The sequence below is a fragment of the Pseudomonas sp. Irchel s3f7 genome (genome assembly GCF_900187615.1).
Lineage (GTDB): Bacteria > Pseudomonadota > Gammaproteobacteria > Pseudomonadales > Pseudomonadaceae > Aquipseudomonas.
This window is the reverse complement of sequence record NZ_FYDO01000037.1, coordinates 1-55939: the sequence shown is the minus strand read 5'-3', so window position 1 is coordinate 55939 and position 55939 is coordinate 1. Positions and strand designations below refer to the sequence as shown.

Below are 55939 nucleotides of genomic sequence, written 5' to 3'. Positions count from 1 at the left end.
GTTACCCATCAGCTTGACGACCAGTGGACCCTCTACGCCGGCAGCACCTGGACTCGCTGGAGCCGCCTGAAAGAAATCAGCGTCGAGAACAGTGGCGTACCAGCTGGCTTGCAACCTGCGTTCGGTACCATCACCGAAGAGCAGAACTGGCACGACACCTGGGCTCATGCCATCGGTGCTTCCTACCAGATTGACAAGCAATGGGTCCTGCGTACCGGTTTCTCCGTTGACCAGTCACCGACCAACAACGAAAACCGCTCCCCACGCATCCCGACTGGCGACCGCAAGATTTTCAGCCTGGGCGCTGGCTGGAGCCCGACCGACGACCTGACCATCGACGTGGCGTACTCGTACCTGGTTGAAGAAGACGTCAAGGTCAACAACGACAACGACCGCCAAACCTACAACGCCAAGTATGAAAACTCGGCCAACGGTTTCGGTGTCGGTGCGACCTACCGCTTCTGATAATTCCCGGCGAGCCTGAACGGCTCGCCGCCGGATTCAAAAAAAGCCCCGCTCTCTTGCACAGAGGCGGGGCTTTTTAGCGGGCGCTTATCAGGGTTTCGACGCCAGGGCTTTCTCCACCGCAGCGATGAACTCCGGATCATCAGGCTTGGTCAGGCTGGAAAAGCTGGCGACGACCTTGCCCTGGCGATCGACCACGTATTTGTAGAAATTCCACTTCGGCGCGCTGCTCTGTTCGGCAAGCACCTTGAACAGATGTGTCGCCTCGTCGCCACGAACCTTTTGCGGCTCGGTCATGGTGAAGGTCACGCCGTAGTTCACGTAGCAGACCTTGGCGGTTTCGGCGCCGTCGCCGGCCTCCTGCTTGAAGTCATTGGACGGCACGCCGATCACTTCCAGGCCTTGATCCTTGAAACGCTGGCTCAGCGCCTCAAGGCTTTTGAATTGCGGGGCAAAGCCACAGAAGCTCGCGGTATTGACCACCACCAGCGGCTTGCCGGCGAAGCGTTCGCACAAGTCGATCGTTTCCTTGGCCCGAAGCTTGGGTAGCGAGCCTTGCAAAAGCTCAGGGCAACTTGCCGCTTGAGCCCACCCGGTAAATGCGACCAGTAACGCGGGAACTGCCAGCCAGCGTATCGGCATATCGGGATATCCTTGAGAAGTCGTCAGCGGTGGAAGTTACTCGCCCTCACAACCGGCTAGCAAGTCCCCATGCCCAACTGCATCAAGGCCAACCCACCCTGCTGCCAGCCCCACCACACGGCGGCGAGCAGCAACGCGCAAACAGCAATAATCGTGATGCGTGGCCAAAGGCTGTTCATGTCGCACTCATTCGGGTTTGAAGACGCTCTACCGGCCGCTCACGCACCGGCCAGTTCAAGGCGGCGGCCAACAGACTCAGAAGAATCGCCACCTGCCAGATCAAGTCATAGCTCCCCATGCGGTCGTACACCACCCCGCCCAACCAGCCGCCGAGGAACGAGCCGAGCTGGTGAAACAGGAAAACAATCCCACCGAGCATGGACAGGTTTCGCACGCCAAACAAGGTGGCGACCGTACCGTTAGTCAACGGCACCGTCGACAACCACAAGAACCCCATGGCCATGCCGAACAGATAGGCGCTGGTGGTCGTCACCGGTGCCCAAAGAAACAGTGCGATGACCACCGCCCGCAACAGATACAACCCCGTGAGCAAACGGGGTTTGGACATACGTCCGCCGAGCCAGCCGGCGGTGTAGGTTCCGAAAATGTTGAACAGGCCGATCAACGCCAACACCGTGGTGCCGACTGTCGCCGGAAGGTGCTGATCCACCAGATAGGCCGGCAAATGCACGCCGATAAACACCACCTGAAATCCGCACACGAAGAAGCCGAACGCCAGCAACCAGAAACCGGAATGTGAACAGGCCTCACACAACGCCTCGCCCAGGGTTTGTTCGTGCCCGAGCACTGGCAAAGGCTTGTCCTTGAGCATCGTCACCAACGGTACGATCAGCGCGATCAACAGACCCAGCGCCAGCAAGGCTGCCGACCAACCCAGCCAGCCGATCAAACCCAAGGTGCCGGGCAACATGGCGAACTGGCCGAACGAGCCCGCAGCACTGGCGATGCCCATGCCCATGCTGCGTTTCTCTGGCGGTACCGCGCGGCCGACCACGCCCAGAATCACCGAGAACGATGTACCGGACAGACCCATCCCGATCAACAGGCCCGCGCTCAGGGATAAGGTCATCGGCGAGTCGGAAAGCCCCATGCACATCAGCCCTGCCGCGTACAGGACGCCACCGATCAGCACCACTTTCGCTGCACCAAAACGGTCGGCCAACGCACCGGTAAAGGGTTGGGCCAGGCCCCAAATCAGGTTTTGCAAGGCGATGGCAAAGGCAAAGACCTCACGCCCCCAGCCGAACTCGGCGCTCATCGGCGCCAAAAACAGCCCGAAACCGTGACGAACGCCCAGAGACAACGCAAGGATCAGCGCACTCCCCAACAAAACCCAACCGCACGTACGCCACATCGATGTCATCTTATTCTCCGGTAGCGGGTATATACCCGCTTGAGGTCGGAAAAACCGGCATCACGCCAGTTCATCCAGCAGTTTCAGCAAGATTTCCCGTTTCTCGGCACCCAGGCGATCAATCAACCGCTGTTGCGCCGCCTCCCAGGCCGGCAAGGCCGCTTTCAGGCGCTCGGCGCCTGTGTCGGTGAGCAGAACGATGCGATTGCGCATGTCCTCACCCTCGACCAGCGTCACCAGGCCTTCGCCCTCCAGCACGCGCAAATTGCGTCCCAGGGTGCTGCGATCGAGGCCCATCGCTTCGGCCAGCACGGAGATACTCGGCTGATTCAGGCGTTGCAGATTGCACAGCAAAGAATACTGCGCAACGTTGATCCCGAAGCCGTCGAGAGCGCCGTCGTAGTGCCTGCTGACGCCACGGGCGGCACGACGCAGGTTGGTGCATAAACATTGGGAGTCGAGCATAGTGCGTGTATATACCCGCGAGTCGGTTAAATCAAGTTACATGGATTCTTTTCTGTGACTGGGGTGGAGCTTGGTCGATCGCCATCGCGAGCAAGCTCGCTCCTACAGTTGATCGCAATCAGACCAGCGCCAAGCCTGCCAGCACTGCAACTTCCAGCAACTCCAGCATTGCGCCCGCTGTGTCACCGGTCGTCCCGCCCAGGCGCCGCAGCATCACCTGACGCAACCAGACAAAACCCAACGTCGCCAGCACCACCGCCACCACGCCGTTCAACCCGGCGATCAACACGCAGACCACCGCGCTGAGTGCCAAAACCCGCTTGCCCGCAGAGCGCGGAAGATGATCAGCCAACGCTTGCCCCAGACCACCAGGCCGCACGTAAGGCGTCGTCAGAAATATGCCCAGCAACGCACTGCGACCGATCAATGGAACAATCAGCAACGCCAGCGCCTGTTGCTGTTCGATCAATGCCAGCAGCGCCGCGAACTTGAGCAGCAACACCAACACCAACGTGACGACCGCAATCGGCCCGCTGCGGGGGTCTTTCATGATGGTCAAGGTGCGCTCGCGGTCGCCGAAACCACCGAGCCAGGCATCGGCGCTATCTGCCAGACCATCCAGATGCAGTGCACCACTGAGCAAGACCCAAACGGTGAGCAACAGCGCCGCATGCAGCAACAGCGGCGTTCCGAGCAGCAACCCGTTCAGCGCCCAAAGAATCGCACCGAACAACAACCCCACCAGCGGGTAAAACAGCAATGACCGTCCCAACGCCTGAGGCACAGGCATGCCCGGCAAGCGAATCGGCAGGCTGCTGAGGAATTGCAGGGCGATCCAGAATGGCAACATGGTCAGACGACTTCCCTTAACACGCCACCGGACGTCACCGTCAGCGAGAACAACGCACCATGCCCGACCTCAACGTTGAGCAGTTGCTCACGCGGCAAGCCACGCGCCTGGGCCAGCAACAAACGCATGACGCCGCCATGACTGATCAGCAACACGCGCTCGCCAGCGTATGAAACCTGTAGCCGCGCCACCGCCGTCAGCACTCGCCTGGAAAAATCCGCGACCGGCTCACCTTGAGGCGGCGTAAACGCATAAGGATCGGCCCAGAACCGGCCCAGACCCTCTGCATCGGTTTCCATCAACACCGCAGCGCTTTGCCCTTCCCAGTCACCGAAATGCAGCTCTTGCAGGTCTTTGTCCAGGCTCACGGGCACAGACAGTTGCGCACCGAGTTCTTGCGCGAATCGCGCACAACGCTGCAACGGCGAACTGACCAGGCGATCCCAGGGTCGTTGCTCGACCACTGCCGCACGCATCTGCGCCCAGCCCTTGTCGGTCAGCGCATCGTCGAGGCTGCCGCGCAGGCCACCGCCCAGTTCGGTTTCACCGTGACGCAACAGATCCAGGCGCAGGGTCATACCGGACGATCCGCCACAGCCGCTTCGGCGAAGGTCGCCATCTGCCCGTGGAGGTCGCATGCCAGACGCAACAACGGAACTGCCAGCGCGGCCCCACTGCCCTCACCCAGACGCAGGCCGAGGTCGAGCAGCGGTTCAGCGTGCAGGGTTTCCAGTACATGCCGATGACCCGGCTCGGCGCCGCGATGACCGAACAACAGCCATGGGCGACACTGCGGGTTCAAGCGCACCGCGACCAGCGCCGCGACGCTGCAAATGAAGCCGTCCACCAGCACCGCGATTCCTTCCTGGGCACAAGCCAGATAAGCGCCCACCAGCGCGGCAATCTCAAAACCACCCAGATTGAACAGCGTCTGCAACGCATCGCCCCGCTGTGCCCCGTGTATCGCTAAAGCGCGCTCGATAACCTGCGCCTTGTGGCTGACACCGGCGGCATTCAGTCCGGTTCCCGGCCCGGTCAAATGCGCCACCGCGCAATCGAGCAATGCACACGCCAACGCACTGGCGGCGGTGGTGTTGCCGATGCCCATTTCACCGCCGATAAACAGTTGCGTGCCTGCTGCTTTGGCCCGTTGCGCGCTGTCGCGACCGGCCTGCAAAGCGAGTTCGCCCTGAGCCACGGTCATCGCCGGACCCTGTACGAAGTTCGACGTGCCAGGACCGATGTTCAGGTGCCGCACACCCGGCAGACTGAGTGATGGCGTAATCGTGCCGAGATCGACCACTTCGAGGGAAGCACCCAACTGCCGCGCCAATACGCTGATCGCCGCGCCACCACTGACAAAGTTGTGCAGCATCTGCCCGGTGACTTCCTGAGGGAACGCCGAAACCCCTTCGGCGACCACGCCATGATCACCGGCAAAAATCGCGATCCACAGCTGATCCAGACTCGGCTTGACCTGCCCCTGCAGACCCGCCAGCTGTATCGCCACCGACTCCAGTTGACCGAGGGAACCGGCCGGTTTGGTCAGTTGCTGCTGTCGCGCTTGCGCCTGCTCGAGTGCTTGCGCATCGACAGGTTTGCAGGGGTTCAGCCACCAGGCGTGGGTCATAACGCAGTTCCTTTCAAAGTCAGGGGCAGGCCGGCGACGGTGAGGATGACGCGGTCACAGCGCTCGGCCAGGGCTTGATGCAGCCAACCGGCTTCATCGACATAACGGCGAGTCAATTCGCCCAGCGGCACGACGCCCATCCCGGTCTCGTTGCTGACAAAAATGATTTCCCCCGGCAACGATGCCAGGCAGTCCAGCAAGGACTCACGCTCGGCGCCTAAACGCTCGACATCGTCCTGCATCAGCAGATTGGTCAGCCACAAGGTCAGGCAATCCACCAGCAGGCAACGCTCGGCGCTCGCGTTCTCACGCAGCACCCGCGCCAGTTCCAGCGGTTCTTCGATCAACGCCCATTCGACGGGACGACGGGCGCGGTGATGGGCCACGCGATCGCTCATTTCCCCGTCCAGCGGTTGGCTGGTGGCGATGTAGGTCACGGCCAGCGCGCTGTCGGTGGCGAGTTTTTCTGCCAGGCGACTCTTGCCGGAGCGAGCGCCGCCGAGGATCAGTTGGAGCATGGTTTTTTTCCTAGAATCTTCGTTGAGGCGACTTCAGTCATCGCGAGCAGGCTCGCTCCCACAGGGTTATGTGGTGTTCTCTGCGGGAGCGGGCTTAGCCGCGATGAGGCCTTGAAAGGCATCTCAAATCCCGCAGAGCCGACGCAGTAATTCGGTATCCAGATGCGTCTCCACCAGGTCCGCCAGCCGCTCGATATCCCGCTCACGCAAGCCGTGGTAATCCACCTCCTGCACATCCTGCAAACCCGCCCAACGCAACAGTGCGCTGCACGCTGCCGGCGACTCGAACAGGCCGTGCAGATAAGTGCCGAAAACCTGCCCGTCGATACTTTGCGCACCGTCGCAACGACCGTCATCCAGCAACACCGCCGCATTTTCCAGCGCGGGGCCGGTGGTCACGCCTGCATGAATTTCATAACCCGTCACCGGCGCATCTTCCAACGCCAGACGACCACGCACATTGCGTAGTTGCTTGTGCTCTTCGAGCACGGTTTCGAACGCCAGCAATCCCAAGCCTGCGCTGGAACCCGGGGCGCCTTCGAGCCCCAGTGGGTCGTGCACGTGCTCACCGAGCATTTGCAGACCGCCGCAAATCCCCAAGACCTTGCCGCCGTAACGCAGATGCCGGGCGATGGCACTTTCCCAGCCATTGGCACGCAGAAACGCCAAATCGCTGCGCACACTTTTCGAACCGGGAAGGATGATCAGGTCGGCCGGTGGCATCGCCTGGCCCGGGCCGATGAATTGCAGATCGACTTGCGGATGCAGACGCAAGGGATCGAAATCGGTGTGATTGCTGATGCGCGGCAGTACCGGCACCACCACTTTCAGCACTTGCTCAGCCTTGTCGGTCTGGCGCTGATCGATGCCGTCCTCGGCTTCCAGGTGCAGGTCCATCACGTAGGGCAGGACGCCAATCACCGGTTTTCCGGTCCGCTCTTCCAGCCAGTCGAGCCCCGGTTGCAACAGGGCAATGTCGCCACGAAAACGGTTGATGATGAAGCCTTTGATGCGCGCCTGTTCGCTCGGTGACAGCAGTTCCAGCGTGCCCACCAGATGCGCGAAGACCCCGCCGCGATTGATGTCGGCAATCAGCAGCACCGGGCAATCCACCGCTTCGGCAAAGCCCATATTGGCGATGTCGCCGGCCCGCAGATTGATCTCGGCCGGGGAGCCCGCGCCTTCGACCATCACCACCGGATACGCCGCGCTCAACCGTTCGTGGGACGCCAGCACCGCTTGCATGGCGATGGTTTTGTAGTCGTGATAGGCGACGGCATTCATGCTTGTGATGGCGCGACCATGAATGATCACCTGCGCGCCGGTGTCGCTGTTCGGCTTGAGCAGCACGGGGTTCATGTCGGTGTGTGGTTCAAGATTAGCCGCCTGGGCCTGCACCGCCTGCGCACGACCGATCTCGCCACCGTCGGCGGTCACCGCACTGTTGAGTGCCATGTTCTGCGGTTTGAACGGCACCACGCTGACACCTTGACGGGTGACCCAGCGGCACAGCGCGGTTACCAACGTACTTTTACCGGCGTCCGAGGTGGTGCCCTGCACCATCAACGTCGTCATGGGTTTTCCTTGGCGAAAGCTTCGAGTGCAGCGGCCAGGCGTGCGAAATCGGCTTCGGCGCCCGGCAAGCCGAAACGCAGGCTGCTGTTGTGTGTGAACAGACGCAGCAGAATGCCGCGCCGGGCCATGAATTCATAAAGGACTTCGGCACGATCAGTGATCAGCCACTGGAACAAGGCGCAGCCGCCCTGAGGGTTGAATCCGTGTTGCTTCAGCAGCGAGGCCAGGCGCTCACTGGCCACTTCGGCGCGTGCCCGCTGGCGCGCATGGCCTTCGGTATCACGCAAGCATGCCTGCCCTATTGTTCGCGTCGGCCCGCTCACCGCCCACGGCCCTACTTGTTCGGCGAGCAATTTGAGCAACTTGCGCTCCGCCAGGACGAAACCCAATCGCACCCCGGCCAGACCGAAAAACTTGCCGAAGGAACGCAGCACGATCAATCCGACCTGATGGGCAAACGGCGCGAGGCTCAGCTGCGGTGTGTTGTCCATGAACGCCTCATCCACTACCAGCCAGCCACCGCGCTGGGCCAGCCGCGCGTGCCAGTCGAGCAAGCGATCAGGCGTCAGGTTCAACCCCGTGGGATTGTTTGGATTGACCACCACCAGCACGTCGAAACTGTCGATAAAGAAGTCGACTTCCTGTTCCACCACTTCGCGCACGATGTAGCCGTTGCGACGCCACGCTTCGGCATGTTCGGCATAACACGGTGACAGCACGCCGACTTTGCCTGCGCGACGCAAACGCGGCAGCAGCTGGATGGCCATTTGCGACCCGGCCACTGGCAATGCCTGCAATGTGCCGTAGTAATCACAGGCAGCGTGCTCCAGACCGTCGTCGGCTTCCGGCAGCCGCGCCCAGGCCCGCATTGGAATCTCCGGCACCGGAAACGGCCAAGGCGCCAGACCGGTCGACAGGTCCAGCCACTCACCTTCGTCTATGCAATATTCGAGCGCGGCCTTGCGCAATCTTCCACCGTGCTCAAGCATAAAATTCGGCCCCAATGCAGAGAATCAGCAACCATAACCATACCCCGCGCTGGACCAATTGCCAGCCTCGGTCGATGGAGTCGGCGTCCGCTGGCGGGCCTTCGCCCAGTTGAGGACGCTGATGCAGTTCACCGTGATAAATCGCCGCCCCGCCCAACTCGACACCCAGCGCTCCTGCCCCTGCCGCCATCACCGGACCGGCATTCGGGCTGTCCCAGGTCGGGCCCTGAAGGCGCCAGCACTTCAGCGCCAGCCGGGTTTTGCCCAGCAACGCGTAGGTCAATGCCACCAACCTTGCGGGAATGTAATTAAGCACATCGTCGATCTTCGCCGCCGCCCAGCCAAAACGCTCAAAGCGTTCATTACGATAGCCCCACATCGCATCCAGCGTGTTGCTCAAACGGTAGAGCACCACGCCGGGAGCACCGGCCACGGCAAACCAGAACAGCGCCGCGAACACCGCGTCGCTACCGTTCTCCAGTACCGATTCGGTGGCGGCGCGGGCGACTGCGGTTTTATCCAGATCGCTGGTCTGACGGCTGACCAGATAGCCCACGCGTTTGCGTGCTTCCTCTAGATCATCACTGCGCAGCGCCTTGGCCACGGGCTCGACATGTTCACCGAGGCTGCGCATGCCGAGTGCGCAATACAGCGCGAGAATCTCGACGATCCAGCCGACATAAGGCGCCCAGGAAAATGCAGTCGCCAACAAGGTCAGCGGCAACACGGCGATCACCCACGCCGTGACGCCATGGCTGCGCCAGCCGCGACCTTCACCGTTGAAACGTTGTTCGATGCGGTCGGCAAAACGGCCGAACGCCACCAGCGGATGCCAGCGTTTGGGTTCACCCAGCAGCGCATCCAGCGCAACCGCGGCGACACTCAACAACGCCACACTCATTGACTCACTCCCCAATAATTTTCATACAACAGTTCACTCAGCGGACGCGCCTGCGCCCAGCCTTCGAGCACCAGCATCGGCGCCGGATAAAATGCCTCGACCGGCCCCAGGCACAGCACCGCCAGCGGCTTCGCACCCGCCGGCAACTGCAACAAATCCGCCAGGGCTTGTGGCTCGAACAGCGACACCCAACCCATGCCCAGTCCTTCGGCGCGGGATGCCAGCCACAGGTTCTGGATCGCGCAGGACAACGAAGCCATGTCCATTTCCGGCAACGTGCGCCGACCGAAAACATGGCGCTCTCGATCCTCCGTCAGCGCGGCGACCAGCACCTCGGCACAATCGTTGATGCCTTCGACCTTGAGTTTCATGAACTCGTCGCTGCGCTCACCGAGGGCTTCGGCGGTGCGGATGCGCTCTTCTTCCACCAGTTGCTGAATCTGTCCGCGCAAGGCCCGATCGCTGATACGGATAAAGCGCCACGGCTGCATCAGCCCCACGCTGGGCGCCTGATGCGCGGCTTCGAGCAGACGTCGGAGCAGTTCTGGCTCGACCGTGCCACCGCTGAAGTGACGCATGTCGCGACGTTCGGCGATGGCGCGGTAGACCGCTGCGCGCTCGGTTTCGGAGAAGGTGTTGTCAGTCATGACCGCTTCGCTGGCAAGCCAGTTCCTACAGGATTGAGGTGGTCCCTTGTAGGAGCTGGCTTGCCAGCGAAGGCGTCCTGAAGGTCGGGCGCAAAAAGCGCGGCAATCGCTGAGGGATTGGACGGAAAATAAAAGTGCACATAAGAAGCAGTCATCCGCCCCTCACGATAAACCGCCTCGGCCCCTCGCCCGCCGTTAGGGCTCAAGCCCCGGGCAATCGGCGTCAGCTCAGTGGTGGTCAGCGAGTGATGATACGTGTGTCCGCGCAACGACCCTTCCGGCAGCTCGACCGCTTGCAACGCCAGCGCGGCCAGGCGTTTTTGCATCACCGCATCACCGGCCAGCAAGCCAACCAGTTCGGCGCGAACACCGTCGACATCGGTCAACGAATCGAGCAGATAAAGCATGCCGCCACACTCGGCGAGCAATGGCTTGCCTGCCCCGTGGTGTGCACGGATCGCGTCAAGCATCGCGGTGTTTTTCGACAGCGCAACATGGTGCAATTCCGGATAACCGCCCGGCAGATAGAGACTGTCTACCTCCGGCAACACGCTATCGCGGATCGGCGAGAAGAATGACAACTCGGCGCCCATCGCCCGCAACAGGTCCAGGCTCGCGCCGTAGGTGAACGCAAAAGCTTCGTCCCGGGCCACGGCGATACGCACACCGGCCAGCAACGGTTCGACGTCAATCACGTCCGGCGCCGCGAACGCCACTGCGGGCGGCAGCGCCACCTCGCAACTGCTGGCCAAGGCATCGGCGGCCGCATCGAGGCGCACATCGAGATCGTTCAATTCACTGGCCTGCACCAGACCGAGGTGCCGACTCGGCAATTCGATTCCGGTTTCCCGGGACAAGGCGCCGTACCAACGCAGTCCCTCGGTCAGGCTACCTTCGAGCAACTGCGCATGGCGCAACGTACCGACGCGGTTGGCCAGCACACCGGCAAACGGCAAGTCCGGCTGATAACGCGCCAGCCCCAACGCCAATGCGCCGAAGGTCTGGGCCATGGCGGTGCCGTCAATGACGCCCAGCACCGGCACACCGAAGTGCCGCGCCAGATCCGCACTGGACGGCGTTCCGTCAAATAAACCCATGACGCCTTCGATCAGGATCAGGTCGGCTTCGCCGGCGGCTTCCCACAACAGACGGCGACTTTCCTGCTCGCCCACCATCCACATGTCCAGTTGATACACCGGCGCACCACTGGCACGCTCGAGAATCATCGGGTCGAGAAAGTCTGGCCCGCATTTGAACACGCGAACCTTGCGCCCCTGGTTGCGATGCAAACGGGCGAGCGCGGCGGTGACGGTGGTCTTGCCCTGACCGGAGGCCGGCGCGGCGATCAGTACCGCCGGGCAATGACGTGGTTGATTCACAGCTCGACGCCTTTCTGCGCTTTGATGCCGGCCTGGAAGGCGTGCTTGAGCATGCCCATTTCGGTGGCGGTGTCGGCCATCTCGATCATTTCCGGCTTGGCGGCGCGGCCCGTGACGATCACATGCTGCATCGGCGGCCGCGCCTGCAAATCGCTGAGCACCTGATCGAGGTCAAGGTAGCCATGCTTGAGGGCGATGTTCAATTCATCGAGCACCACCAGGCCGACGGACGGATCGCGCAGCAGTTCGCGGGACACTTCCCAGGCCGCTTCGGCGGCGGCGATGTCGCGCTGGCGATCCTGGGTTTCCCAGGTAAAGCCCTCGCCCATCACATGGAAACGCACTTGCTCCGGGAAACGGCGGAAGAACAACTCTTCGCCCGTGCTGTTACGCCCCTTGATGAACTGCACCACACCGCATTGCATGCCGTGGCCCATGGCGCGCGCGAGCATGCCGAACGCCGAACTGCTCTTGCCTTTGCCGTTACCGGTCAGCACCAGCAACAGGCCGCATTCATTCGGGGAATTGGCGATGCGTTCGTCGATCACCGCTTTTTTGCGCTGCATGCGCGCCAGGTGGCGTTCGTCACGATCGGGGGTGTCAGTCATGGGGAAGCTCTCCGTTGAGGCGGGAATAACGGCGGGCAGGCACAAAAAAAGAAGGCAACAAGCCTGGCATCGCCCACCGTGATGCCGTTGAATGAATCAGGCCGGTCTCCGGGCTCATGAGCGGTTTGCACCCGACTGCGCGCCTTCCCATATCGACCCTCGATACAGTGGCTCAAAGCTCAGTCTTCACTCATTTACCGTTGCGGGGGCAGCGCCGGGATCATGACCTTCAACAGTTTGAAGAGCTCATTCACCGGCTTCCCTGTTTCACTCTGTCGACCCAAGCCACAGAGCACCTGAAACAAGCCGCGAAGGTTAGAGGGTTGGGGGTGGAGCGTCAATTAAAGCCGGGACGTCGGATGGGAATATCGACTGGCGCTCAATATTCTGACGCCAATCTTGTGCCTCGCTCCCAGCAGTGATATCAAATAGCCACAAACCCACAACACAATAACAAGGGTGAGCCCCATGCAAGGCATGATCATCAGCAATCCAAAACTGGAATTCCTGCGCCCGGTACTGGAACGCTGGTTCGACTGTATTGACCGCTACAATGCCGTGCGCGGCGACGGTGACGCGCCCTACTGGCACGACGAAAAAGCCAATCTGGGACTGCTTTCAGCCGCCGCCTGGATGGCCGAAATGGTCACGCTGCAACACACGCAAACGCGCAAGCAAACCGAAGACGGCGAGCGCAACAGTCGCGCCGATCTGCTGCTTGCCTCGCCCGAAACCCGTGCCTATTTCCAGGCGACCCAGCGCTGGCCGCGGGTCAACAGTCTCGATCTGACCCAGGCGTTGCTCGACATCACCAGCGACGCCAAACGCGTGAGCCACGCCAGCGACCTGAGACTCGGCTGCCTGTTCGCTGCACCGCAAAAAGCCCAGCAAGGTGCTACGCCAGAAGAGCTCCAGGACATGGTCGATGACCTGCAAAAAATAAACACCTGCGCCGTTGCCTGGTATTTCCCTTACGCCTATCGCAAATTGCGCAACGAAGCCGGCCACTATCATCCCGGTATTGCCGTGCTTTTGAAGGAAGCGCACGGCTGAAGGTTGAACCATCAAAAGGCAACACTTCTCTATGATGAGAACAAGGCATTCATAGGGAAGATCAGTATGCGCACAGCCCCGTTCGTTTTCGTTATCGCCCTCACTGGAGGGCTCGTCGCCTGTGGCGAGACCTCCAGCCTGCAAGTCTCCGACGGCACCGGCCCATCTCCCCAACTGCCCGAACCCAGTAAAACCCTGATCCCGACAGTCAACATCGCACCCGCCATCGGCTGGCCTGCGGGCGTGAAACCCATTGCCGCCGCAGGCACTCAAGTGACGGCTTTTGCCGAAGACCTTGATCACCCGCGCTGGCTCTATGTACTGCCAAACGGCGACGTGTTGGTGGCCGAAACCAACGCCCCGGCCAAACCCGATGATGGCAGTGGCATCAAGGGCTGGATCACCAAGAAAGTGATGGGCCGCGCCGGGGCCGGCGTGCCGAGCGCGAACCGCATCACCTTGCTGAGGGACAAGGATCACGACGGTATCGCCGAAACCCGCAGCGTGTTTCTGGAGAACCTCAATTCACCGTTCGGTATGACACTGGTCGGCAATGACTTCTACGTGGCCGACACGGACCGCCTGCTGCGCTTTCACTATGAGTATGGCGATACCGAAATCAAGTCGCCACCGATCAAAGTGGTCGACTTGCCGGGAGGCCCGTTGAATCACCACTGGACCAAAAATGTCATCGCCAGCAAGGATGGCCGCAAGCTCTACGTCACCGTGGGCTCCAACAGCAACGTCGCCGAAAACGGCATGGATAAAGAGGAAGGTCGCGCCGCGATCTGGGAAGTGGATCGCGCCACCGGCAACCAGCGGATTTTCGCCTCAGGCTTGCGCAACCCCAATGGCCTGGCCTGGGAACCGCAAAGTGGGTCCCTATGGACCGCCGTCAACGAGCGCGATGACATCGGCAGCGACCTGGTGCCCGACTACATCACCTCGGTGCAGGATGGCGCCTTCTACGGCTGGCCGTTCAGCTATTACGGCCAGCACGTCGATGTTCGCGTCGAGCCGCAAAATCCGGATCTTGTCGCCAAGTCTCTCAAGCCGGACTATGCCGTCGGCCCACACACGGCCTCACTGGGCCTGACGTTTGCCGAAAACAGCAAACTGCCAGCACCGTTCACCCAAGGTGCATTCATTGGTCAGCACGGCTCATGGAATCGCAAGCCGCACAGTGGCTACAAAGTGATTTTCGTGCCGTTCAACGGAGGCAAACCGACCGGTCAGCCGATTGATGTACTGACCGGATTCCTCAATGACGAAGAAAAAGCCATGGGACGGCCAGTGGGTGTGGTGATTGATCGGCAGGGGGATTTGCTCGTGGCCGACGATGTAGGGAACAAGGTGTGGCGGGTGTCGGCTGTAAAATAGACAGCAAAAGATCGCAGCCTGCTGATGACTACCGTTTGCGGCAGAGCGTCAATCCATCGCCTATCGGCAACAGGGACAGATCCACTCTCGCGTCATCTTTCAACGCTCGATTAAGCGCCTGGATCGCACGGGTGTCTTTGCTCTCGGGATTTGCCTCAAGAACCCGGCCACTCCACAGGGTGTTATCGAACACCGCCAGCCCACCTACCCGCAACAGACGCAGCGAATGCTCCAGGTAGGCGGGATAGTTGGCCTTGTCGGCATCGATGAAAATCAGATCGAATTGACCTGGTTGGTCCAGCTTGCCAAGCGTCTCCAGCGCAGGCGCCAGACGCAGGTCGATTCGCCCGGCCAGCCCTGCCTCGAGCCAGTAACGGCGGGCGGTGGCATTGTAATCACCCGGAACGTCGCAACAGATCAGTGAACCGTCATCCGGCAATGCCGTCGCCATGCACAGGGCACTGTAACCGGTGAAGGTGCCGATTTCCAGCACACGCCTGGCGCCGGTGAGTTTCACCAGCAGTGCGAGAAACTGCCCTTGCTCCGGCGCCACTTGCCAGCGCGCCATGGGCAGTGCCTGGGTTTCATCGCGCAGGCGCTTGAGCAGCGGCGTTTCGCGCAAAGAGACGTCGAGCAGGTATTGATACAACGCATCATCGAGATTGAGCGTGCGAGCGGTCATGACCACAACCTCTGGCGATTATCGATTGCGCGCCAGATGCTCCGGTTGCAGAACGCGCTTGGCGCTGAGATAGGCTTTCTGCCAATAGTTCTTGGACAAGCTGTCGAGCTTCACGGTGCCGCCGGTGGCGGGTGCATGGACGAAGCGTCCCTCGCCGACATAAATCCCGGCATGATTGACCTGGGAAGCGCCATTGGTGGCGAAGAAGATCAGGTCACCCGATTGCAGACCTTCCTTGCCGACGTTGGCCGCTTGCATCGTGATCATCTCGCGGGTGGTGCGCGGCAAGGAAATACCGGTAACGTCACGGTACACATAACCGATCAGACCACTGCAATCAAAACCCGAATCCGGTGTATTGCCCCCCCAACGATAAGGCGTGCCTACGAGACCAAGGGCGCGAAACAGTACGTCTTCCGCTTCGGGCGAAAACGCTTGGGATGGACCGAAAACGATGGGAGCGCGAACCACCGGCGCAGGAGGCGGCGTACGGCTGGCACAGGCGCTGAGCAGCGCTGCGAGGAACATGATTGCGAGGCGGGCCGACATCGTCATAAGCAGAACATCCTGATCTGGCTGCGGCTTTTTTCTGCTCGGAGCGCAGAAAAGAAAACCGCCTGCGTGTGACGCAGGCGGTTTGCCATCATTAATAGATCAGAATTCTAGCGGCTATCCGGCAAACTTCAAGTAAGACTTTAAGTTCACCTTACAAATTGTCCGCTTATTTGCGAGCAGTCACGATTGGCGACGCGTTTGGCGCCATTGCCAGAGCACGCTTGGCTTCGATGAAGGTCTTGCTCCAGTAGCTGTCGCCCAGGCTATCGATCCGCACGCCACCGCTACGACGGCTGCTGGAATGGATGAACTGGTTGTCGCCGAGGTAGATACCGGCATGACTGACGCGACCGCGACGGCCGTTGGTTGCGAAGAACAACAGGTCGCCCGGCTCAAGCTTGCTGCGCGAGACCAGAGGGGCGTCAACGTTGATCATTTCGCGAGTGGAACGAGGCAGGTTCATGCCCGCTTCTTCGCGGAACAGGTAACCGATGAAGCCACTGCAATCGAAACCGGCTTCAGAGGTGCCGCCGAAACGGTAACGGGTACCGATCAGGGACATGCCACGTTCAAGGATGCTGTCGGCCAGAACCGGCAATTGATACGACTTGCCGCCGGCGAAATCGGCGAGTTCTTTTTCGTTCGCCTGTTCTTCTTGCTCCAGCGCTTCCTGATAAAGAGAAGAAGACTGGGCTGTAGCGGAGTTCTTGACCTGCTGTTGCGATGCTTGCTGAGTCACTGGTGTGTGAGCAGCGCAACCGAACAACAGGGTAACGAGTGCGAGAGGCACGAGGGGTGCGAAGCGATTTAGCATGGGCACGACCGTGGCTGATAGTTGTAAAGAAGCCGAGACTATGCCCGCTATCAACCTCATTTGCAAATTCAATCGATCTTTATGTGACTTCTCGGTTTCTCGTTAACATCTAAGCGCTTAAGCCCATTTTGAACATTCACGCTGCCTGTCACTCGACAGGAAAGCGGATTTTTTTGGCGCCTGAAATATGCCAAACCCGCTAAACCTCTCGGTTTCAGCGGGTTTTACCAGCCCAGGGTTTCTTTCAAAAACGGGATCGTCAGCTTGCGTTGAGCCTGAAGAGAGGCCTGATCGAGACGTTCAAGCAGCTCGAACAGCGCACTCATGCTGCGGGTGCCCCGCGTCAGAATGAAATGCCCCACTTCGTCAGTCAGGTGAAGACCACGACGGGATGCGCGCAATTGCAACGCGCGCAACTTGTCTTCATCGGAAAGCGGACGCATCTGAAAGATCAGCGCCAAGGTGAGTCGGGATTTGAGATCCGCCAGTTTCACCGGCAACTCTCGGGGAGAGGTCGATGCGGCAATCAGCAGGCGTCGACCACTGTCACGCAAGCGATTGAACAGATGGAACAGCGCCTCTTCCCAGTCCGCCTTGCCGGCGACCGCCTGCAGGTCATCCAGACAGACCAGTTCGTACTGTTCGAGGTTGTCGAGAATTTCTATACCACGATCCAGCAGTTCGGCCAGCGGCAGATACACCGCCGGCTCCCCCATCTGCTCGAAGCGCAGACAGGCCGCTTGCAACAGGTGCGTACGCCCTACCCCATCCTTGCCCCAAAGGTAGATCAGGCTTTCGGTCCAGCCGGCGTCGGCTTCGCAAAGCCGCTCGACATAGCCGAGTGCAGCGGCGTTGGCGCCTGGGTAGTAATTGATAAAGGTGGCGTCGTCACGCAGACGCACACCTAGGGGCAGCTGAATCGGTTTCATGCTGACTGAACAGTTCCAAAGGAACCGTTAGTGGCCTCTGTGTAAAGTTTGCGAAGTTTATACCCGTGGCGCTGGTCGCACAATGCGACAGACCACAAGCAAAATCAAAGGTTTGCGTTAACGCTACGGTTTTATGACCGTTTGTTTGGCGGTCAGTGCGACCGCCACCCACTCATCATGTCGCTACGGCCCCTCGCCACTGGCGTAGATATCAGAGTCTTTATACAAATCATGGACATGACGCACCAGCACCATGATCACTGCCGCCACCGGTAGCGCCAGCAGCACACCGGTAAAGCCGAACAACTCCCCGCCAGCCAGAATCGCGAAAATTACCGCGACCGGGTGCAACCCGATCCGGTCGCCGACCAGCAACGGCGTCAGCACCATGCCCTCCAGCGCCTGACCGACCATGAACACCGCCACGATACCCAGCATGGGATACAAATCACCGCCAAACTGAAACAGGCCGGCGATCAATGCCGCGCCGATGCCGATGATGAATCCCATGTACGGCACAATTGCCGCCAGACCGGCAATCATACCGATCAACAGCCCCAGCTCCAGACCGACCAGCATCAGCCCCGCTGCGTAAATCACGCCCAATGCGACCATCACCATCAACTGCCCGCGAACGAACGCGCCGAGTACTTCGTGGCATTCGCCTGCCAGGGAGACCGCACGCTCCTCGCGATCACGAGGTAATAGATTGCGGATTTTGACCATCATCACGTCCCAATCCCGCAGCAGGTAAAAACTCACCACCGGGATCAGCACCAGATTCGCCATCAAGCCTATCAACGCCAGGCCCGAAGCCGTCGCCTGGCTCAATACCACGCCGACGATGTCCGTGGTTTGGCCCATGTGTTCACTGATCGCGGCCTTGAGTTTGTCGAACTTCCAGAATCCGTCCGACAACCCGAATTTGGACTGCGCCCAAGGCAATGCCGTGTGCTGCAACCAATCAAGCATTTGCGGCGCCAGTTCATACAACCGGAACAACTGCTTGACGAGCATCGGCACCAGCACCAATAGCAGCGCAGTAAAAATCAGCGTGAACACGGCAAACACCGTCACCACGCCCCAAGTCCGCGACAGACCGGCCTTTTCCAGGCGGTCTACCAACGGATCGAACAGATAGGCCAACAGTAGCGCCACCAGAAAAGGCGTCAGAATCGGATGCAACAACCAGACAAACACGCAAAGCAGGACCACCCCACCCAGCCAGAACCAACGCCGAGAATCGGCCATGTACCACTCCTGCTTCTATATAAGGAACGAAAAACTACCAACGAAAACGCAACTGCGGTACAGGAGCGGCGACTGGCGCTACGGCGGGCGCCGAACCTTGGGCAACAGGCTGGACAGGAGCCACTGGCACGGGTGCTTGCTCGACCGGCATTTCCTGCAGTTTTGCCAGCGACATCTGCGCTCTCAACTGATCGGCGCTACCGTTGACCCGGTAAAGAATCCGCTCGCCATCGACACTTTGCAGACGCCCACCGAAGGGCTCAAGCAACCGCCCAAGCGCCGCATATCGCTCAAGACTCATGCCCTGTACTTCTATTAATTGCTGACCCGAAGCACCAGGCTTGGCAACGAATCGTGGTGCCAGGCGCTGATTGACCGCCAACATCACCGCATCGGCCAATGCTGCCTGATCGACCCCCTGTACGGTGCCGGCCTCCTTTTGATCACCCAGCCACAGCCGCCAATTGGCCTGCCACTGCCCACCTTCCTCATGCGCGCGCACCGCCAGCAAGGCATCGGCGTTGTAGCGCTCCGAAGCACCTTGCAACGGTGCTGGGTCAGTGCCTTCCAGATTGGGTGCCGTGGCGACGATCTGCTCATTCAGGTCCGCCAGCGGCAAGCGCAGCGGCAACCCACGATGCTGGGCGGCCCGACGCAGCGGCGCGGCGCTGGCCTGGCCGTCACCTACCAGGCTCGAACCTTCTGTGGAGTCATTCAACCACCAGGCCAGAATCGACGGCCGATTGGCACCCCACATCGCCAGCCCCGCCCGGCGCAGAGCCTGCTCAGTCGTACCCGGATCGAAATCGACTTTCAGCACGTCCGGCGGCCCGGCTTCAAAGCCGTACTGGCTGATGATTTGTTGCGGATCTTTGCGAACCGTCGCCAGCCCCGGGTTTTGCGCAGCCTTGGGGTCACCGGTCAGGCGCAGCACCAAGGTGTCCAGCGCACGCTGAGTCGCCTGTTCACGCTCCTCGGGTGACTGGCCATTTACTGGTTCACGCACCTGATAAAGGCCTTTGACGGTTTCGGCATGACTCACAAGGCTGAACAATGACAAACAGCCCACAAACAAGAATTTACAAAAACGCATGGAAGATTCCTGACGACAAGAGCGGCTGAAACAGACCGCATGAAGACGATAGAGCAAGGCTGTGACCCTCGCCCGACGCAAAACATTCACACGCCCCGGGTAAGTTTTTCGCACTGTCATAACGATAGACGGTTAATCGCGATACTTTATACAGCCATGCAGGTTACTAACGACACCGGGCAATAACGGTTTTTTTTCAGCTGAAATGGCCCTGCTGTCGGCCTGAGGATGGCCGCTGCCGCTCAAGCCTGATAAAATCGCGCGCCTTCGCAGACCGGCAACAGCCGGGTACCCTGAAATACGCGCATGGCTCCCTCCTTCGTGTTTTTTGGCGGTCCCGCTAGACTCGGTCGTTACCCAGAAATCCCCCCTAAAGGCCTGGATCATGAGCAAGCAACCCTCCCTGAGCTACAAGGACGCCGGTGTAGACATCGACGCCGGTGAAGCATTGGTCGAACGCATCAAGAGCGTCGCCAAGCGCACTGCGCGCCCGGAAGTCATGGGCGGCCTGGGCGGTTTCGGCGCCCTCTGCGAAATCCCGGCCGGCTACAAGCAGCCTGTGCTGGTTTCCGGTACTGACGGCGTCGGCACCAAGCTGCGCCTGGCACTGAACCTGAACAAGCACGACACCATCGGCATCGACCTGGTCGCCATGTGCGTCAACGATCTGGTGGTGTGCGGCGCCGAGCCGCTGTTCTTCCTCGACTACTACGCCACCGGCAAACTGAACGTCGACACCGCCGCTCAGGTGGTGACCGGCATCGGTGCTGGCTGCGAACTGTCGGGTTGCTCGCTGGTTGGCGGCGAAACCGCTGAAATGCCGGGCATGTACGAAGGCGAAGACTACGACCTGGCCGGTTTCTGCGTCGGCGTTGTAGAAAAAGCCGAAATCATCGACGGTTCCAAGGTTGCTGCCGGCGATGCCCTGCTCGCTCTGCCATCTTCCGGCCCGCACTCCAACGGTTACTCGCTGATCCGCAAGATCATCGAAGTGTCCGGTGCCGACATCGAAAACATCCAGCTCGACGGCAAGCCGCTGACCGACCTGCTGATGGCCCCGACCCGCATCTACGTGAAGCCGCTGCTCAAGCTGATCAAGGAAACCGGCGCAGTCAAAGCCATGGCCCACATCACTGGTGGTGGCCTGCTGGACAACATCCCGCGCGTTCTGCCAAAAGGCGCACAAGCGATCGTTGACGTGGCGAGCTGGAACCGCCCAGCGGTATTCGACTGGCTGCAAGAGAAAGGCAACGTCGACGAGAACGAAATGCACCGCGTGCTGAACTGCGGCGTGGGCATGGTCATCTGCGTGGCTCAGGAGCACGTTGAAACTGCTCTGAACGTCCTGCGTGATGCGGGCGAACAGCCATGGGTCATCGGCCAGATCGCCACCGCTGCCGAAGGCGCAGCCCAGGTTGAACTGAAGAACCTCAAGGCTCATTGATGTCTCAGACCTGTGATGTCGTGGTGCTGCTCTCCGGCACCGGCAGTAACTTGCAGGCCTTGATCGACAGCACGCGGACGGGCGACAGCCCGGTCCGCATCGCTGCGGTGGTGTCCAACCGCGCCGACGCCTACGGCCTGCAACGCGCCAAGGATGCGGGTATCGACACCCGCACCCTGGATCACAAGGCTTTCGAAGGTCGCGAGGCCTTCGATGCCGCGCTGATCGAACTGATCGACGCCTTCAACCCAAAACTCGTGGTACTGGCCGGTTTCATGCGCATTCTCAGCGCAGGATTCGTACGCCACTATCAGGGTCGCCTGCTCAATATCCATCCTTCGCTGCTGCCCAAATACAAAGGGTTACACACTCATCAGCGGGCTCTGGATGCCGGCGACGCCGAACATGGCTGCTCTGTGCACTTCGTCACCGAGGAACTCGATGGCGGACCACTGGTCGTACAAGCAGTAATACCGGTAGAGTTAGATGATTCGCCGCAGAGTCTGGCGCAGCGGGTCCATGTTCAGGAACACCTGATCTACCCGTTGGCCGTGCACTGGTTTGCCGAAGGTCGTCTAGCCCTCGGCGAACAAGGTGCTTTACTGGATGGACAGTTACTCGCGGCCAGCGGCCACTTGATTCGACCCTAGGAGATTTTATGCGTCGCGCCCTGCTCTTCGCTTGCGCCTTGCTTGCCTTGCCCTTTGCACAGGCGGCAGACCTTCAACCGTTCTCCGCCAGCTACACCGCCGACTGGAAACAGTTGCCCATGAGCGGCACCGCCGAACGCAGCCTCGAAAGCCTGGGCGACGGCAAATGGAAGCTCAGCTTCAAGGCGTCGATGATGATCGCCAGCCTGTCCGAAGAAAGCACCCTGACCTTGGACAAGGACACCCTGCTGCCCCATTCGTATCACTTCGAACGTGGCGGCCTGGGCAAAGCCAAGAAAGCCGACCTGGATTTCGACTGGACCACCAAGATGGTCACTGGCACCGATCGCGGTGACCCGGTCAAGATCCCGCTCAACCGCGGCATGGTCGACAAATCCACCTACCAGCTGGCGCTGCAGCATGACGTAGCCGCCGGCAAGAAAAGCATGAGCTATCAAGTGGTTGATGATGGCGAAGTCGATACTTATGACTTCCGCGTGCTGGGTTCGGAAAAAGTCGACACCAAGGCTGGCCAGATCGAAGCGATCAAGGTCGAGCGCGTACGCGACCCGACACAAAGCAAGCGCATCACCGTTCTGTGGTTCGCCAAGGATTGGGATTACTTGCTGGTTCGCCTGCAACAGGTCGAGACCGACGGCAAGGAGTACAACATCATGCTCCTGAACGGTACGGTCAACGGTAAAGCGGTCAAAGGCAGCTAAGCCGGCTCGATAAGAGAAGCCCCGCAAACGCGGGGCTTTTTTTCGCCTGTTGAAAAAACCGGAACGCGTTCCCTCAAGCAGGCTCTATACCTTCAAGGTCTTTTTTGATCGAATGACTTTTCCTGTCGCCTGCGAGGTTTGCCATGACTGTTACCGTCAACACCGTCTCTGCCGAAGGTTTTCGCCACAGCGTACAAATCGACGATCACGAACTCTTTGCCGACGTACCCACCACGGCAGGGGGTGAAGGCTCCGCACCAGAACCCCACGACTATTTCGATGCCGCGCTCGGCGCCTGCAAAGCCTTGACCCTGAAGCTGTACGCCAAGAAGAAAGACATCCCGCTCACGGGCGTCGGTGTCGAGGTCAAACGCGACAACAGCCAAGAACAGAAAGGCAAATACGCACTGCACGTCAAACTCACCCTCAAGGGTGTACTCACCGACGCCCAGCGCGATGAACTGCACCGCGTGGCTGATCGCTGCCCGATCCACAAGCTGATGACCACCTCCGAAGTCAGCATCGAAACCCATCTGTCCGAAGGCGCGTTCAGCCAATAGCGGCAAGGGCTGCGCAAGCGGGTTATGCTCGACGGCATCACCCGCTCAGCCTGGAATGCACCATGAACACTCCGCTCGTGATCCGCCCTCGCGCCGAAGATGTCGAAGGCCAGCCGATTCTTCGCCCGTTGCCGTCGGCCAAGTGCCGCAGCGTCGGGCCATTCGTGTTTTTCGACCACATGCTGGAAACCCGTTATCCGGCCGGCAAAGGCATGAACATTCGCCAGCACCCGCACATCGGCCTCTCCACCCTCACCTACCTGTTCCAGGGGCAGATTCAGCACAAGGACAGCCTCGGCTCAGATCAAGTGGTCGGGGCGGGCGACGTCAGCTGGATGACGGCCGGCAGCGCCATTGCCCATGTTGAACGCACACCTGAGGCGCTGAAAGAAAGCGGCTTCACGATGCACGGCTTGCAGATCTGGCTGGCCTCGCCCAAGGACCATGAACAAGGTCCTGGCCATTACAGCCACCATCCGGCGTCCACGCTTCCGGTCAGCGACAACCTCGGCGTGAAGATTCGCATGATTGCCGGGACAGGCTTTTGCCTGGAATCACCGGTGCCGGTGCTTTCACCTACGTTGTATGCCGAATTGAACCTGCAAACAGCGACAACGTTGCTGATTCCGACCGAGCACGAAGAACGAGCGCTGTATGTGTTGAGCGGTGAGGTGCAACTGGATGGCGAGCCAATTGAGCCGCACACGTTAGTGGTGTTGCCAGGCGGCGAAGAAATGACTGTGTTCGCCGAAAGCGACAGTCATGCCGTTGTGTTCGGCGGTGCACCGCTGGATGGACCAAGACGGATCAATTGGAATTTCGTGGCGAGCGATCCAGCGGCCATCGATGAGGCGCGCCGTCGCTGGGCGGCCGGGGATTGGCCGACGGTGCCGGGGGAAGTTGAGCGGATCGAATTGCCCTGATGCTTGCAGCGCCTGTGATTGCCTCATCGCTGACAAGCCAGCTTTTACAGTTGACCGGCTCATTCCCGAAATTGCGTGCGGCACAATCCCTGTAGGAGCTGGCTTGCCAGCGATGGCGATCGTGAGGATCGCTATCGCCAGCAAGCGGGCTCCTACAGGTTTCGTTGCTCAGCGCTTATTCAATCCTTGAACACTTCATCCAGCAAATTATGCATCGACGTAAACGCCCGAGCGGCGACTTTAGCGTCATACATCATCATCCCCGGTACATTGGCGTGCGGATCGGTGAACGAGTGGAACGCACCGCCGTAGCTCAGCAACTGCCAATCCACACCCGCCGCATTCATTTCATCTTCGAACGCCGGCAATTGCTCCTTCGGCACCAAAGGATCGGAAGCACCGTGCAGCACCAACACCTTACCCTTGATGTTTTTCGCATCAGCCGGATTCAGTGTGTCCAGCGTGCCATGGAACGAAACAGCCGCCTTCACCGGCGCACCGGTACGAGCGAACTCCAGCGCACAGCAACCGCCGAAGCAGAAACCGAAAGTCGCCAGTTTCGACGTATCAACGGCCACCTCACCCTGGCTTTGCAGCTGTTCGAACGCCACCTGCATGCGCTTGCGCAGCAACGGGCGGTCATTCTTCAACGGCATCATCGCCGCGCCCGCCTCGTCATTGTTGGTCGGACGAACCGATTGCCCGTAGAGGTCCGCGATCAGCACCACGTAGCCTTTGGCCGCCACCGACTTGGCGATCTCCTCGGCACCGGCGCTGACGCCCATCCAGTTCGGCGCCATCAACAGACCCGGACGCGGGCCTTTATGGTCGGCATCGAAGGCCAGGCGGCTTTCGTAATCTCGTCCATCAATCTGATAGGCAACGGAACGTACAGTAATTTGGCTCATTTCTGACTCCTGATTGTTGAACACCAGAATGAAAAAACCCGCCGAAGCGGGTTTTTCTGCAACACAGTTAAGCCGATAATTCGACCAGCAGCTTGTTCAGACGGCGCACATACGCCGCCGGGTCTTTCAAGCTGTCGCCGGCTGCCAGAGCCGCCTGATCGAAGAGGATGTGCGACAGGTCGCCGAAGCGCTCGTCGCTCTGCTCGTTGTCGAGCTTCTCGATCAGTGGGTGAGCCGGGTTGAATTCGAAGATCGGCTTCGAATCCGGAACCTTCTGACCGCTGGCCTCCAGGATCTGACGCATCTGCAAGCCCAAGTCCTGCTCACCGATGGCCAGAATCGCCGGGGAGTCGGTCAGACGATGGGAAACCCGCACTTCAGCAACGGATTCGCCCAAGGCTGCTTTCAGACGCTCAACCAGACCTTCTTTGGCCTTGGCGACTTCTTCCGCAGCCTTCTTGTCCTCCTCCGAGTCCAGGTTGCCGAGGTCCAGGTCACCGCGCGCCACGTCGACAAAGCTCTTGCCGTCGAAATCGCTGAGGTAGCTCATCAGCCACTCGTCGATGCGGTCGGTCAGCAGCAGCACTTCGATGCCTTTCTTGCGGAAGACTTCCAGGTGCGGGCTGTTTTTCACTTGCGCGTAGGTTTCGCCGGTCAGGTAGTAAATCTTGTCCTGACCTTCCTTGGCGCGTGCCAGGTAATCCGCCAGGCCGACAACCTGTTCGCCGTCGTCACCGTTGGTCGATGCGAAACGCAGCAGGCCAGCGATTTTCTCTTTGTTGGCGAAGTCTTCTGCCGGGCCTTCTTTCATGACCTGGCCGAAGTTTTTCCAGAAGCCTTTGTATTGCTCAGGCTCGTTCTTCGCCAGTTTTTCCAGCATGTCCAGAACGCGCTTGGTCAGTGCCGACTTCATGGAGTCGATGATCGGGTCTTTCTGCAGGATTTCCCGCGACACGTTCAGCGACAGGTCGTTGGAATCGACCACGCCCTTGATGAAGCGCAGGTACAACGGCAGGAAGGACTCGGCCTGATCCATGACAAATACACGCTGCACGTACAGCTTCAGGCCTTTCGGCGCTTCACGCTGGTACAGGTCGAACGGCGCACGGGTCGGCACGTACAACAGCGAGCTGTATTCCAGCTTGCCTTCGACCTTGTTGTGGCTCCAGCTCAGCGGATTTTCGAAGTCGTGAGCGATGTGCTTATAGAACTCCTGGTATTCCTCGTCCTTGATCTCGGTACGCGGACGGGTCCACAGAGCACTGGCGCGGTTGACGGTTTCCCATTCAACGGCCGGCTGCTCTTCGCCTTCGGCAGCGGCCACTTCTTTCGGCAACTCGATCGGCAAAGCGATGTGATCAGAGTACTTCTTGATGATGTTGCGCAGACGCCAGCCATCGGCGAATTCGTCTTCAGCAGATTTCAGGTGCAGGACGATGCGAGTGCCACGGTCGGCCTTTTCGACGGTAGCGACTTCAAAGTCGCCTTCGCCTTTGGACGACCAGTGCACGCCTTCGCTGGCAGCAGCGCCGGCACGACGGCTGTACACGTCAACCTTGTCGGCGACGATGAAGGCGGAGTAGAAGCCAACACCGAATTGACCGATCAGGTGCGAGTCTTTCTTCTGGTCGCCGCTCAGGTGCTTCATGAAATCAGCGGTGCCAGATTTGGCGATGGTGCCCAGATGGGTGATCGCGTCTTCGCGGCTCATGCCGATACCGTTGTCTTCGAGGGTGACGGTTTTAGCGTCCTTGTCGAAGCTCACACGGATTTTCAGTTCGGCGCCACCTTCCAGCAGCTCTGGCTTGGCCAGGGCTTCGAAACGTAATTTATCGACAGCGTCAGAGGCGTTCGAGATCAATTCGCGAAGGAAAATTTCCTTGTTGGAATACAGCGAATGGATCATGAGGTGCAGCAGTTGCTTCACCTCGGTCTGGAAGCCCAGGGTTTCCTTTTGAGTTTCCACACTCATGGTCATCAAACTCCAATCAGATGGCATAAGCCGCGACCTGAATGATCGACGGCGGGTTGTCCTCAGAGTTTGGGGCACCAATCAGGATTTCAAGGGCTCTTCGACTTTGAAATGCGCGCGGGCCGTGGCAATGGGTTCGGCCTCGGTGCTTTGCCAGGCGGTAATCGCCACATTGGCGACCCTGCGACCCTGGCGACACACCTGGCAACGGGCCCAGGTATCGCGAAATTGCCCGGCTCGCAGGTAGTCCAGGGAAAAGTCGATAATCTTCGGTACGCCGGGCGATCCGGTTGCAATCAACAGGTGCAACGCGGCGGACAACTCCATGAAACCGGCGATCACACCGCCATGAATGGCCGGCAGCAGAGGGTTGCCGATGTTGTCCTTGTTGGCCGGCAGACGAAACAGCAATTCGTCGCCCACCCGAGAGCATTCGACGCCGATCAACGTGGCGTACGGAATCAACTGCAACAGCGAGCTGTAGTCGCCCCGCTCATGAGCCGCTTGCAGTTGCTCCTGAAGGCTAATAGTCATTTCGTGTCTCCGGCAATGACGCCACCAAAGCCCTTGGTGCCTTTAATACCCTTGCCCATGCGCATGAACGTGCCCACCACATGGGCGATGGGATGCTCCGGATCGTCCTGATAGGCGAAGCCGCGCGCAAAGATCACGTCGGTGGTCACCCGGTAGCACTGGGCAAAACCGTAGACGTCTTTATGGGGCTCGGCGGCGTGCATGTAGTCGATGCGCAGGTCGAGGGTCGGACACACTTCGAATTCCGGCAGCACGCACAGTGTCGACATGCCACAAGCCGTGTCCATCAACGAGGTCAAGGCGCCGCCATGAATGACGCCGGTTTCGGGGTTGCCGACAATTTGTGGGCTGTACGGCAGAACAACCGTCAGACCTTCATTGTTGGCGCTATGAACTCGCAACCCGAGTACCTGGCAATGCCGCAATGCCGACAGGAATCGTGTAGCACGCTCAAAAACGGGGTTTTCAGCCATTTGATAAAAACTCTTGAAGTGTTGGCCCGACGCCGTAGAAATCCCGGTAAAAGTTCCGCGTTAAAACAAACTTATATATCTGCAAAAATCGTGGAACTTAACCCGAACGCCCATGCTCTTAAGGCCAGTAGATATTTTCCATAAGGAGAAACACCCATGCGTAAGACTTTAGCTATTGCCTTGATGTTGACCGCTTCCCTCGGTCTCGCTGCCTGCGATAAAAAATCCGAGGACAAAGCTCAAGATGCCGCCAAACATGCTGAGCAAGCTCAGCAGGACATGAACAAAGCTCAGGATAAAGTGAACGACGCTGCGAAAGAAAACGCCGAAGCTGCCAAAGCTCAGGCTGAATCGAACGCAGCAGCGGCTAAAGAAGCCGCTCCGGAAGCACCTAAGAACTAAATCGGTTTTTAGCGTGATAAAAGAAAACCCGCCAAGTGCGGGTTTTCTTTTGCTTGGAGCTTTTGTTGTCGCGTTAGCGCTAGAGCAAAATCGTTCGAAAAGTCGGACTAACCATCAGTAACAACGAACAGACCAATCCCACCACCCAAACCAGACTGCGCTGCCAGGCCAGGTCTTTCCAGTAACAGACCAGGTAGATCACTCGCGAAATCACGAAGATGATCGCCAGCAAATCGATGAGCCATCCTGCCGTTTGAGTGGTATGCGCCATCAACACGCCTACCGCAAACAACAAGAACGCTTCGAAACTGTTCTGATGGGCCGCCACCGCGCGGGCGCCCAAACCAGTGAGTTGTGCCTGCTGTTCGCGTGGCTGGTGATTGTTGTAACCACCCTGCTCTTTCATCGCTTTGGTCACGGGCATACGCGCCACGAAGATCAGCAAGGCCGAGATAAACACACACCAGAACGGAATACTCATCAAGCCGCCTCTTTATTTGCTTCGGGCAACGGTGCCTCTGTAGGGGTATAGACCATCACGTCGAGAACGTCGGAGTGAAACTCGCGGCGATACAACACGAAGACCACACCGGCACTCATCAACATGAACAACCAGGGACTGACAAACCAGGCCAGCATGGTCATGCCGAAGTAATAGGAACGCAGCCCAAAGTTGAACTGGTTGGCGGCCATCGAAATAACCCGCGCCGCCCGGGACGCGAAGGCTTTGCGTTCCTGTTCGGACACGTGGCGCTCACCGACCATCGGTGCCGAACCGACCAGAATCGCCGCAAAGTTGTACTGGCGCATGCACCAACTGAAGGTGAAGAACGCATAGACGAACACCAGCGCCAGGCACAGCAGCTTGATCTCCGACATGCCCTGGGACGCCTGTTGCACCATCGGGATGTCGGCCAGCAATGAGACTGCCCGCTCGGAAGCGCCGAGCACCGTGAGAATACCCGCCAGGATGATCAATGTGCTGGAGGCGAAGAATGACGCGTTTCGCTCAAGGTTGCCGATCACGCTGGCGTCAGCGATGCGGTTGTCCCGCAACAGCATGCGACGCATCCAGTCTTCGCGGTACAGGTGCAGGACACTGGCCAGACATGCCGTGTCGCGGCCCTTCCAGCCCGCATAGCGGGTGTAACCGCCCCAGCAGATGACAAACCATACGGCGGCAAGAATGTGGATCAGATTGGCTTGGATGAACGACATGCAGGTCCTTGTGATGTGTTAACGGTGTACATAAACCCTGTGTAGGAGCGAGTTTGGTCGCGAAGGTCGCTCCTACAATCGATTGGGCAATGCTTCGACGTTAGCGCAACGGAAAAGGCACCGCACGCCTCACAAAAAAAATGCCCCGTATCGATTGATACGGGGCATTTCTGTTTCTGCTCAAGACCCGCTTGTGGCGGGCCGTTGAAGCTTAAGCCAAGGCTTCGGCGCGTTTGCCCAGCAGGCGATCGCAAACCACGGCAATCACCAACGTCATCACCGATGGCACCAGCCAGGCCAGACCTTGCTCGCTCAGCGGCAGATGGGCCAGTTGAGTCGGCATCCAGTCCGCCAGGCCCGCACCCTTGAGTGCATCGATCAGACCGAAGATAAACGACACCAGCATCACCGGACCGACGATACGGCCCTGCTCATGCCAGAAGTCCTTGCAGAAGCTCAGCGCTACCAGCGCGATGCACGGCGGGTAGATCGCCGTCAGTACCGGGATCGAGAACGCAATGAGCTTGGTCAGCCCCAGGTTGGACACCAGCAACGAGAACGCCGCAAGGATGATGACCAATGTCTTGTAAGACAGCGGCAGTACACGGCTGAAGTACTCGGCGCAGGCACAGGTCAGGCCGACCGCCGTAACCAGGCAAGCCAGGGAAATCAGCACCGCGAGGAAACCGCTGCCCAACGAACCGAAGGTATGCTGGACGTAAGCGTGCAATACCGCCGCGCCGTTGCTCGCACCGGCGGCCACTTCATGGCTGCCCGAACCGAGGCGGAACAGGCTGATGTAAACCAGCGCCAGACCGACGCCGGCTATCAACCCGGCAATGATCGCGTAACGGGTGATCAGCGCTGGTGACTCTACGCCACGGGAACGGATGGCGTTAACGATGACGATACCGAACACCAGTGCGCCGAGGGTATCCATGGTCAGGTAACCATTGATGAACCCCTGGGAGAACGGTGCTGCGACGTACTCGGGCGTGGCAAGGCCAATGTCACCCGCTGGCAAAGCAAATGCCGCGATGCCGAGAACGGCCAGAGCGATGATCTTCAGTGGTGCGAGGAAACGGCCAACGGTATCCAGCAAACGGCCCGGATAGAGCGAGATGAAGAACACCAGCAGGAAGTACACCGAACTGTAGAGGAACAGCGCCAACGGGCTTTCGCCGGTCAATGGCGCAAGGCCCACTTCGAACGATACGGTTGCGGTACGCGGCGTCGCAAACAGCGGGCCGACCGAGAGGTAGCATACCGCCGCCAACAGACCACCAGCGACTTTACCGATCGGGCTGCTCAGCGCATCCATGGCTCCGCCGACCTTGGCCAGCGCCACCACGGTGATCACCGGAAGACCGACCGCCGTGACCAGGAAACCCAGCGCCGCCATCCAGACATGCGGTCCGGACTGTAAACCGACGATAGGCGGGAAGATGATGTTGCCAGCCCCGACGAACAGGGCAAACGTCATAAAACCAAGTGCCAGGATGTCCTGGCCTTTCAACACTTTCATTAAGGAAATACCACACTACTGAATCGGAATTTAGAGAGGGATTTCCCTATGGGTGAGGGAAATGCTGTCAGTCCGCATAAGACCAACCCTTTAAGCGCGTTGCTGCCTTGTGGGCTGCAGACGCAAAAATGGCGCGTAGCCTAACGAATTTGGCCGATAAACGCACTGTTACGGGGCGAACATTCCGATCTGCGACACCTCTATGTCGCGTTTACGTACGTAATTATCATTTAGACGATAACTGTAGGACCTGGCTTGCCAGCGATGACGGTATATCTGACACACCGGGCAGCCTGAATCGCCAGCAAGCCGGCTCCTACAGATCCCAGAGCCTGCATGAATCCCGAAAACGACAAAGGCCACCCGAAGGTGGCCTTTGTTTGGTGAAGCGTCAGCTAAGCGCGAGGCTTACTTGACAGCCCAACCGGTCAGCTCGGACAAAGCCTTGCCGATGTCTGCCAGCGAACGCACGGTTTTAACGCCTGCGTCTTCCAGGGCAGCAAACTTCTCGTCTGCAGTGCCTTTGCCGCCAGAGATGATTGCGCCAGCATGGCCCATGCGCTTGCCCGGAGGAGCAGTCACACCAGCGATGTAGGAAACAACCGGCTTGGTCACGTGTGCCTTGATGTAAGCAGCCGCTTCTTCTTCAGCCGAACCGCCGATCTCACCGATCATTACGATCGCTTCGGTCTTCGGGTCTTCCTGGAACAGCTTCAGGATGTCGATGAAGTTCGAACCCGGGATCGGGTCACCGCCGATGCCGACGCAAGTCGACTGACCGAAACCGGCGTCAGTGGTCTGCTTCACAGCTTCGTAGGTCAGGGTGCCGGAACGGGAAACGATACCGACCTTGCCTGGCAAGTGAATGTGACCTGGCATGATGCCGATCTTGCATTCGCCTGGAGTGATCACGCCTGGGCAGTTAGGGCCGATCAGGATAACACCCAGCTCGTCGCACTTAACTTTAGCGTCCAGCATGTCCAGGGTAGGAATGCCTTCGGTGATGCAGACGATCAGCTTGATGCCGCCGAAAGCAGCTTCCAGGATCGAATCTTTGCAGAAAGGAGCCGGAACGTAGATCACGCTGGCGGTAGCGCCAGTGGCAGCTACTGCGTCTTTAACGGTGTTGAACACTGGCAGACCCAGGTGCTCGGTGCCGCCTTTGCCTGGAGTTACACCACCAACCATCTTGGTGCCGTACTCGATGGCTTGCTGGGTGTGGAAACTACCTTGCGAACCGGTAATACCCTGGCAGATAACTTTGGTGTCTTTATTGATCAGGACGCTCATTATTTGCCCTCCGCAGCTTTGACAACTTGTTGAGCAGCGTCGGTCAGGCTGGTAGCAGCGATGATGTTCAAACCGCTTTCTGCCAGTACTTTAGCGCCCAGTTCAGCGTTGTTGCCTTCAAGGCGAACAACAACCGGGATTTTCACGCCGACTTCTTTCACAGCGCCGATGATGCCTTCGGCAATCATGTCGCAACGAACGATGCCGCCGAAGATGTTGACCAGTACTGCAGCGACGTTAGTGTCGGACAGGATGATCTTGAACGCTTCGGTAACGCGTTCTTTGGTAGCACCGCCGCCCACGTCGAGGAAGTTGGCTGGTTTGCCGCCATGCAGGTTGACGATGTCCATGGTACCCATGGCCAGGCCAGCACCGTTGACCATGCAACCGATGTTGCCTTCCAGTGCTACGTAGTTCAGTTCGAACTTGGCAGCGTGCGCTTCGCGCGGATCGTCTTGCGACGGATCGTGGAAAGTCTTCAGCTTAGGCTGACGGTACATGGCGTTGGCGTCGATGTTGATCTTGGCATCGAGGCAGTGCAGATCGCCGTCAGCCTTGATCACCAGCGGGTTCACTTCCAGCAGAGCCAAGTCGTGATCCTTGAACAGCTTGGCCAGACCTACGAAGATCTTGGCGAACTGAGCAACCTGCTTGCCTTCCAGACCCAGCTGGAATGCCAGCTCGCGACCCTGGAATGGCTGAGCGCCAACCAGTGGATCGATAGTGGCCTTCAGAATTTTTTCTGGAGTGTCGTGAGCGATTTTCTCGATGTCCACGCCACCTTCGGTGGAAGCCATGAACACGATACGACGGCTCGAACGGTCAACGACAGCGCCCAGGTACAGCTCTTTAGCGATATCAGTGCACGATTCAACCAGGATCTTGGTGACTGGCTGACCATTGGCGTCAGTCTGGTAAGTCACCAGACGCTTGCCCAGCCACTGCTGTGCGAAGGCTTTGGCGTCTTCTTTGCTGCGAACCAGCTTAACGCCGCCCGCTTTACCGCGACCACCGGCGTGGACCTGGGCTTTGACAACCCACTCGCTGCCGCCGATTTTGTCGCAAGCTTCTGCTGCTGCTTCCGGGGTGTCTACCGCGTAACCGGTGGAAACTGGCAGGCCGTACTCAGCGAACAGCTGCTTACCCTGATACTCGTGAAGATTCATGCTTATTACCGTCTTCGTTAGGTACTGCGCATTCGGTGCTGCACTCATTCAAGTGCCGCACCACCTTTGACTGCTGCTTGCGTAGCCTTTCCGGACAACCGGTGCAGCTACGCAAGACTGCGTCCAGCGGATATTCCGCGGTGAGTCTTGCGTGCAAGGCTCACGACGGGCCATTCCGCCGTGGTTTCTTATTGTCTTAACGCTTCTTGCGGTTGGCGATGTGGATGGCGCCGCCATTCACTGCCAAAGCTGCTTCGTGCAAGGCTTCAGACAGGGTCGGATGGGAGAAAACCATCATGCCCAGGTCTTCAGCGCTAGTGCCGAATTCCATACCGATCGCGCCCTGCTGAACCAGTTCTGCAGCGCTTGGGCCAATCACGTGGACGCCCAGCACGCGGTCTGTCTTGGCATCTGCGATGACCTTGACGAAACCACCGGTGTCGTTGGCAGCCATGGCACGGCCAGAGGCTGCGAACGGGAAGGTGCCGACGTTAACTTCAACGCCTTCAGCTTTCAAGGCCTGCTCGGTTTTACCGACCCATGCGATTTCCGGGTGAGTATAAATAACCGAAGGGATCAGGTCATAGTTCATCTGGGCCTTGTGGCCCTTGATGCGCTCGACAACCATGATGCCTTCTTCCGACGCCTTGTGCGCCAGCATCATGCCGCGAACCACGTCACCGATGGCGTAAACGCCCGGTACGGTGGTAGCGCAGTGATCGTCAACGTGCACGAAACCGCGCTCGTCCAGGGTCACGCCGCAGTCGGCAGCCAGCAGATCAGTGGTCACCGGACGGCGACCAACGGCTACGATCAGCTTGTCGAAAGTGATGTTCTGTTCGCCTTTGGCATCGGTGTAGTTCACAACGACTTCGTCGCCGTTCACTTTGGAACCGGTGACGCGAGCGCCCAGCTTGATGTCCAGACCCTGCTTGGTCAGGGTTTTCAGCGCTTCCTTGGAAACAGCGGTGTCCGCTGCCATCAGGAAGGTGTCCAGGGCTTCCAGGACAGTCACTTCTGCACCCAGACGCGACCAGACCGAACCCAGTTCCAGACCGATCACGCCAGCGCCGATCACGCCCAGACGCTTCGGTACGGATTGGAATTCCAGGGCGCCAGTCGAATCGACGATCACATTCTGGTCAACCGGAGCTGGCGGAATGTCGATCGGACGCGAACCTGGAGCCAGGATGACGTTTTCGGCTTCGATGATTTCTACCGAGCCGTCTGGCTTGGTGACTTCGACTTTCTTGCCGGCCAGCAGCTTGCCGTGACCCTGGATCGAGGTCACACCATTGGCTTTGAACAGGGTCGCAACGCCGGAGGTCAGGCCTTTGACGATGTTGGCTTTACGGCCAACCATCGCTGGCACGTCCATGGTCACGCCAGCGTGATTGATACCGTGGATCGCGAAACCGTCCTGGGCTTCGTGGAATTTCCACGAGCTGTCCAGCAGGGCTTTGGATGGAATGCAGCCGACGTTCAGGCAAGTACCGCCCAGAGCCAGTTTGCCTTCCTTGTCGGTGTACTTCTCGATGCAGGCAGTGCTGAGGCCGAGTTGGGCGGCCTTGATGGCAGCCACGTAACCGCCAGGGCCTGCACCGATCACTACTACGTCAAATTTCTGCGACATTCAAAAAATCCTCTTTAGCAATAAAGCTACAAGCCGCAAGCTGCAAGCCTCAAGCCCACTCGCTCGCCTTGAGCTTGGGGCTTGTCGCTTGCAGCTTGCAGCTGCTCTTTAGATATCCAGCAACAGACGAGCCGGATCTTCCAGCAGGTTCTTGATGGTCACCAGGAAGGTCACAGCTTCTTTGCCATCGATCAGACGGTGATCGTAGGACAGGGCCAGGTACATCATCGGGCGGATAACGACCTGACCGTTGATGGCCATAGGACGCTGGATGATGTTGTGCATGCCCAGGATGGCTGCTTGTGGCGGGTTGACGATCGGGGTCGACATCATCGAACCGAAAGTACCGCCGTTGGTGATGGTGAAAGTACCACCGGTCATTTCGTCCATCGACAGTTTGCCGTCGCGGGCTTTCTTGCCGAAGGTGGCGATGCCGCCTTCGATTTCAGCCAGGCTCATCAGTTCAGCGTTACGCAGAACCGGTACAACCAGGCCGCGATCGCTGGAAACTGCAACGCCGACGTCAGCGTAGCCGTGGTAAACGATGTCGCCGCCGTCGATCGAAGCGTTGACAGCCGGGAAGCGTTTCAGCGCTTCGGTGGCCGCTTTCACGAAGAACGACATGAAGCCCAGGCGCACGCCGTTGTGGGACTTCTCGAACAGGTCCTTGTACTTCGAACGCAGTGCCATGACTTCGGTCATGTCGACTTCGTTGAAAGTGGTCAGCATCGCCATGTTCGATTGAGCTTCAACCAGACGCTTGGCCACGGTGGCACGAACGCGGGTCATCGGTACACGCTTCTCGATGCGGTCGCCAGCGGCGAACACAGGAGCGGCAGCCGAAGGAGCAGCAGCCTTGGCAGGCGCGGCAGCCGGAGCGGCTTTCTTGGCGGCAACAGCTGCAACCACGTCTTCCTTGGTCACACGACCGCCTTTGCCGGTGCCGGCAACGGAAGCGATGTTGATGCCGTTTTCTTCAGCCAGCTTACGGGCAGCCGGTGCAGCAACAGGATCGTCTTCGCCTTCGGTGGCTGGCGCAGCGGCTTGTGCAGCAGCAGGAGCCGCGGCAGCAGGAGCGGCAGCAGCGCCGCCCGCTTCGATCGAGCCCAGGACTTCGTCGGACAGAACGGTTTCGCCTTCGTTCTTGACGATAGCGCCCAGCACGCCGTCAGCAGTAGCCAACACTTCCAGCACAACCTTGTCGGTTTCGATGTCGACGATCAGGTCGTCGCGCTTGACCGCGTCGCCCGGTTGCTTGTGCCAGGTGGCAACGGTGCCATCGGCAACCGATTCCGGGAAAGTGGGGGCTTTGATTTCGATAGCCATTATCTGTGGGTCCTTAAATTCGGTTTCAGGTGCGCGAAGGCGTTAAACAGTAAAGGCGTCTTGCAGCAGTTTTTCCTGCTGCTCAGCGTGCATCGATGCGTAACCGCATGCCGGTGCAGCAGAAGCCTCACGGCCCGCGTACTCAAGTACGAGAGACTTGTCGAGGTTGCTGATGCTGCGACGCATATGGTGTTGGCTGCAGTACCACGCCCCCTGGTTCATCGGCTCTTCCTGACACCAAACGGCAGCTTTGACGTTGGTATAAGGAGCCAGGACTTCTTTCAAGTCGTCCTCAGGGAATGGATACAGCTGCTCGATACGCATGACGGCGATGTCGTCACGACCTTCGGCACGACGTTTTTCCAGCAGGTCGTAGTAGACCTTGCCGCTACACAGAACAACGCGCTCGACCTTTTTCGGGTCTTGGGCATCGATTTCCGGGATCACGGTCTGGAACGAACCTTCGGCCAGATCTTCCAGCGTCGAGATGGCCAGCTTGTGGCGCAGCAGCGACTTCGGTGTCAGAACGATCAATGGCTTGCGCAGCGGGCGAATGACCTGACGACGCAGCAAGTGATAGATCTGTGCCGGCGTAGTCGGCACGGCTACCTGAATGTTGTGCTCGGCGCACAGCTGCAGGTAACGTTCCAGACGAGCCGAGGAGTGCTCCGGCCCCTGACCTTCATAACCGTGCGGCAGCAACATGGTCAGACCGCACAGACGGCCCCACTTGTGCTCGCCGCTGGTGATGAACTGGTCGATAACCACCTGGGCACCGTTGGCGAAGTCGCCGAACTGGGCTTCCCAGATCACCAGCGCATCAGGCGTGGTGGTCGAGTAACCGTATTCGAACGCCAGTACGGCTTCTTCGGACAGGAACGAATCGTACAGGTCGAAACGTGGCTGGCCGTTGTACAGGTTCTGCAACGGGATGTAGGTGCCCGCGTCTTTCTGGTTGTGCAAGACAGCATGACGGTGCGAGAACGTACCGCGGCCGATGTCCTGGCCGGTCATGCGGATCGGGTGACCTTCGAACGCCAGGGTCGCGTACGCCATGGTTTCGGCGTAACCCCAGTTGATCGGCAGGCCGCCGGCTTGCATCTTCTGACGGTCTTCGTAGATCTTCGCGACCTGGCGCTGAACCACGAAGCCTTCCGGAATTTCCAGCAGCTTGGCGGACAGTTCCTGCAGGGTCTTCAGATCGAAACGAGTGTCGTGACGCGCGGTCCAGGCGTGGCCCAGATACGGACGCCAATCCACGAACAACTCTTTGTTCGGCTCTTTGACCAGGCTCTTCACTACGTGCAGACCGTTGTCCAGCGCGTTGCGGTATTCGTCGACTTTCGCCTGAACACGCTCTGCGTCCAGCACACCGCCCTGGGTCAGACGATCGGCATACAGCTCACGGGTGGTGCGCTGTTTGGTGATCTGCTGATACATGATCGGCTGGGTGCCGCTTGGCTCGTCGGCCTCGTTGTGGCCGCGACGACGGTAGCAGACCAGGTCGATCACCACGTCACGCTTGAACTGCATGCGGTAGTCGATGGCCAGCTGGGTCACGAACAATACGGCTTCCGGATCATCACCATTCACATGGAGGATCGGCGCCTGGATCATTTTCGCAACGTCGGTCGCGTACTCGGTGGAACGCGAGTCCAGCGGGTTGCTGATGGTGAAACCGACCTGGTTGTTGATCACGATGTGCACGGTGCCGCCGGTTTTGAAACCGCGGGTCTGCGACATCTGGAAGGTTTCCATGACCACGCCTTGACCGGCGAATGCCGCGTCACCGTGGATGGAGATCGGCAGAACCTTCTCACCGGTTGGATCGTTACGACGATCCTGACGGGCGCGAACCGAACCCTCGACCACCGGGGAAACGATTTCCAGGTGGGACGGGTTGAACGCCATGGCCAGGTGAACTTCACCGCCAGCGGTCATCACGTTGGACGAGAAGCCCTGGTGGTACTTAACGTCACCGGAGCCCAGCTCGACCTTCTTCTTGCCTTCGAACTCGTCGAACAACTCGCGCGGGTTCTTGCCGAAGGTGTTGACCAGCACGTTCAGACGACCACGGTGGGCCATGCCGATAACGATTTCCTTGGTGCCGTAGGAACCGGAACGCTGGATCAGCTCGTCGAGCATCGGAATCAGGCTTTCGCCGCCTTCCAGACCGAAACGCTTGGTACCCGGGTACTTGGTGCCCAGGTATTTTTCCAGGCCTTCACCGGCAGTCACGCGCTCAAGCAGGTGGCTCTTGATGTCGGCGGAGTACGTCGGACGGCCGCGCACGCTTTCCAGACGCTGCTGGAACCACTGGCGCTGTTCGGAATCGGTGATGTGCGTGAATTCAGCGCCGATGGTGCGGCAATATGTCTGCTGCAACGCTTCGTGAATTTCGCGTAGGCTCGCTTCCTCTTTGCCGATGAACAGGTCGCCGGCACGGAAGGTCGTATCAAGATCGGCATTGGTCAAGCCGTAATGATTGATCGACAGGTCTGCAGGTGCAGGACGCTGCCACAGCCCCAGCGGGTCAAGCTGGGCTGCCTGGTGGCCACGCATACGGTAGGCCTGGATCAATCGCAGCACTTCAACTTGCTTCTTCTCGTGCTCACTGCTCACGCTGCCGGCGGAAACCGGTTGGGCGCGGCGCTGGTTCTTTGCCAGCAAGACGAAATGATCGCGAATTGTCGAGTGCGAAACATCGGTGGCAGAGTTGCCGTCAGCAGGCAACTTCTGGAAGTAGGTGCGCCACTCTTCTGGCACAGCGTTAGGGTCGTGCAGGTAGAGCTCGTAGAGCTCTTCCACATAGGCAGCGTTACTACCGGATAGGTAGGCGCTGTTCCACATGCGCTGCATCACGCTTTCTTGCATGCTTGGTCACCCTCGGTTAGGGGAACACCACCGGTGTCGACACCGAGCAAACTTGCAGAAGTCCGAATGCAGCGACCAAAACAAGCCACTAGGATCACACTGATAGTCCGGGTACCAGCCCGGATGCCCCTGCTTGTCTCATTTCTTCAAAATAAGAGCTGCAGCCTTTTAAGCTGCTGCTCAGGTTAAAACTACGGCGCCGGTTGAAGCCTGCGCCGTAGCATCTACGGGTACAACGGATACAGCAGCTGAATCACACGCCGCTAGACAGCAACATGTTACGGATGTGACCGATGGCCTTAGTCGGGTTCAGGCCTTTCGGACATACGTTGACGCAGTTCATGATCCCGCGGCAGCGGAATACGCTGAACGGGTCATCCAGCGAAGCCAGACGCTCGGACGTCTTGGTGTCACGGCTGTCTGCCAGGAAGCGATACGCTTGCAGCAGAGCAGCTGGACCCAGGAATTTGTCCGGGTTCCACCAGAAGGACGGGCAAGAGGTCGAGCAGCAAGCGCACAGGATGCACTCGTACAGACCGTCGAGCTTTTCACGCTCTTCAGGGGACTGCAGACGCTCGATGGCCGGAGCCGGCGTGTCGTTCTGCAGGTATGGCTTAACCTTCTCGTATTGCTTGTAGAAGATGCTCATATCGACGACCAGGTCACGGATAACCGGCAAACCTGGCAGAGGACGAACGATCAACTTGTTACCTTTTACGACAGCAGACAGCGGCGTGACGCAGGCCAGGCCGTTCTTGCCGTTGATGTTCATGCCGTCGGAACCGCAAACGCCTTCACGGCAAGAGCGACGATAGGAGAAACCTTCGTCCTGCTCTTTGATCAGGGCCAGCACGTCCAGCACCATCAGGTCTTTACCACCGGTATCAACCTGGAATTCCTGCATGAACGGCGCGGCGTCCTGATCAGGGTTGTAACGATAAACGCTGACTTGCAACATGGCGGCCACCCTTAATAAGTCCGAATCTTAGGTTCAAAAGTCGGAACAGTCTTCGGCGAGAAGTTCACGGCACGCTTGGTCACGCGCTTGTCACCCGGGAAGTACAGGGTGTGGCACAGCCAGTTTTCATCGTCACGATCTTCGAAGTCTTCACGGGCGTGAGCGCCGCGGGACTCTTTACGTACTTCGGCAGCGATGGCGGTAGCTTCGGCTACTTCCAGCAGGTTCTGCAGCTCAAGTGCTTCGATACGTGCAGTGTTGAACGCCTGCGACTTATCGTTGATCTTGACGTTGGCGATGCGCTTGCGCAGGTCCGCCAGCTGGGCAATACCCTTCTGCATGTATTCGCCAGTACGGAATACACCGAAGTAGTTCTGCATGCAGTTTTGCAGCTCGCGACGCAGGGTTGCCACGTCTTCGCCTTCGGTACGGCTGTTCAGAGCGTTCAAGCGCGACAGGGCAGCTTCGATATCGGCTTCGGTAGCGTCGTCGTATTCGATGCCGTCGGTCAGTGCTTTTTCCAGGTGCAGGCCGGCAGCGCGGCCGAATACCACCAGGTCGAGCAGCGAGTTGCCGCCCAGACGGTTGGCACCGTGAACCGATACGCAAGCCACTTCACCCACTGCGAACAGGCCAGGGATGATTTCGTCGACGCCTTCGCCGTTCTGGGTGATCGCCTGACCATGAATGTTGGTGGCAACGCCGCCCATCATATAGTGGCAGGTCGGAACAACCGGAACCGGAGCAACAACCGGGTCAACGTGTGCGAAAGTCTTCGACAGTTCGCAGATGCCTGGCAGACGGCTGTGCAGCACTTCCTCGCCCAGGTGGTCGAGCTTGAGCATTACGTGGTCGCCATTCGGACCGCAACCGTTGCCGGCGATGATTTCTTTAACCATCGAGCGAGCAACAACGTCACGACCGGCAAGGTCTTTCGCGTTCGGAGCATAACGCTCCATGAAACGCTCGCCGTGCTTGTTGATCAGGTATCCACCTTCACCACGGCAACCTTCGGTAACCAGTACACCAGCGCCGGCGATGCCGGTCGGGTGGAACTGCCACATTTCGATGTCTTGCACTGGGACGCCGGCACGCAGCGCCATACCAACGCCGTCACCGGTGTTGATCAGGGCGTTGGTGGTCGAAGCGTAGATACGACCTGCACCGCCGGTAGCCAGTACGGTGGCCTTGGCACGGATGTAGGTGGTTTCGCCGGTTTCGATGCAGATGGCGATCACGCCGACGAACTCGCCTTCGCTGTTCTTCACCAGATCGACAGCGTAGTACTCGTTCAGGAACACGGTACCGGCTTTCAGGTTGCCCTGATAAAGGGTGTGCAGCAGAGCGTGACCGGTACGGTCGGACGCAGCGCAAGTACGCGCAGCCTGGCCGCCTTTACCGTAGTCCTTGGACTGACCGCCGAATGGACGCTGGTAGATACGACCTTGCTCGGTACGCGAGAACGGCATACCCATGTGGTCCAGCTCGTAAACGGCAGCCGGGCCTTCCTGACACATGTATTCGATAGCGTCCTGGTCACCGATGTAGTCGGAACCCTTGACGGTATCGTACATGTGCCAGCGCCAGTCATCGTTCGGGTCAGCGGACGCGATGGCACAGGTGATGCCGCCCTGGGCGGAAACAGTGTGCGAACGGGTCGGGAAAACCTTGGTGATCACGGCAGTCTTGTGACCACCCTGTGCCAGTTGCAGCGCTGCGCGCATGCCGGCACCGCCACCACCAATAATGATGGCGTCGAAAGAAATCGTTGGAATGTTAGCCATGAATCAGATACCCCAGAGAATCTGCACGCCCCAGACGAAGTAAGCGAACATCGCAACGCCGCAGACTGCCTGGAAAAGGAAACGTATAGCCGTCGCGGACTTGCCGAACGCCATTGGCGTCAGGTAGTCGGTCGCGATGGTCCACATGCCGACCCAGGCGTGAGCGCCGAGGGCAACAAGGGCCAGGAGGCTGAAGATACGCATCCCGTTGTGGGCGAACAGTTCATGCCACTGGGCGTAATCGATGCCAGGGTTGGCCGCGATGTATCCGATCAGGAAGATGAAGTAAGCCGCGAGAACGACCGCAGACACACGTTGCGCCATCCAGTCATAGAGGCCCGAACGCGAGAGGTTCGTGACGTTAGTTACCATATCCAAACTCCTGCCAGAACGATTACCACCACGGAAACGGCGATAACGATTTTCGAGCCCAGTTTGCCGCCTTCCAGCGTCTCACCGATGCCCATGTCCATGATCAAGTGGCGCACACCGGCTACCAAGTGATAAAGCAGAGCGGACAGGATGCCCCATGTCACTAGCTTGGCTAGCGGACTGGTCAGACACGCTTTCACCTGACCGAAGCCTTCCTCGGAGCTCAGCGACTTGTCCAATGCATAAAGCATGATGGCAAGGCACACGAAGAGGATGACACCGGAGATTCGGTGAAGGATGGACGTGTAAGCAGTGACTGGGAGTTTGATGGTCCTTAGGTCTAGGTTTACAGGTCGTTGGCTTTTCACGGCTTTTTTTTCACACTGAAGAGCCCCTAACAATCAGGGCAAAGTTGTTGGGGAGTGCACTGGTCAGGTAACCACCACCCAGGGATGCGACCCCCAATGAAAGCAAGCCCAAAAGCCCTTGGCGGTCGGTGGCCGAGTATAGACAGTTAGGCTACTAATGACAACGCAATCACCTAACCCAAACAGCTGATTGCGCAACTGACATAAAAGGCGTAAATGGCAGCCAATTTCGAGAAAAATGTCTGGTTAAAGCCTTTGGGAGCAAGACTTTAGGCAAATTGACATTCGAATTTATCTCACTATAGTGGTGCGGGCCCTGCGTGGGGGGTCTGTCTGATGATTTCAAGCATAAATAGGAGGCCACATGGCTGACAAAAAAGCGCAGTTGATCATCGAGGGCGCAGCCCCCGTCGAGCTGCCCATTTTAACCGGCACCGTTGGTCCCGATGTTATCGATGTTCGGGGTCTGACGGCCACGGGCCGCTTCACCTTTGACCCAGGTTTCATGTCGACCGCTTCGTGCGAGTCGAAGATCACCTATATTGATGGTGACAACGGCATTCTGCTGCACCGCGGCTACCCGATCGAACAGCTGGCTGAAAAGTCGGACTATCTGGAAACCTGCTACCTGCTGCTCAATGGCGAACTGCCGACCGCAGAACAGAAGGCCCAGTTCGTCAGCACCGTGAAGAACCACACCATGGTTCACGAGCAGCTGAAGACCTTCTTCAACGGCTTCCGTCGCGACGCCCACCCGATGGCCGTCATGTGCGGCGTAGTTGGCGCCCTCTCGGCCTTCTACCACGACTCCCTGGACATCAATAACCCGCAGCATCGCGAAATTTCCGCGATCCGCCTGGTTGCCAAGATGCCTACCCTGGCAGCGATGGTTTACAAGTACTCCATGGGCCAACCCATGATGTACCCGCGCAACGACCTGTCGTACGCGGAAAACTTCCTGCACATGATGTTCAACACCCCGTGCGAGATCAAACCGATCAGCCCGGTACTCGCCAAGGCCATGGACCGGATCTTCATCCTCCACGCCGACCACGAGCAGAACGCTTCGACCTCCACCGTCCGTCTGGCTGGCTCTTCGGGTGCCAACCCGTTCGCCTGTATCGCCGCCGGTATCGCTGCACTGTGGGGCCCTGCCCACGGCGGTGCCAACGAAGCCGTACTGACCATGCTCGATGAAATCGGCGATGTTTCGAACATCGACAAGTTCATCGCCAAGGCCAAGGACAAGAACGATCCGTTCAAACTGATGGGCTTCGGTCATCGCGTTTACAAAAACCGCGACCCGCGCGCCACCGTGATGAAGAAGACCTGCGACGAAGTGTTGAAGGAACTGGGCATCCAGAACGATCCGCAACTCGAACTGGCCATGCGCCTGGAAGAGATCGCCCTGACCGACCCGTACTTCATCGAACGTTCGCTGTACCCGAACGTCGACTTCTACTCGGGGATCATCCTCAAGGCGATCGGCATTCCAACCAGCATGTTCACCGTGATCTTCGCCCTGGCGCGGACCGTCGGCTGGATCTCCCACTGGAAAGAAATGCTCTCCAGCCCGTACAAGATTGGCCGTCCGCGTCAGTTGTACACCGGCTACGAGTCGCGTGATATCTCCAAGCTGGAAGACCGCAAGTAAGATCTGTCTTGCTGTAGCGTGTTGAGTTGCACCGGGAACGGCCTCTGCTTTTTATATAAAGAGCAGGAGGCCGTTTTTGTTTGTGCGCCTTTTTGATGGTGTACATATCCGTTTCTGCGGTTACGGCCGCTATTGGTTCCGCCCTTACGGCGGGTCACTTTGGAAAAGCCCCAAAGTAACCAAAGGGCTCTTGCCCCTGACATTCGGTGCCTCGCCGCGGCTCGGCATTCCCTCGCTCCGGTCCTGCTCCGTGGGCCCGCCGCCATCGGCCATCCATGGCCGGGGGCGGCTAAACCGGCATCCATGCCGGCTTGCCCACTGCGCAGAACCTCCTCTCGGCCTCACGAGGGGGCGTACACCGCAAAAGCGCCCGAGGCGGCCTACCGGCCGGCCTGGTTCTGATGTGTACGCGCTCTCCCTGTAGGAGCTGTCGAGTGCAACGAGGCTGCGATCTTTTGACTCTGTTTTTTTAAGATCGCAGCCTTCGGCAGCTCCTACGGAGTGATACATCCGCGAAATCAGGCCGGCAGGCAGGCCGCCATCGCTGGCAAGCCAGCTCCTACAATGGATCAGCGTACACCCACGCTCTTCACCACTCATCAGGCCGAGCGTTAGCTCGCCTTCCGCTTTTGATCCACCCGCCCCCTCGGGAGGCTGAGTGGAGGTGTTTATCCGGGGATTGGCGCACAGCGCCGTTCGACGCAATCGAGCTCATTGCATGTAGGTCGAAGCGAAGCCGACCGGAGGGCAATGCCCCCGGATGAATACCGGAGCGAAGGAACGCCGAGCCTTAGCGAGGGGCCGTACGTAAGGGACTCGCCGTAAGGGCGAAACCATAAGCCGCCGTCACCTGAATAACGGATATGTACTCAATCAACCAAGAACCAGGTCTGCCCGAAGGCCGCCATCGCTGGCAAGCCAGCTCCTACAGTAAATCGGCAACATCCAAAAATTCCGGCCGATTACCGCTCAATAAAAAAATGCCCCGATCTCTCGACCGGGGCATTCCATTCAACACATCTTAAACAGTCAAACCCAAACCCTTAGTGCGAAACAGCCCCACTCGCGCCCAGGCCAGTCTGCGAACGAACAAACTGCGGGAAGAACAGCGCCCGCTCATTGTCAGCCGCGGTCGACTTGTCAGTAATCGAGAAGAACCAGATCCCGACAAAGGCAATCAGCATCGAGAACAGCGCCGGGTACTCATACGGGAAGATAGCCTTCTCGTGATGCAGGATCTGCACCCAGATGGTCGGACCAAGCACCATCAGGCCTACAGCACTGATCAGGCCCATCCAGCCGCCGATCATCGCACCGCGGGTGGTCAGCTTCTTCCAGTACATGGAAAGCAGTAGGACCGGGAAGTTGCAGCTCGCCGCAATGGAGAACGCCAGGCCCACCATGAACGCAATGTTCTGGCTCTCGAACAGGATACCCAGACCAATTGCCAGCACCGCCAGCGCGATGGTGGTGATTTTCGAGACGCGGATCTCATCCTTCTCGTTGGCTTTGCCTTTCTTGATCACGCTGGCGTACAGGTCGTGGGAGACCGCCGAAGCACCGGCCAGGGTCAGACCGGCAACCACTGCCAGAATGGTCGCGAACGCTACCGCCGAGATGAAGCCCAGGAAGATACTGCCGCCTACCGCGTTAGCCAGGTGCACCGCCGCCATGTTGTTGCCGCCCAACAGCGCGCCAGCAGCATCTTTAAAGGCCGGGTTGGTGCTGACCAGCAGGATCGCGCCGAAGCCGATGATGAAGGTCAGGATGTAGAAGTAGCCGATGAAGCCGGTTGCGTACAACACGCTCTTGCGAGCTTCTTTAGCGTCACTCACGGTGAAGAAGCGCATCAGGATGTGTGGCAGGCCAGCGGTACCGAACATCAAGGCCAGACCGAGGGAGAACGCCGAGATCGGATCTTTCACCAGGCCGCCCGGGCTCATGATCGCTTCAGCTTTCGGGTGAACCTTGATCGCTTCGGAGAACAGCATGTTGAAGTCGAAGTTGACGTGCTTCATCACCATCAGCGCCATGAACGAAGCGCCGGACAGCAACAGAACCGCCTTGATGATCTGCACCCAGGTGGTCGCCAGCATGCCGCCGAACAACACGTACATGCACATCAGGATACCGACCAGGATCACTGCAACGTGGTAGTCGAGACCGAACAGCAGCTGAATCAGCTTGCCGGCACCCACCATTTGCGCGATCAGGTAGAACGCCACCACCACCAGCGAGCCGCACGCGGACAGCGAGCGAATCTGGGTTTGGCCCAGGCGATAGGACGCCACGTCGGCAAAGGTGTACTTGCCCAGGTTACGCAAGCGCTCGGCGATCAGGAACAGAATGATCGGCCAGCCCACCAGGAAGCCGATCGAGTAGATCAGGCCGTCGTAGCCGGAGGTGAACACCAGCGCGGAAATACCCAGGAAGGATGCTGCCGACATGTAGTCACCGGCAATCGCCAGACCGTTCTGGAAACCAGTGATCTTGCCGCCAGCGGCGTAGTAGTCAGAGGCCGAGTTGTTTTTCTTGGACGCCCAGTAAGTGATGCACAAGGTTGCGCCGACGAACGCCACGAACATAAGGATCGCGGCGACGTTCAGCGGTTGTTTCTGCACGGCGCCGGTCAGGGCGTCAGCCGCCCAGGCGCCCGGTGCGAAGGCTGCGATGCTCAACAGAGCCATTAGACGCCGGATCATTGCTGAGCCTCCTTGAGAATCGCATTGTTCAGGTCGTCGAACTCGCCGTTGGCGCGTTTTACATAGATGCCGGTCAGGATGAAGGCCGAGAGAATCAGGCCGACACCGATCGGAATGCCCCAGGTTATCGATGACTCAGGGCTGATTTTCGCCCCCAGTACATGCGGCCCGTAAGCAATCAAAAGGATGAATCCGGAGTAAAGCCCTAGCATGATCGCTGAAAGAATCCAGGCGAATCGTTCCCTCTTGCTAACCAGCTCCTTGAAGCGCGGGCTGTTTTGAATCGAGAGGTAAATGCTGTCGTTCATTGTTTTTATCCTCGCAGCACAGATTAAGTTGGAACGGTATCCACTCTATGCGGCTGCGGGGCAGGTTCCAGACGACCTTAGTCTTAGAACGCCATGACATATCTGCCAATTGCAGGAACGAGCTTGCTCGCGATGAATTTGGAGGCACCGAGTTTTTCCCGGCGGCACGCGTTAACGTTCACGCCCATCGCGAGCAAGCTCGCTCCTACAGAAAAGAAAAAGGGCCACTAGGCATAGAATGCCCAGCGACCCTGGAAGAGACTGACCTGAAGCATCAACTCAGATTATTTAATCCAGTCAGCCACACGTTCCGGGTGTTTAGCGACCCAGTCCTTCGCCGCCGCTTCAGGTTTGGCGCCATCCTGGATCGCCAGCATGACCTCGCCGATTTCGTCTTTCGAGGCCCACTGGAAGTGCTTCAGGAACTTGGCCACTTCCGGCGCTTTGGTTGCCAGCTCTTTGCTGCCGATGCTGTTGACGGTTTCAGCAGCGCCATACACGCCTTTCGGGTCTTCCAGGAAACGCAGTTTCCACTTGGCGAACATCCAGTGCGGCACCCAACCGGTCACGGCGATGGATTCGTTTTTCTTCTCGGCGCGCGTCAGCTCGGCAATCATGCCGGCGCCGGAACTGGCCTTGAGTTGATAACCGGTCAGGTCGTAATCCTTGATCGCCTGTTCGGTCTTGAGCATTACGCCTGAACCGGCGTCGATACCAACGATGCGGTTCTTGAAGGTGTCATCGGTTTTCAGATCGCCGACTGTCTTGGCTTTCACATACTCCGGTACGATCAAACCGATTTTCGCGTCTTTGAAGTTGGGGCCGTAATCGACAACCTGATCCTTGTTCTTGGTCCAGTAGTCACCGTGCGTCACTGGCAACCAGGCCGACAACATGGCGTCGAGTTTGCCGGTCGCCACGCCTTGCCACATGATCCCGGTGGCGACGGCTTGCAGCTTCACGTCATAACCGAGTTTCTGCTTGATCACTTCGGCGGCCACGTGAGTGGTCGCAACGCTGTCGGACCAGCCGTCAACATAACCGATGCTCAGGGTCTTGCTCTCGGCATTGGCGAATGTGGAGCCAACCGCAAGTACCAGAGCGGCACTCGCGCCTAAAAGTCGTCGCATCTTCATCGTTACTTCCCCGAAAGTGCTGCGCTCGACGGGTGCCGAGCCGCGTCAACGTATTGTTATGGTGCACAGCGCCTCCATCACGCCTCACCGCAAACTCGCTCCAACATCAGCGGAGTACTGACACAGCGATCATCAACCTCACGCTCTTGGCGACCTGCTCTGCCAGCGACCTCAAGCCATCGAGAAACGACATCAGAAAGCCATTAACCCTGAGCGCGACAAACACTGCGGCCAATCCGCCCGAACTTTGCATGTCAAAATCATGCAGGCCACCAAGCGCGCGGTAAATGCAGGTAACATGCGCCGCTTTGCTCCCACACGGCCTGACCATGTCCGCGATTTCCCGTTTCCCTTTCGCTGCTTATTTTTTCGCTTGCCTGCTGGGGCTGTTTGCGCTCTGCGGCTTTTGGTACGGGCTCGGTAAACCGGTGATTCTGCCGGACGTGGCCAGTGCCACGCACAAGTTGCAATGCGCCTCCTACACCCCATTCGATAAAGATCAGTCGCCGTTCGATGTGCCGTTCAATCTGCGCCCGGAGCGCATGGACGCCGATCTTGCACTGCTGTCCAAAAGTTTCGAATGCATCCGCACCTACTCCATGACTGGCCTCGAAGCCCTGCCGGACCTGGCGCGCAAGCATGGCTTGAAGCTGATGATCGGCGCCTGGGTCAACAGCAATCCGGTGGACACGGAAAAAGAGGTCGATTTGCTGATCGCCTCGGCCAATGCCAACGCCGATGTGGTGAGCGCAGTGATCGTCGGCAACGAAGCCCTCCTGCGCAAGGAAGTTACCGGACCACAACTGGCCAAGCTGATCAACAACGTCAAAAACCAGGTCAAACAACCTGTCACCTATGCCGACGTCTGGGAGTTCTGGCTCAAGCATCCGGAAATCGCCCCCGCCGTGGACTTCCTGACCATCCACTTGCTGCCCTACTGGGAAGACGATCCATCGAACATCGATGCCGCCCTGCAACATGTGGCCGAGGTACGCCAGGTGTTCGGCAACAGGTTCGCGCCCAAGGACGTGATGATTGGCGAAACCGGCTGGCCGAGCGAGGGCCGTCAGCGTGAAACCGCGCTGCCGAGCCGGGTTAACGAAGCCAAATTCATTCGCGGCTTTGTCACCCTGGCCGAGCAGCAAGGCTGGCATTACAACCTGATCGAAGCCTTCGACCAGCCGTGGAAACGCGCCAGCGAAGGTGCGGTCGGCGGTTACTGGGGATTGTTCGATGCTGACCGCCAGGACAAAGGCGTGCTGGCCGGGCCGGTGACGAACGTGCCGTACTGGTCGCAATGGCTGGTGGCGGGTGGTTTGATTTTCCTCGGCATTCTGCTTGTTGGCGGTCGGGTTCGCAGTACCCGTTCGGCACTGGTTCTTCCGTTGTTCGCCGCAGTCGCCGCCTGCTCGTTGGGCGCCTGGGGCGACCTGGCGCGGGTCACCACTCGTTTCAACAGTGAATGGCTATGGGTCGGCTTGCTGACCGTATTGAATCTGCTGATCATTGCCCACGCGGCGCTGACGCTGAGCTCACGCACCGGATGGCGTGAAAGCGCTTTCAACTTTTTGGAGCGCCACGCTGGATGGCTCGTCGCAGCTTCCGGTTTTGCAGCGGCAGTGATGATGCTGGAACTGGTGTTCGATCCGCGCTATCGCAGCTTCCCGAGCGTGGCGTTTATCGTGCCGGCACTCGTCTACCTGTGCCGCCCGGTGAGCGTGCCGCGTCGGGAGATTGCGCTGCTGACGTTCATTATTGGGGCCAGCATTGCACCGCAGTTGTTTCGTGAAGGGCTGCAGAATCAGCAGGCTTGGGGTTGGGCGCTGGTGAGTGTGTTGATGGTGGCTGCGTTGTGGCGGTGTTTGCGGGTTCGCAAGGCTTAAATTTGCAGCGCAGCTTGCGGCCCCATCGCGAGCAAGCTTGCTCCTACATTTGATTTTTGTCGCACGCCAATTTTGCGTTCGCTATAGATCTACTGCAGGAGCGAGCCTGCTCGCGATGGCAATCTATCAGGCGCTACGTGACGCCCGAACCAACCGCAACCCCGCGATCACCACCGCAAACACCGCCAACGTCGTGTTGTACAACGCCAGCGCAGGCAACCCACAAATCAGCGCCAGCACCGCCAGCCACCACCCTGCCCGACCCGGCACAACGAAGCCAACGATCGCAGCCGCCAATGCGGCCCAACCCAGGACGGCGAAGTGAATCATCAGGCCCAGGTTCGACCGTATCTGGCATTCCCAGCGGCTTGACTCATCGACGCAAATGCCCACCCACTGCGCATCTTCCATGAAGCCATAACGTGCGCCATAACTGGCGGCCAGCCAGACGGGCAGCAAAACAAGCAGCAGGATCACGGGCAGGCGGGACATGAATTACTCCAATGGGTGAAAAACGGCGGCCAGCTTAATCGCCCTTATGCTATTCGCAAGCTATAACAACAGTTTGCTAGTCATTCAATCGCTGCAAAGTGTATCGTCCAGCTACTATTACTTCGAAATCAGGCGTGTTTGGTGCCGACGCTTGGCACTTAGGCGCAAATCCGGTGGTCATAGCCTGCGACATTCAATCGGCACCTTCTTCTAAGGGATCTAGTCATGCTCCGTTCCTTGCGCTTCGCCGCCCTGTTTGGCGGCCTTATTTTGAGTGCGTCCGCACTGGCGGTCGATATCGACGCCGCCAGTTATGGCTATCCCCTCACCAATCCGTTTGAAGCGACCATCGCGACAACACCACCGGACTTGCGCCCGGAACTGCCGCTGGACGATGACATCGACCAGTCGACACTCAGCGTCACCCTGCGCCCGGAGCGGGCCTTCGAGCTGCCGGCGAATTTCTGGCCGGTGACGAAACTCGAATACCGACTCGCCACGCAGGACCATGCCGCACCGTTGATTTTCCTGATCGCCGGCACTGGCGCGCGCTATGACAGCAGCCTGAACGAATATTTGAAGAAGCTCTACTACAAGGCCGGCTACCACGTGGTGCAATTGTCGTCGCCGACCAGCTTCGACTTCATCAGCTCCGCTTCACGCTTCGCCACGCCGGGCATCACCAAGGAGGATGCCGAAGACATGTATCGGGTGATGCAGGCCATACGGGCACAAAACCCGAATCTGCCGGTCACCGACTACTACCTGACCGGTTACAGCCTGGGTGCGCTGGATGCTGCTTTTGTGGCGCACCTGGACGAAACCCGCCGCAGCTTCAACTTCAAGAAAGTCCTGCTGCTCAACCCGCCGGTGAACCTCTATACCTCGATCACCAACCTGGACAAGCTGGTGCAAACCGAGGTCAAAGGCATCAGTACTTCCACGACCTTCTATGAGCTGGTGCTGGACAAACTGACCCGCTACTTCCAGCAGAAGGGCTACATCGACCTCAACGATGCCCTGCTCTACGACTTCCAACAGTCCAAGCAGCATCTGAGCAATGAACAGATGGCCATGCTGATCGGCACATCGTTCCGCTTCTCCGCCGCCGATATCGCTTTTACCTCGGACCTGATCAACCGCCGCGGCCTGATCACGCCACCGAAGTTCCCGATCACCGAAGGCACCACCCTCACGCCGTTCTTCAAGCGTGCGCTGCAATGCGACTTCGATTGCTACATCACCGAACAGGTCATTCCGATGTGGCGCGCCCGCACCGACGGCGGCAGCCTGCTGCAATTGATCGACCAAGTCAGCTTGTATGCTCTGAAGGACTATCTGCGCGACAGCCCGAAAATTGCCGTCATGCACAACGCCGATGACGTGATTCTTGGACCAGGCGACCTGGGTTTCCTGCGCAAGACATTCGGCGACCGCTTGACCGTTTATCCGCTGGGCGGCCATTGCGGCAACCTTAACTACCGCGTCAACAGCGACGCCATGCTGGAGTTTTTCCGTGGCTAAATATCTCCTGCTTGTCACCGCGCTACTCTGTGCAGGCGTCGCCAATGCCGAAGACAGCAAAACCAACGCCCCCGTCGTGGTCGACAGTGACGGCTTCAAGGAACCGTTGAGTGAACTCAAGTTCAACCCGGGCCTGGATCAGCGCGAGTTCGAGCGTTCAACGCTCAATGCGCTGAACGTCTACGACCCGCTGGAAGAGTGGAACCGTCGTGTCTACCACTTCAACTATCGGTTCGACCAATGGGTGTTCCTGCCCGTAGTCAACGGCTATCGCTACGTCACCCCGAGCTTCTTGCGCACCGGGGTCAGCAACTTCTTCAACAACCTAGGCGATGTGCCGAACCTGTTGAACAGCTTGCTGCAACTCAAGGGCCAGCGCTCGATGGAGACCACCGCGCGACTGTTGCTCAACACCACCATTGGCGTCGCCGGTCTGTGGGACCCGGCAACCGCCATGGGCTTGCCGCGCCAGAGCGAAGACTTCGGCCAGACCTTGGGTTTCTATGGCGTACCGGGCGGCGCTTACATCGTACTGCCGATCCTCGGCCCGTCGAACCTGCGGGACACCGGTGGGTTGCTGGTGGATTACACCGCAGACTCCGCGATCAACTTCCTCAATGTTCCCGAAGTCAGCTCCAACCATCCGGAAGTCTGGATCCTGCGCGGCATCGACAAGCGCTACCAGACCAGCTTCCGCTACGGTCAACTGAACTCACCGTTTGAGTATGACAAAGTGCGTTACGTGTACACCCAGGCGCGCAAGTTGCAGATTTCCGAGTAATTCCAACGGTAAAAAATGTGGGAGCGAGCCTGCTCGCTCCCACATTGTTATGTGCTGTCTTCAGCCTTTCAGCGCTTTCCAGATCTTGCCGACAACCATCACACCGGCCAACACCACCGCACCCGCCACAATTCCCGCCGCCGCATTCAGCAACATCGGTACGATAAACCCTGCACCGCCCGCCCCTGCGCTGACACTTTCAATCCAGTGATGCACCACAGGCACACCGTGGGTCAGGATGCCGCCGCCGACCAGGAACATCGCCGCCGTGCCAATCACCGACAGGCTTTTCATCATGTAAGGCGCCGCCCGCAGAATGGCACCGCCGATGCTTTTCGCCATTTGCCCGGGCTTTTGGGTCAGCCACAGGCCCAGATCATCGAGCTTGACGATGCCCGCCACCAGGCCATAGACGCCGACCGTCATGATGATTGCGATGCCCGAAAGCACGATCACTTGCTGGGTCAACGGCGCATCGGCCACGGTGCCGAGGGTGATGGCGATGATTTCCGCCGAAAGAATGAAGTCGGTGCGCACGGCGCCTTTGATCTTGTCTTTCTCGAAGGCCACCAAGTCCGTGGCGGGATCGGCCACGGCTTCGACCAACTGCGCATGCTCGGCGGCATCCTCGGCCTTGCTGTGCAGAAACTTGTGGGCGATCTTCTCGAAACCCTCGAAGCACAGGTAAGCGCCACCAATCATCAGCAACGGGGTGACCGCCCACGGAACGAACGCACTGATCGCCAATGCCGAAGGCACCAGGATCAGTTTGTTGATGAACGACCCCTTGGCGACCGCCCAGACCACCGGGATCTCACGCTCGGCGCGCACGCCGCTGACTTGCTGGGCATTGAGCGCCAGGTCGTCGCCGAGCACGCCGGCAGTCTTCTTGGCGGCCATTTGAGTCATCAACGAAACGTCGTCCAGTACGGTGGCGATGTCGTCGATCAGCACCAGTAAACTGCTTCCTGCCATGAGTCGGGTTTCCTTCTTGAATAAATGCGATGCAGCATAGCGCGGCGCAACAGGCTACGGTGCATTCTTGAGCGCCGCGCGAGCCCGGTGATACCATGCGCAACCGCCAGAACAGGCAAGGAACCACCGGCTTTATGAGCACAATCCGCGAGCGCAACAAACAACTGATCCTGCGTGCCGCCAGTGAAGAATTTGCCGACAAAGGCTTCGCTGCGACCAAAACCAGCGATATCGCAGCCAAGGCGGGATTGCCCAAGCCCAACGTCTACTACTATTTCAAATCCAAGGAAAACCTCTACCGCGAGGTCCTGGAAAGTATCATCGAGCCGATTCTCCAGGCTTCCACGCCTTTCAATCCGGACGGCGTACCCAGTGAAGTGCTCAGCGGCTACATCCGCTCGAAAATCCGTATCTCCCGCGACCTGCCCTTCGCCTCCAAGGTGTTCGCCAGCGAAATCATGCACGGTGCACCGCACCTGAGCAGCGACCTGGTCGAACAGCTCAACGGCCAGGCCCGACACAACATCGAGTGCATCCAGACCTGGATCGACCGCGGGCAAATCGCCCCCATCGACCCTAATCACCTGATGTTCAGCATCTGGGCCGCGACCCAGACCTACGCCGATTTCGACTGGCAAATCAGTGCCATCACCGGCAAGGCCAGGCTGGATGAAGAAGATTACGAAGCGGCGGCGCAGACGATTATCCGGTTGGTGTTGAAGGGGTGTGAGCCGGATTGATGGACCGCGGTGCCTTCAATCGCTAGCAGGCTAGCTCCCACACTGGATCTGTGGCGCTCATAAAACCCTTGTGGGAGCTAGCCTGCTAGCGATGAAGACAACTCGATATCAGCTCAAACCCAGATAGCATCCCACAGCGGGTAGTCGCCAAGTTTCTCAACCAGCCCGGCCCGCAAAGGATTGGCCACGACATATCGCGCTACCCTCACCAGATCTTCCTCTCGTCGCAGTGCCCGATCATGAAAGCCTTTCTGCCAGAGAGTGACCTTGCGACCAGTAAACTGATTTACCGCTTTGGTGCTCATCGACTTGGTCTTCTGCATGAGGCCACACAATGATCCCTGCTGTAACTCAACCAGCCAATGAAAATGATCGGGCATGACAACCCAGGCCAATGAATTCGCCATGCCTTGATGCTGCGCATTTCTAAACTGATCCACGACCAAACGACCCAGGACAAAATTCTTGAATATCTGTTTTCGTCCAAACGTGTTGGTGGTCAATAGGTAAATCCGGTGGGTTTCAGCATAGCGACCACGCCGTAGGCGATGTGAAGCAGGTGAATCAGGCATTCCTTTGCCTCCTCCATGAATTGATCATGAGAAGGCTAGTTCGGCTGATTCGATCGGGGGGTGTCAGAAATTTTGTGTTCGGGCATAACATGAGTAAGAGGTGCATGTATGCCAACCAAAAAGAAACCCGCGTTGCGAGAACTACCGAAAATCCCGAAAGAGCTGCTCGAGCAATTCACCGATGGACCGATGACCGCTGAAGCCATTGAGGACGCCTCTGCGGCGTTCAAGAAGGCTTTGATCGAGCGAGCCCTCAGTGCTGAGCTTGG

General features: G+C 58.8%; 56 protein-coding genes, 1 pseudogene and 1 riboswitch (1 of these 58 cut by a window edge). Of the genes and pseudogenes, 15 read left to right on the top strand and 42 right to left on the bottom strand.

Annotated elements, in window-relative coordinates:
- Window positions 1-465: the 3' end of an OmpP1/FadL family transporter gene (locus tag CKW19_RS25450; RefSeq protein ID WP_095060877.1), read on the top strand. It extends 804 nt beyond the left edge of the window; only the last 465 of its 1269 coding nucleotides appear in the window; its start codon lies beyond the left edge, outside the window; it ends in the stop codon at window positions 463-465.
- A 90-nt stretch (window positions 466-555) separates the two neighbouring features.
- On the opposite strand, the gene CKW19_RS25445 is transcribed toward CKW19_RS25450, so the two are convergent.
- The 14 genes from CKW19_RS25445 to cobO all read right to left on the bottom strand — a co-directional run bounded on the left by CKW19_RS25445 (window position 556) and on the right by cobO (window position 12044).
- On the bottom strand, window positions 556-1107 hold the full coding sequence (locus CKW19_RS25445; RefSeq protein ID WP_095060875.1) for a glutathione peroxidase: 552 nt from the start codon (window positions 1105-1107) through the stop codon (window positions 556-558).
- A gap of 56 nt (window positions 1108-1163) precedes the next feature.
- Window positions 1164-1286: a hypothetical protein gene (locus CKW19_RS29260; protein ID WP_256580384.1), complete on the bottom strand. Its 123-nt coding sequence runs from the start codon at window positions 1284-1286 to the stop codon at window positions 1164-1166.
- Window positions 1283-2491 carry an MFS transporter gene (locus CKW19_RS25440; RefSeq protein ID WP_095060873.1) on the bottom strand — a complete coding sequence of 403 codons (1209 nt, stop codon included), beginning with the start codon at window positions 2489-2491 and terminating at the stop codon, window positions 1283-1285. The genes CKW19_RS29260 and CKW19_RS25440 overlap by 4 nt, the downstream gene beginning before the upstream one ends.
- Window positions 2492-2542: 51 nt before the next feature.
- Complete coding sequence (locus CKW19_RS25435) at window positions 2543-2947, bottom strand: MarR family winged helix-turn-helix transcriptional regulator (protein WP_095060871.1); 405 nt, start codon at window positions 2945-2947, stop codon at window positions 2543-2545.
- Window positions 2948-3065: 118 nt separating this feature from the next.
- Window positions 3066-3797: an adenosylcobinamide-GDP ribazoletransferase gene (locus CKW19_RS25430; RefSeq protein WP_095060869.1), complete on the bottom strand. Its 732-nt coding sequence runs from the start codon at window positions 3795-3797 to the stop codon at window positions 3066-3068.
- 2 nt (window positions 3798-3799) lie between these two features.
- On the bottom strand, window positions 3800-4375 hold the full coding sequence (cobC, locus tag CKW19_RS25425; protein WP_095060867.1) for an alpha-ribazole phosphatase family protein: 576 nt from the start codon (window positions 4373-4375) through the stop codon (window positions 3800-3802).
- Window positions 4372-5427 (bottom strand): nicotinate-nucleotide--dimethylbenzimidazole phosphoribosyltransferase, encoded by a 1056-nt coding sequence (gene cobT / locus CKW19_RS25420; protein WP_095060865.1) that lies wholly within the window; start codon window positions 5425-5427, stop codon window positions 4372-4374. The genes cobC and cobT overlap by 4 nt, the downstream gene beginning before the upstream one ends.
- Window positions 5424-5945: a bifunctional adenosylcobinamide kinase/adenosylcobinamide-phosphate guanylyltransferase gene (gene cobU / locus CKW19_RS25415; protein WP_095060863.1), complete on the bottom strand. Its 522-nt coding sequence runs from the start codon at window positions 5943-5945 to the stop codon at window positions 5424-5426. The genes cobT and cobU overlap by 4 nt, the downstream gene beginning before the upstream one ends.
- Window positions 5946-6068: 123 nt before the next feature.
- On the bottom strand, window positions 6069-7520 hold the full coding sequence (locus CKW19_RS25410) for a cobyric acid synthase (protein WP_095060861.1): 1452 nt from the start codon (window positions 7518-7520) through the stop codon (window positions 6069-6071).
- Window positions 7517-8509 carry a threonine-phosphate decarboxylase CobD gene (gene cobD / locus CKW19_RS25405; RefSeq protein WP_095060859.1) on the bottom strand — a complete coding sequence of 331 codons (993 nt, stop codon included), beginning with the start codon at window positions 8507-8509 and terminating at the stop codon, window positions 7517-7519. The genes CKW19_RS25410 and cobD overlap by 4 nt, the downstream gene beginning before the upstream one ends.
- The gene (gene cbiB / locus CKW19_RS25400) at window positions 8502-9410 is read right to left on the bottom strand and encodes an adenosylcobinamide-phosphate synthase CbiB (protein ID WP_095060857.1); all 909 of its coding nucleotides are present in this window, start codon (window positions 9408-9410) and stop codon (window positions 8502-8504) included. The genes cobD and cbiB overlap by 8 nt, the downstream gene beginning before the upstream one ends.
- Complete coding sequence (gene bluB, locus CKW19_RS25395) at window positions 9407-10057, bottom strand: 5,6-dimethylbenzimidazole synthase (protein ID WP_095060855.1); 651 nt, start codon at window positions 10055-10057, stop codon at window positions 9407-9409. Before bluB ends, cbiB begins: the two co-directional genes overlap by 4 nt.
- The gene (locus CKW19_RS25390; protein WP_095060853.1) at window positions 10054-11436 is read right to left on the bottom strand and encodes a cobyrinate a,c-diamide synthase; all 1383 of its coding nucleotides are present in this window, start codon (window positions 11434-11436) and stop codon (window positions 10054-10056) included. Before CKW19_RS25390 ends, bluB begins: the two co-directional genes overlap by 4 nt.
- A complete protein-coding gene (gene cobO / locus CKW19_RS25385) occupies window positions 11433-12044 on the bottom strand; it encodes a cob(I)yrinic acid a,c-diamide adenosyltransferase (protein WP_095060851.1) in 612 nt (203 codons plus the stop codon). Before cobO ends, CKW19_RS25390 begins: the two co-directional genes overlap by 4 nt.
- A gap of 81 nt (window positions 12045-12125) precedes the next feature.
- Window positions 12126-12359: riboswitch (cobalamin riboswitch) on the bottom strand.
- Window positions 12360-12512: 153 nt separating this feature from the next.
- On the opposite strand from cobO, the gene CKW19_RS25380 reads away from it, so the two are divergent.
- Together CKW19_RS25380 and CKW19_RS25375 are read left to right on the top strand one after the other, a co-directional pair.
- Entirely contained in the window at window positions 12513-13097 is a 585-nt protein-coding gene (locus CKW19_RS25380) for a hypothetical protein (protein WP_095060849.1), read from the top strand.
- A 66-nt stretch (window positions 13098-13163) separates the two neighbouring features.
- A complete protein-coding gene (locus CKW19_RS25375) occupies window positions 13164-14477 on the top strand; it encodes a sorbosone dehydrogenase family protein (protein WP_095060847.1) in 1314 nt (437 codons plus the stop codon).
- A gap of 28 nt (window positions 14478-14505) precedes the next feature.
- On the opposite strand, the gene CKW19_RS25370 is transcribed toward CKW19_RS25375, so the two are convergent.
- The 6 genes from CKW19_RS25370 to CKW19_RS25345 form a co-directional block, all read right to left on the bottom strand.
- Complete coding sequence (locus CKW19_RS25370) at window positions 14506-15159, bottom strand: O-methyltransferase (RefSeq protein WP_095060845.1); 654 nt, start codon at window positions 15157-15159, stop codon at window positions 14506-14508.
- 18 nt (window positions 15160-15177) lie between these two features.
- Window positions 15178-15714: a C40 family peptidase gene (locus tag CKW19_RS25365; RefSeq protein WP_095060843.1), complete on the bottom strand. Its 537-nt coding sequence runs from the start codon at window positions 15712-15714 to the stop codon at window positions 15178-15180.
- 166 nt (window positions 15715-15880) lie between these two features.
- Entirely contained in the window at window positions 15881-16528 is a 648-nt protein-coding gene (locus CKW19_RS25360; protein ID WP_095060841.1) for a C40 family peptidase, read from the bottom strand.
- A 224-nt stretch (window positions 16529-16752) separates the two neighbouring features.
- Complete coding sequence (hda, locus tag CKW19_RS25355; protein WP_078470804.1) at window positions 16753-17457, bottom strand: DnaA regulatory inactivator Hda; 705 nt, start codon at window positions 17455-17457, stop codon at window positions 16753-16755.
- Window positions 17458-17640: 183 nt separating this feature from the next.
- The gene (locus tag CKW19_RS25350; RefSeq protein WP_095060839.1) at window positions 17641-18708 is read right to left on the bottom strand and encodes an AI-2E family transporter; all 1068 of its coding nucleotides are present in this window, start codon (window positions 18706-18708) and stop codon (window positions 17641-17643) included.
- A gap of 34 nt (window positions 18709-18742) precedes the next feature.
- Window positions 18743-19801 carry a DUF2066 domain-containing protein gene (locus CKW19_RS25345; RefSeq protein WP_095060837.1) on the bottom strand — a complete coding sequence of 353 codons (1059 nt, stop codon included), beginning with the start codon at window positions 19799-19801 and terminating at the stop codon, window positions 18743-18745.
- 385 nt (window positions 19802-20186) lie between these two features.
- Between CKW19_RS25345 and purM the strand changes: the two genes are divergently transcribed.
- The 5 genes from purM to CKW19_RS25320 all read left to right on the top strand — a co-directional run bounded on the left by purM (window position 20187) and on the right by CKW19_RS25320 (window position 24100).
- Window positions 20187-21245, top strand: a complete 1059-nt coding sequence (purM, locus tag CKW19_RS25340) for a phosphoribosylformylglycinamidine cyclo-ligase (protein WP_095060835.1) — start codon at window positions 20187-20189, stop codon at window positions 21243-21245.
- Window positions 21245-21895, top strand: coding sequence for a phosphoribosylglycinamide formyltransferase (gene purN, locus CKW19_RS25335; protein ID WP_095060833.1), 651 nt, complete (start codon window positions 21245-21247; stop codon window positions 21893-21895). The genes purM and purN overlap by 1 nt, the downstream gene beginning before the upstream one ends.
- Before the next feature lie 8 nt (window positions 21896-21903).
- Window positions 21904-22617, top strand: coding sequence for a DUF3108 domain-containing protein (locus CKW19_RS25330; RefSeq protein ID WP_095060831.1), 714 nt, complete (start codon window positions 21904-21906; stop codon window positions 22615-22617).
- 143 nt (window positions 22618-22760) lie between these two features.
- The gene (locus CKW19_RS25325) at window positions 22761-23177 is read left to right on the top strand and encodes an OsmC family protein (RefSeq protein WP_095060829.1); all 417 of its coding nucleotides are present in this window, start codon (window positions 22761-22763) and stop codon (window positions 23175-23177) included.
- A gap of 62 nt (window positions 23178-23239) precedes the next feature.
- Window positions 23240-24100 carry a pirin family protein gene (locus CKW19_RS25320; protein ID WP_095060827.1) on the top strand — a complete coding sequence of 287 codons (861 nt, stop codon included), beginning with the start codon at window positions 23240-23242 and terminating at the stop codon, window positions 24098-24100.
- A gap of 179 nt (window positions 24101-24279) precedes the next feature.
- Here CKW19_RS25320 and CKW19_RS25315 read toward each other — a convergent pair whose 3' ends face one another.
- The 4 genes from CKW19_RS25315 to CKW19_RS25300 form a co-directional block, all read right to left on the bottom strand.
- Complete coding sequence (locus CKW19_RS25315; RefSeq protein ID WP_095060825.1) at window positions 24280-25008, bottom strand: dienelactone hydrolase family protein; 729 nt, start codon at window positions 25006-25008, stop codon at window positions 24280-24282.
- Window positions 25009-25075: 67 nt separating this feature from the next.
- Window positions 25076-26980 carry a molecular chaperone HtpG gene (gene htpG / locus CKW19_RS25310; RefSeq protein WP_095060883.1) on the bottom strand — a complete coding sequence of 635 codons (1905 nt, stop codon included), beginning with the start codon at window positions 26978-26980 and terminating at the stop codon, window positions 25076-25078.
- An 81-nt stretch (window positions 26981-27061) separates the two neighbouring features.
- Window positions 27062-27514, bottom strand: coding sequence for a PaaI family thioesterase (locus CKW19_RS25305; RefSeq protein WP_095060823.1), 453 nt, complete (start codon window positions 27512-27514; stop codon window positions 27062-27064).
- On the bottom strand, window positions 27511-27987 hold the full coding sequence (locus tag CKW19_RS25300; RefSeq protein WP_095060822.1) for a PaaI family thioesterase: 477 nt from the start codon (window positions 27985-27987) through the stop codon (window positions 27511-27513). The genes CKW19_RS25305 and CKW19_RS25300 overlap by 4 nt, the downstream gene beginning before the upstream one ends.
- A 156-nt stretch (window positions 27988-28143) precedes the next feature.
- Here CKW19_RS25300 and CKW19_RS25295 point away from each other — a divergent pair, with 156 nt between their 5' ends.
- The gene (locus tag CKW19_RS25295; RefSeq protein ID WP_095060821.1) at window positions 28144-28389 is read left to right on the top strand and encodes a hypothetical protein; all 246 of its coding nucleotides are present in this window, start codon (window positions 28144-28146) and stop codon (window positions 28387-28389) included.
- 79 nt (window positions 28390-28468) lie between these two features.
- On the opposite strand, the gene CKW19_RS25290 is transcribed toward CKW19_RS25295, so the two are convergent.
- From CKW19_RS25290 to sdhC, 12 genes are all read right to left on the bottom strand, one after another.
- The gene (locus tag CKW19_RS25290; protein WP_095060819.1) at window positions 28469-28870 is read right to left on the bottom strand and encodes an MAPEG family protein; all 402 of its coding nucleotides are present in this window, start codon (window positions 28868-28870) and stop codon (window positions 28469-28471) included.
- A complete protein-coding gene (locus tag CKW19_RS25285; protein WP_095060817.1) occupies window positions 28870-29607 on the bottom strand; it encodes a DUF599 domain-containing protein in 738 nt (245 codons plus the stop codon). The genes CKW19_RS25290 and CKW19_RS25285 overlap by 1 nt, the downstream gene beginning before the upstream one ends.
- Window positions 29608-29818: 211 nt before the next feature.
- Window positions 29819-31132 carry a branched-chain amino acid transport system II carrier protein gene (brnQ, locus tag CKW19_RS25280; RefSeq protein WP_095060815.1) on the bottom strand — a complete coding sequence of 438 codons (1314 nt, stop codon included), beginning with the start codon at window positions 31130-31132 and terminating at the stop codon, window positions 29819-29821.
- Window positions 31133-31540: 408 nt separating this feature from the next.
- Complete coding sequence (gene sucD / locus CKW19_RS25275) at window positions 31541-32422, bottom strand: succinate--CoA ligase subunit alpha (RefSeq protein WP_095060813.1); 882 nt, start codon at window positions 32420-32422, stop codon at window positions 31541-31543.
- Window positions 32422-33588, bottom strand: a complete 1167-nt coding sequence (sucC, locus tag CKW19_RS25270; protein WP_007919879.1) for an ADP-forming succinate--CoA ligase subunit beta — start codon at window positions 33586-33588, stop codon at window positions 32422-32424. The genes sucD and sucC overlap by 1 nt, the downstream gene beginning before the upstream one ends.
- A 196-nt stretch (window positions 33589-33784) precedes the next feature.
- Window positions 33785-35221, bottom strand: a complete 1437-nt coding sequence (gene lpdA, locus CKW19_RS25265; RefSeq protein WP_007998079.1) for a dihydrolipoyl dehydrogenase — start codon at window positions 35219-35221, stop codon at window positions 33785-33787.
- 108 nt (window positions 35222-35329) lie between these two features.
- A complete protein-coding gene (gene odhB, locus CKW19_RS25260; protein WP_095060811.1) occupies window positions 35330-36547 on the bottom strand; it encodes a 2-oxoglutarate dehydrogenase complex dihydrolipoyllysine-residue succinyltransferase in 1218 nt (405 codons plus the stop codon).
- Between the two features lie 42 nt (window positions 36548-36589).
- Window positions 36590-39421, bottom strand: coding sequence for a 2-oxoglutarate dehydrogenase E1 component (locus CKW19_RS25255; protein WP_095060809.1), 2832 nt, complete (start codon window positions 39419-39421; stop codon window positions 36590-36592).
- Between the two features lie 253 nt (window positions 39422-39674).
- The gene (locus CKW19_RS25250) at window positions 39675-40379 is read right to left on the bottom strand and encodes a succinate dehydrogenase iron-sulfur subunit (protein ID WP_008063297.1); all 705 of its coding nucleotides are present in this window, start codon (window positions 40377-40379) and stop codon (window positions 39675-39677) included.
- Window positions 40380-40390: 11 nt separating this feature from the next.
- Window positions 40391-42163: a succinate dehydrogenase flavoprotein subunit gene (sdhA, locus tag CKW19_RS25245; RefSeq protein ID WP_095060807.1), complete on the bottom strand. Its 1773-nt coding sequence runs from the start codon at window positions 42161-42163 to the stop codon at window positions 40391-40393.
- 3 nt (window positions 42164-42166) lie between these two features.
- Window positions 42167-42535 carry a succinate dehydrogenase, hydrophobic membrane anchor protein gene (gene sdhD / locus CKW19_RS25240; protein ID WP_053156804.1) on the bottom strand — a complete coding sequence of 123 codons (369 nt, stop codon included), beginning with the start codon at window positions 42533-42535 and terminating at the stop codon, window positions 42167-42169.
- A complete protein-coding gene (gene sdhC / locus CKW19_RS25235; protein WP_032829628.1) occupies window positions 42529-42903 on the bottom strand; it encodes a succinate dehydrogenase, cytochrome b556 subunit in 375 nt (124 codons plus the stop codon). Before sdhC ends, sdhD begins: the two co-directional genes overlap by 7 nt.
- A gap of 364 nt (window positions 42904-43267) precedes the next feature.
- Here sdhC and gltA point away from each other — a divergent pair, with 364 nt between their 5' ends.
- Window positions 43268-44557: a citrate synthase gene (gene gltA, locus CKW19_RS25230; protein WP_095060805.1), complete on the top strand. Its 1290-nt coding sequence runs from the start codon at window positions 43268-43270 to the stop codon at window positions 44555-44557.
- Window positions 44558-45600: 1043 nt separating this feature from the next.
- On the opposite strand, the gene CKW19_RS25220 is transcribed toward gltA, so the two are convergent.
- The 3 genes from CKW19_RS25220 to CKW19_RS25210 all read right to left on the bottom strand — a co-directional run bounded on the left by CKW19_RS25220 (window position 45601) and on the right by CKW19_RS25210 (window position 48703).
- Complete coding sequence (locus CKW19_RS25220; RefSeq protein WP_095060803.1) at window positions 45601-47259, bottom strand: cation acetate symporter; 1659 nt, start codon at window positions 47257-47259, stop codon at window positions 45601-45603.
- Entirely contained in the window at window positions 47256-47567 is a 312-nt protein-coding gene (locus CKW19_RS25215; protein WP_095060801.1) for a DUF485 domain-containing protein, read from the bottom strand. The genes CKW19_RS25220 and CKW19_RS25215 overlap by 4 nt, the downstream gene beginning before the upstream one ends.
- Window positions 47568-47851: 284 nt before the next feature.
- On the bottom strand, window positions 47852-48703 hold the full coding sequence (locus CKW19_RS25210; RefSeq protein ID WP_095060800.1) for a glycine betaine ABC transporter substrate-binding protein: 852 nt from the start codon (window positions 48701-48703) through the stop codon (window positions 47852-47854).
- A gap of 287 nt (window positions 48704-48990) precedes the next feature.
- Between CKW19_RS25210 and CKW19_RS25200 the strand changes: the two genes are divergently transcribed.
- Window positions 48991-50586: a beta (1-6) glucans synthase gene (locus tag CKW19_RS25200; protein ID WP_095060798.1), complete on the top strand. Its 1596-nt coding sequence runs from the start codon at window positions 48991-48993 to the stop codon at window positions 50584-50586.
- A gap of 126 nt (window positions 50587-50712) precedes the next feature.
- Here CKW19_RS25200 and CKW19_RS25195 read toward each other — a convergent pair whose 3' ends face one another.
- Window positions 50713-51078 carry a hypothetical protein gene (locus CKW19_RS25195; protein ID WP_095060796.1) on the bottom strand — a complete coding sequence of 122 codons (366 nt, stop codon included), beginning with the start codon at window positions 51076-51078 and terminating at the stop codon, window positions 50713-50715.
- A gap of 225 nt (window positions 51079-51303) precedes the next feature.
- Here CKW19_RS25195 and CKW19_RS25190 point away from each other — a divergent pair, with 225 nt between their 5' ends.
- Entirely contained in the window at window positions 51304-52602 is a 1299-nt protein-coding gene (locus CKW19_RS25190) for a serine/threonine protein kinase (protein WP_095060794.1), read from the top strand.
- The gene (locus tag CKW19_RS25185) at window positions 52595-53383 is read left to right on the top strand and encodes a VacJ family lipoprotein (RefSeq protein WP_095060792.1); all 789 of its coding nucleotides are present in this window, start codon (window positions 52595-52597) and stop codon (window positions 53381-53383) included. Before CKW19_RS25190 ends, CKW19_RS25185 begins: the two co-directional genes overlap by 8 nt.
- A gap of 60 nt (window positions 53384-53443) precedes the next feature.
- On the opposite strand, the gene CKW19_RS25180 is transcribed toward CKW19_RS25185, so the two are convergent.
- Window positions 53444-54358: a DUF808 domain-containing protein gene (locus CKW19_RS25180; RefSeq protein ID WP_095060790.1), complete on the bottom strand. Its 915-nt coding sequence runs from the start codon at window positions 54356-54358 to the stop codon at window positions 53444-53446.
- 134 nt (window positions 54359-54492) lie between these two features.
- Here CKW19_RS25180 and CKW19_RS25175 point away from each other — a divergent pair, with 134 nt between their 5' ends.
- Window positions 54493-55098: a TetR/AcrR family transcriptional regulator gene (locus tag CKW19_RS25175; RefSeq protein ID WP_095060787.1), complete on the top strand. Its 606-nt coding sequence runs from the start codon at window positions 54493-54495 to the stop codon at window positions 55096-55098.
- 113 nt (window positions 55099-55211) lie between these two features.
- Here the strand turns inward: CKW19_RS25175 and CKW19_RS25170 are convergent, their stop codons facing one another.
- The gene (locus CKW19_RS25170; RefSeq protein ID WP_095060785.1) at window positions 55212-55670 is read right to left on the bottom strand and encodes a transposase; all 459 of its coding nucleotides are present in this window, start codon (window positions 55668-55670) and stop codon (window positions 55212-55214) included.
- Window positions 55671-55778: 108 nt separating this feature from the next.
- Here CKW19_RS25170 and CKW19_RS25165 point away from each other — a divergent pair.
- A pseudogene (locus CKW19_RS25165) lies at window positions 55779-55939 on the top strand (IS256 family transposase); the annotation flags it as partial.

What these genes read in the sequence shown, in the direction of transcription:
- cobT (WP_095060865.1), bottom strand. Translation starts at nt 5,427, where the DNA reads ATGACCCACGCCTGGTGGCTGAACCCCTGCAAACCTGTCGATGCGCAA.
- sdhD (WP_053156804.1), bottom strand. Translation starts at nt 42,535, where the DNA reads ATGGTAACTAACGTCACGAACCTCTCGCGTTCGGGCCTCTATGACTGG.
- CKW19_RS25320 (WP_095060827.1), top strand. Translation starts at nt 23,240, where the DNA reads ATGAACACTCCGCTCGTGATCCGCCCTCGCGCCGAAGATGTCGAAGGC.
- hda (WP_078470804.1), bottom strand. Translation starts at nt 17,457, where the DNA reads ATGAAACCGATTCAGCTGCCCCTAGGTGTGCGTCTGCGTGACGACGCC.
- CKW19_RS25210 (WP_095060800.1), bottom strand. Translation starts at nt 48,703, where the DNA reads ATGAAGATGCGACGACTTTTAGGCGCGAGTGCCGCTCTGGTACTTGCG.
- CKW19_RS25330 (WP_095060831.1), top strand. Translation starts at nt 21,904, where the DNA reads ATGCGTCGCGCCCTGCTCTTCGCTTGCGCCTTGCTTGCCTTGCCCTTT.
- CKW19_RS25195 (WP_095060796.1), bottom strand. Translation starts at nt 51,078, where the DNA reads ATGTCCCGCCTGCCCGTGATCCTGCTGCTTGTTTTGCTGCCCGTCTGG.
- cobD (WP_095060859.1), bottom strand. Translation starts at nt 8,509, where the DNA reads ATGCTTGAGCACGGTGGAAGATTGCGCAAGGCCGCGCTCGAATATTGC.
- sucC (WP_007919879.1), bottom strand. Translation starts at nt 33,588, where the DNA reads ATGAATCTTCACGAGTATCAGGGTAAGCAGCTGTTCGCTGAGTACGGC.
- CKW19_RS25285 (WP_095060817.1), bottom strand. Translation starts at nt 29,607, where the DNA reads ATGTCGTTCATCCAAGCCAATCTGATCCACATTCTTGCCGCCGTATGG.
- CKW19_RS25345 (WP_095060837.1), bottom strand. Translation starts at nt 19,801, where the DNA reads ATGCGTTTTTGTAAATTCTTGTTTGTGGGCTGTTTGTCATTGTTCAGC.
- purN (WP_095060833.1), top strand. Translation starts at nt 21,245, where the DNA reads ATGTCTCAGACCTGTGATGTCGTGGTGCTGCTCTCCGGCACCGGCAGT.
- CKW19_RS25440 (WP_095060873.1), bottom strand. Translation starts at nt 2,491, where the DNA reads ATGACATCGATGTGGCGTACGTGCGGTTGGGTTTTGTTGGGGAGTGCG.
- CKW19_RS25325 (WP_095060829.1), top strand. Translation starts at nt 22,761, where the DNA reads ATGACTGTTACCGTCAACACCGTCTCTGCCGAAGGTTTTCGCCACAGC.
- CKW19_RS25305 (WP_095060823.1), bottom strand. Translation starts at nt 27,514, where the DNA reads ATGACTATTAGCCTTCAGGAGCAACTGCAAGCGGCTCATGAGCGGGGC.
- CKW19_RS25445 (WP_095060875.1), bottom strand. Translation starts at nt 1,107, where the DNA reads ATGCCGATACGCTGGCTGGCAGTTCCCGCGTTACTGGTCGCATTTACC.
- purM (WP_095060835.1), top strand. Translation starts at nt 20,187, where the DNA reads ATGAGCAAGCAACCCTCCCTGAGCTACAAGGACGCCGGTGTAGACATC.
- CKW19_RS25175 (WP_095060787.1), top strand. Translation starts at nt 54,493, where the DNA reads ATGAGCACAATCCGCGAGCGCAACAAACAACTGATCCTGCGTGCCGCC.
- CKW19_RS25250 (WP_008063297.1), bottom strand. Translation starts at nt 40,379, where the DNA reads ATGTTGCAAGTCAGCGTTTATCGTTACAACCCTGATCAGGACGCCGCG.
- brnQ (WP_095060815.1), bottom strand. Translation starts at nt 31,132, where the DNA reads ATGAAAGTGTTGAAAGGCCAGGACATCCTGGCACTTGGTTTTATGACG.
- lpdA (WP_007998079.1), bottom strand. Translation starts at nt 35,221, where the DNA reads ATGTCGCAGAAATTTGACGTAGTAGTGATCGGTGCAGGCCCTGGCGGT.
- CKW19_RS25220 (WP_095060803.1), bottom strand. Translation starts at nt 47,259, where the DNA reads ATGATCCGGCGTCTAATGGCTCTGTTGAGCATCGCAGCCTTCGCACCG.
- CKW19_RS25410 (WP_095060861.1), bottom strand. Translation starts at nt 7,520, where the DNA reads ATGACGACGTTGATGGTGCAGGGCACCACCTCGGACGCCGGTAAAAGT.
- cobU (WP_095060863.1), bottom strand. Translation starts at nt 5,945, where the DNA reads ATGCTCCAACTGATCCTCGGCGGCGCTCGCTCCGGCAAGAGTCGCCTG.
- cbiB (WP_095060857.1), bottom strand. Translation starts at nt 9,410, where the DNA reads ATGAGTGTGGCGTTGTTGAGTGTCGCCGCGGTTGCGCTGGATGCGCTG.
- CKW19_RS25365 (WP_095060843.1), bottom strand. Translation starts at nt 15,714, where the DNA reads ATGACGATGTCGGCCCGCCTCGCAATCATGTTCCTCGCAGCGCTGCTC.
- CKW19_RS25290 (WP_095060819.1), bottom strand. Translation starts at nt 28,870, where the DNA reads ATGAGTATTCCGTTCTGGTGTGTGTTTATCTCGGCCTTGCTGATCTTC.
- CKW19_RS25215 (WP_095060801.1), bottom strand. Translation starts at nt 47,567, where the DNA reads ATGAACGACAGCATTTACCTCTCGATTCAAAACAGCCCGCGCTTCAAG.
- sdhA (WP_095060807.1), bottom strand. Translation starts at nt 42,163, where the DNA reads ATGGCTAACATTCCAACGATTTCTTTCGACGCCATCATTATTGGTGGT.
- CKW19_RS25370 (WP_095060845.1), bottom strand. Translation starts at nt 15,159, where the DNA reads ATGACCGCTCGCACGCTCAATCTCGATGATGCGTTGTATCAATACCTG.
- CKW19_RS25295 (WP_095060821.1), top strand. Translation starts at nt 28,144, where the DNA reads ATGCGTAAGACTTTAGCTATTGCCTTGATGTTGACCGCTTCCCTCGGT.
- htpG (WP_095060883.1), bottom strand. Translation starts at nt 26,980, where the DNA reads ATGAGTGTGGAAACTCAAAAGGAAACCCTGGGCTTCCAGACCGAGGTG.
- CKW19_RS25315 (WP_095060825.1), bottom strand. Translation starts at nt 25,008, where the DNA reads ATGAGCCAAATTACTGTACGTTCCGTTGCCTATCAGATTGATGGACGA.
- CKW19_RS25170 (WP_095060785.1), bottom strand. Translation starts at nt 55,670, where the DNA reads ATGCCTGATTCACCTGCTTCACATCGCCTACGGCGTGGTCGCTATGCT.
- CKW19_RS25180 (WP_095060790.1), bottom strand. Translation starts at nt 54,358, where the DNA reads ATGGCAGGAAGCAGTTTACTGGTGCTGATCGACGACATCGCCACCGTA.
- CKW19_RS25375 (WP_095060847.1), top strand. Translation starts at nt 13,164, where the DNA reads ATGCGCACAGCCCCGTTCGTTTTCGTTATCGCCCTCACTGGAGGGCTC.
- CKW19_RS25380 (WP_095060849.1), top strand. Translation starts at nt 12,513, where the DNA reads ATGCAAGGCATGATCATCAGCAATCCAAAACTGGAATTCCTGCGCCCG.
- CKW19_RS25360 (WP_095060841.1), bottom strand. Translation starts at nt 16,528, where the DNA reads ATGCTAAATCGCTTCGCACCCCTCGTGCCTCTCGCACTCGTTACCCTG.
- CKW19_RS25255 (WP_095060809.1), bottom strand. Translation starts at nt 39,421, where the DNA reads ATGCAAGAAAGCGTGATGCAGCGCATGTGGAACAGCGCCTACCTATCC.
- CKW19_RS25200 (WP_095060798.1), top strand. Translation starts at nt 48,991, where the DNA reads ATGCAGGTAACATGCGCCGCTTTGCTCCCACACGGCCTGACCATGTCC.
- bluB (WP_095060855.1), bottom strand. Translation starts at nt 10,057, where the DNA reads ATGACTGACAACACCTTCTCCGAAACCGAGCGCGCAGCGGTCTACCGC.
- CKW19_RS29260 (WP_256580384.1), bottom strand. Translation starts at nt 1,286, where the DNA reads ATGAACAGCCTTTGGCCACGCATCACGATTATTGCTGTTTGCGCGTTG.
- sucD (WP_095060813.1), bottom strand. Translation starts at nt 32,422, where the DNA reads ATGAGCGTCCTGATCAATAAAGACACCAAAGTTATCTGCCAGGGTATT.
- CKW19_RS25300 (WP_095060822.1), bottom strand. Translation starts at nt 27,987, where the DNA reads ATGGCTGAAAACCCCGTTTTTGAGCGTGCTACACGATTCCTGTCGGCA.
- cobO (WP_095060851.1), bottom strand. Translation starts at nt 12,044, where the DNA reads ATGACTGACACCCCCGATCGTGACGAACGCCACCTGGCGCGCATGCAG.
- CKW19_RS25190 (WP_095060794.1), top strand. Translation starts at nt 51,304, where the DNA reads ATGCTCCGTTCCTTGCGCTTCGCCGCCCTGTTTGGCGGCCTTATTTTG.
- gltA (WP_095060805.1), top strand. Translation starts at nt 43,268, where the DNA reads ATGGCTGACAAAAAAGCGCAGTTGATCATCGAGGGCGCAGCCCCCGTC.
- CKW19_RS25350 (WP_095060839.1), bottom strand. Translation starts at nt 18,708, where the DNA reads ATGGCCGATTCTCGGCGTTGGTTCTGGCTGGGTGGGGTGGTCCTGCTT.
- CKW19_RS25430 (WP_095060869.1), bottom strand. Translation starts at nt 3,797, where the DNA reads ATGTTGCCATTCTGGATCGCCCTGCAATTCCTCAGCAGCCTGCCGATT.
- odhB (WP_095060811.1), bottom strand. Translation starts at nt 36,547, where the DNA reads ATGGCTATCGAAATCAAAGCCCCCACTTTCCCGGAATCGGTTGCCGAT.
- CKW19_RS25435 (WP_095060871.1), bottom strand. Translation starts at nt 2,947, where the DNA reads ATGCTCGACTCCCAATGTTTATGCACCAACCTGCGTCGTGCCGCCCGT.
- cobC (WP_095060867.1), bottom strand. Translation starts at nt 4,375, where the DNA reads ATGACCCTGCGCCTGGATCTGTTGCGTCACGGTGAAACCGAACTGGGC.